Annotated in this window: 49 protein-coding genes (1 of these 49 cut by a window edge); 20 read left to right on the forward strand and 29 right to left on the reverse strand. The window is 72.5% G+C overall.

The features are described 5' to 3' along the window. The 3 genes from rocD to AB0230_RS14215 all read right to left on the reverse strand — a co-directional run. Window positions 1-427, reverse strand: partial view of an ornithine--oxo-acid transaminase gene (gene rocD / locus AB0230_RS14205; protein WP_315994410.1) — the 5' portion only. It extends 791 nt beyond the left edge of the window; 427 of the gene's 1,218 nt are visible here — the first part of the coding sequence; it begins with the start codon at window positions 425-427; the stop codon falls past the left edge of the window. Then, window positions 424-1,302: a dimethylargininase gene (ddaH, locus tag AB0230_RS14210; protein ID WP_363576971.1), complete on the reverse strand. Its 879-nt coding sequence runs from the start codon at window positions 1,300-1,302 to the stop codon at window positions 424-426. Before ddaH ends, rocD begins: the two co-directional genes overlap by 4 nt. Window positions 1,303-1,557: 255 nt before the next feature. Next, window positions 1,558-2,517 (reverse strand): sugar kinase, encoded by a 960-nt coding sequence (locus tag AB0230_RS14215; protein ID WP_366376402.1) that lies wholly within the window; start codon window positions 2,515-2,517, stop codon window positions 1,558-1,560. Between the two features lie 202 nt (window positions 2,518-2,719). Between AB0230_RS14215 and AB0230_RS14220 the strand changes: the two genes are divergently transcribed. From AB0230_RS14220 to AB0230_RS14260, 9 genes are read left to right on the forward strand one after another with little or no spacing between them, the layout of a single operon-like run. Continuing rightward, window positions 2,720-3,736 carry a sugar ABC transporter substrate-binding protein gene (locus AB0230_RS14220; RefSeq protein ID WP_315994407.1) on the forward strand — a complete coding sequence of 339 codons (1,017 nt, stop codon included), beginning with the start codon at window positions 2,720-2,722 and terminating at the stop codon, window positions 3,734-3,736. Next, window positions 3,733-5,277, forward strand: coding sequence for a sugar ABC transporter ATP-binding protein (locus AB0230_RS14225; protein WP_366376404.1), 1,545 nt, complete (start codon window positions 3,733-3,735; stop codon window positions 5,275-5,277). Before AB0230_RS14220 ends, AB0230_RS14225 begins: the two co-directional genes overlap by 4 nt. 49 nt (window positions 5,278-5,326) lie before the next feature. After that, window positions 5,327-6,328, forward strand: a complete 1,002-nt coding sequence (locus AB0230_RS14230) for an ABC transporter permease (protein WP_363389027.1) — start codon at window positions 5,327-5,329, stop codon at window positions 6,326-6,328. Continuing rightward, complete coding sequence (locus AB0230_RS14235) at window positions 6,325-7,440, forward strand: ABC transporter permease (protein WP_366376406.1); 1,116 nt, start codon at window positions 6,325-6,327, stop codon at window positions 7,438-7,440. The genes AB0230_RS14230 and AB0230_RS14235 overlap by 4 nt, the downstream gene beginning before the upstream one ends. After that, window positions 7,437-9,074: an FGGY-family carbohydrate kinase gene (locus AB0230_RS14240; RefSeq protein WP_315994403.1), complete on the forward strand. Its 1,638-nt coding sequence runs from the start codon at window positions 7,437-7,439 to the stop codon at window positions 9,072-9,074. Before AB0230_RS14235 ends, AB0230_RS14240 begins: the two co-directional genes overlap by 4 nt. Further along, complete coding sequence (locus AB0230_RS14245; protein WP_366376408.1) at window positions 9,071-10,051, forward strand: NAD(P)-dependent oxidoreductase; 981 nt, start codon at window positions 9,071-9,073, stop codon at window positions 10,049-10,051. Before AB0230_RS14240 ends, AB0230_RS14245 begins: the two co-directional genes overlap by 4 nt. Beyond that, the gene (gene mtnC / locus AB0230_RS14250) at window positions 10,048-10,752 is read left to right on the forward strand and encodes an acireductone synthase (protein ID WP_315994401.1); all 705 of its coding nucleotides are present in this window, start codon (window positions 10,048-10,050) and stop codon (window positions 10,750-10,752) included. Before AB0230_RS14245 ends, mtnC begins: the two co-directional genes overlap by 4 nt. Then, window positions 10,749-11,384: a methylthioribulose 1-phosphate dehydratase gene (mtnB, locus tag AB0230_RS14255; protein WP_366376410.1), complete on the forward strand. Its 636-nt coding sequence runs from the start codon at window positions 10,749-10,751 to the stop codon at window positions 11,382-11,384. The genes mtnC and mtnB overlap by 4 nt, the downstream gene beginning before the upstream one ends. 45 nt (window positions 11,385-11,429) lie before the next feature. After that, window positions 11,430-12,011 (forward strand): cupin, encoded by a 582-nt coding sequence (locus AB0230_RS14260; RefSeq protein WP_315994399.1) that lies wholly within the window; start codon window positions 11,430-11,432, stop codon window positions 12,009-12,011. A gap of 194 nt (window positions 12,012-12,205) precedes the next feature. Here the strand turns inward: AB0230_RS14260 and AB0230_RS14265 are convergent, their stop codons facing one another. Together AB0230_RS14265 and AB0230_RS14270 are read right to left on the reverse strand one after the other, a co-directional pair. After that, window positions 12,206-13,717 (reverse strand): alpha-L-arabinofuranosidase C-terminal domain-containing protein, encoded by a 1,512-nt coding sequence (locus AB0230_RS14265; protein ID WP_366376412.1) that lies wholly within the window; start codon window positions 13,715-13,717, stop codon window positions 12,206-12,208. Window positions 13,718-13,958: 241 nt separating this feature from the next. Continuing rightward, a complete protein-coding gene (locus AB0230_RS14270; protein ID WP_366376414.1) occupies window positions 13,959-17,669 on the reverse strand; it encodes an aldehyde dehydrogenase family protein in 3,711 nt (1,236 codons plus the stop codon). 184 nt (window positions 17,670-17,853) lie between these two features. Between AB0230_RS14270 and AB0230_RS14275 the strand changes: the two genes are divergently transcribed. Next, window positions 17,854-18,831, forward strand: a complete 978-nt coding sequence (locus tag AB0230_RS14275) for an acetylxylan esterase (protein ID WP_366376416.1) — start codon at window positions 17,854-17,856, stop codon at window positions 18,829-18,831. 30 nt (window positions 18,832-18,861) lie between these two features. Here AB0230_RS14275 and AB0230_RS14280 read toward each other — a convergent pair whose 3' ends face one another. Further along, the gene (locus tag AB0230_RS14280; RefSeq protein WP_363389000.1) at window positions 18,862-19,422 is read right to left on the reverse strand and encodes an acyl-CoA thioesterase; all 561 of its coding nucleotides are present in this window, start codon (window positions 19,420-19,422) and stop codon (window positions 18,862-18,864) included. A 45-nt stretch (window positions 19,423-19,467) separates the two neighbouring features. Then, window positions 19,468-20,373: a DUF817 domain-containing protein gene (locus tag AB0230_RS14285; protein WP_315994394.1), complete on the reverse strand. Its 906-nt coding sequence runs from the start codon at window positions 20,371-20,373 to the stop codon at window positions 19,468-19,470. Between the two features lie 105 nt (window positions 20,374-20,478). Here AB0230_RS14285 and AB0230_RS14290 point away from each other — a divergent pair, with 105 nt between their 5' ends. Then, window positions 20,479-20,985 (forward strand): GNAT family N-acetyltransferase, encoded by a 507-nt coding sequence (locus tag AB0230_RS14290; protein WP_315994393.1) that lies wholly within the window; start codon window positions 20,479-20,481, stop codon window positions 20,983-20,985. A gap of 2 nt (window positions 20,986-20,987) precedes the next feature. Next, window positions 20,988-21,746 carry a coenzyme F420-0:L-glutamate ligase gene (cofE, locus tag AB0230_RS14295; RefSeq protein WP_366376419.1) on the forward strand — a complete coding sequence of 253 codons (759 nt, stop codon included), beginning with the start codon at window positions 20,988-20,990 and terminating at the stop codon, window positions 21,744-21,746. 49 nt (window positions 21,747-21,795) lie between these two features. Here the strand turns inward: cofE and AB0230_RS14300 are convergent, their stop codons facing one another. Genes AB0230_RS14300 through AB0230_RS14310 form a run of 3 tightly spaced genes read right to left on the reverse strand, consistent with a single transcriptional unit; the run spans window position 21,796 to window position 23,671 of the window. Next, window positions 21,796-22,392: an energy-coupling factor transporter transmembrane protein EcfT gene (locus tag AB0230_RS14300; protein WP_366376421.1), complete on the reverse strand. Its 597-nt coding sequence runs from the start codon at window positions 22,390-22,392 to the stop codon at window positions 21,796-21,798. Further along, a complete protein-coding gene (locus tag AB0230_RS14305) occupies window positions 22,386-23,072 on the reverse strand; it encodes an ABC transporter ATP-binding protein (RefSeq protein WP_315994390.1) in 687 nt (228 codons plus the stop codon). Before AB0230_RS14305 ends, AB0230_RS14300 begins: the two co-directional genes overlap by 7 nt. Beyond that, window positions 23,069-23,671: a biotin transporter BioY gene (locus AB0230_RS14310; RefSeq protein ID WP_315994389.1), complete on the reverse strand. Its 603-nt coding sequence runs from the start codon at window positions 23,669-23,671 to the stop codon at window positions 23,069-23,071. Before AB0230_RS14310 ends, AB0230_RS14305 begins: the two co-directional genes overlap by 4 nt. Window positions 23,672-23,725: 54 nt before the next feature. On the opposite strand from AB0230_RS14310, the gene AB0230_RS14315 reads away from it, so the two are divergent. Further along, a complete protein-coding gene (locus AB0230_RS14315; RefSeq protein WP_315994388.1) occupies window positions 23,726-24,379 on the forward strand; it encodes a TetR/AcrR family transcriptional regulator C-terminal domain-containing protein in 654 nt (217 codons plus the stop codon). A gap of 173 nt (window positions 24,380-24,552) precedes the next feature. On the opposite strand, the gene AB0230_RS14320 is transcribed toward AB0230_RS14315, so the two are convergent. The 3 genes from AB0230_RS14320 to AB0230_RS14330 all read right to left on the reverse strand — a co-directional run bounded on the left by AB0230_RS14320 (window position 24,553) and on the right by AB0230_RS14330 (window position 28,124). Continuing rightward, window positions 24,553-26,112, reverse strand: coding sequence for a cytochrome b/b6 domain-containing protein (locus AB0230_RS14320; protein ID WP_366376424.1), 1,560 nt, complete (start codon window positions 26,110-26,112; stop codon window positions 24,553-24,555). Between the two features lie 270 nt (window positions 26,113-26,382). Further along, window positions 26,383-27,348 (reverse strand): electron transfer flavoprotein subunit alpha/FixB family protein, encoded by a 966-nt coding sequence (locus AB0230_RS14325; protein ID WP_366376426.1) that lies wholly within the window; start codon window positions 27,346-27,348, stop codon window positions 26,383-26,385. Then, on the reverse strand, window positions 27,348-28,124 hold the full coding sequence (locus AB0230_RS14330; protein ID WP_363577009.1) for an electron transfer flavoprotein subunit beta/FixA family protein: 777 nt from the start codon (window positions 28,122-28,124) through the stop codon (window positions 27,348-27,350). The genes AB0230_RS14325 and AB0230_RS14330 overlap by 1 nt, the downstream gene beginning before the upstream one ends. Before the next feature lie 318 nt (window positions 28,125-28,442). Between AB0230_RS14330 and AB0230_RS14335 the strand changes: the two genes are divergently transcribed. Further along, window positions 28,443-28,970, forward strand: coding sequence for a MarR family transcriptional regulator (locus AB0230_RS14335; RefSeq protein ID WP_366376428.1), 528 nt, complete (start codon window positions 28,443-28,445; stop codon window positions 28,968-28,970). A gap of 102 nt (window positions 28,971-29,072) precedes the next feature. Here AB0230_RS14335 and AB0230_RS14340 read toward each other — a convergent pair whose 3' ends face one another. From AB0230_RS14340 to AB0230_RS14350, 3 genes are all read right to left on the reverse strand, one after another. Continuing rightward, the gene (locus tag AB0230_RS14340; RefSeq protein WP_315994383.1) at window positions 29,073-29,861 is read right to left on the reverse strand and encodes an enoyl-CoA hydratase-related protein; all 789 of its coding nucleotides are present in this window, start codon (window positions 29,859-29,861) and stop codon (window positions 29,073-29,075) included. A gap of 264 nt (window positions 29,862-30,125) precedes the next feature. After that, window positions 30,126-31,304, reverse strand: coding sequence for an acyl-CoA dehydrogenase family protein (locus AB0230_RS14345; RefSeq protein ID WP_366376430.1), 1,179 nt, complete (start codon window positions 31,302-31,304; stop codon window positions 30,126-30,128). A gap of 79 nt (window positions 31,305-31,383) precedes the next feature. Continuing rightward, the gene (locus tag AB0230_RS14350) at window positions 31,384-32,103 is read right to left on the reverse strand and encodes a VIT family protein (RefSeq protein ID WP_366376432.1); all 720 of its coding nucleotides are present in this window, start codon (window positions 32,101-32,103) and stop codon (window positions 31,384-31,386) included. A gap of 195 nt (window positions 32,104-32,298) precedes the next feature. Between AB0230_RS14350 and AB0230_RS14355 the strand changes: the two genes are divergently transcribed. Beyond that, window positions 32,299-35,775, forward strand: coding sequence for a choice-of-anchor I family protein (locus AB0230_RS14355; RefSeq protein ID WP_366376434.1), 3,477 nt, complete (start codon window positions 32,299-32,301; stop codon window positions 35,773-35,775). Window positions 35,776-35,902: 127 nt separating this feature from the next. Here AB0230_RS14355 and AB0230_RS14360 read toward each other — a convergent pair whose 3' ends face one another. From AB0230_RS14360 to AB0230_RS14390, 7 genes are all read right to left on the reverse strand, one after another. Next, on the reverse strand, window positions 35,903-36,619 hold the full coding sequence (locus AB0230_RS14360) for a Type 1 glutamine amidotransferase-like domain-containing protein (RefSeq protein ID WP_366376436.1): 717 nt from the start codon (window positions 36,617-36,619) through the stop codon (window positions 35,903-35,905). Between the two features lie 101 nt (window positions 36,620-36,720). Continuing rightward, window positions 36,721-37,899, reverse strand: a complete 1,179-nt coding sequence (locus AB0230_RS14365; RefSeq protein ID WP_366376438.1) for a thiolase family protein — start codon at window positions 37,897-37,899, stop codon at window positions 36,721-36,723. Further along, window positions 37,899-39,083 (reverse strand): bifunctional 2-methylcitrate synthase/citrate synthase, encoded by a 1,185-nt coding sequence (locus AB0230_RS14370; RefSeq protein WP_366376440.1) that lies wholly within the window; start codon window positions 39,081-39,083, stop codon window positions 37,899-37,901. Before AB0230_RS14370 ends, AB0230_RS14365 begins: the two co-directional genes overlap by 1 nt. A gap of 37 nt (window positions 39,084-39,120) precedes the next feature. Beyond that, entirely contained in the window at window positions 39,121-40,020 is a 900-nt protein-coding gene (gene prpB, locus AB0230_RS14375; protein ID WP_315994376.1) for a methylisocitrate lyase, read from the reverse strand. Next, window positions 40,020-41,546 (reverse strand): MmgE/PrpD family protein, encoded by a 1,527-nt coding sequence (locus AB0230_RS14380; protein ID WP_366376442.1) that lies wholly within the window; start codon window positions 41,544-41,546, stop codon window positions 40,020-40,022. The genes prpB and AB0230_RS14380 overlap by 1 nt, the downstream gene beginning before the upstream one ends. Then, window positions 41,543-42,172 (reverse strand): GntR family transcriptional regulator, encoded by a 630-nt coding sequence (locus tag AB0230_RS14385; protein ID WP_315994374.1) that lies wholly within the window; start codon window positions 42,170-42,172, stop codon window positions 41,543-41,545. Before AB0230_RS14385 ends, AB0230_RS14380 begins: the two co-directional genes overlap by 4 nt. A gap of 150 nt (window positions 42,173-42,322) precedes the next feature. Continuing rightward, window positions 42,323-42,898, reverse strand: coding sequence for a TetR/AcrR family transcriptional regulator (locus AB0230_RS14390; protein ID WP_366376444.1), 576 nt, complete (start codon window positions 42,896-42,898; stop codon window positions 42,323-42,325). Window positions 42,899-43,059: 161 nt separating this feature from the next. Here AB0230_RS14390 and AB0230_RS14395 point away from each other — a divergent pair, with 161 nt between their 5' ends. Continuing rightward, window positions 43,060-44,034, forward strand: a complete 975-nt coding sequence (locus AB0230_RS14395; RefSeq protein WP_366376446.1) for a zinc-binding dehydrogenase — start codon at window positions 43,060-43,062, stop codon at window positions 44,032-44,034. A 153-nt stretch (window positions 44,035-44,187) separates the two neighbouring features. On the opposite strand, the gene AB0230_RS14400 is transcribed toward AB0230_RS14395, so the two are convergent. The 5 genes from AB0230_RS14400 to AB0230_RS14420 all read right to left on the reverse strand — a co-directional run bounded on the left by AB0230_RS14400 (window position 44,188) and on the right by AB0230_RS14420 (window position 49,465). Next, window positions 44,188-44,673, reverse strand: coding sequence for an NUDIX domain-containing protein (locus tag AB0230_RS14400; RefSeq protein ID WP_363388940.1), 486 nt, complete (start codon window positions 44,671-44,673; stop codon window positions 44,188-44,190). Beyond that, window positions 44,673-46,316 carry a DUF4407 domain-containing protein gene (locus AB0230_RS14405; protein ID WP_366376447.1) on the reverse strand — a complete coding sequence of 548 codons (1,644 nt, stop codon included), beginning with the start codon at window positions 46,314-46,316 and terminating at the stop codon, window positions 44,673-44,675. Before AB0230_RS14405 ends, AB0230_RS14400 begins: the two co-directional genes overlap by 1 nt. A gap of 324 nt (window positions 46,317-46,640) precedes the next feature. After that, on the reverse strand, window positions 46,641-47,654 hold the full coding sequence (locus AB0230_RS14410) for an aldo/keto reductase family protein (protein WP_366376448.1): 1,014 nt from the start codon (window positions 47,652-47,654) through the stop codon (window positions 46,641-46,643). 135 nt (window positions 47,655-47,789) lie between these two features. Next, window positions 47,790-48,593 (reverse strand): ABC transporter permease, encoded by an 804-nt coding sequence (locus AB0230_RS14415; RefSeq protein ID WP_366376449.1) that lies wholly within the window; start codon window positions 48,591-48,593, stop codon window positions 47,790-47,792. After that, a complete protein-coding gene (locus tag AB0230_RS14420) occupies window positions 48,590-49,465 on the reverse strand; it encodes an ABC transporter ATP-binding protein (RefSeq protein ID WP_363388930.1) in 876 nt (291 codons plus the stop codon). Before AB0230_RS14420 ends, AB0230_RS14415 begins: the two co-directional genes overlap by 4 nt. A gap of 214 nt (window positions 49,466-49,679) precedes the next feature. On the opposite strand from AB0230_RS14420, the gene AB0230_RS14425 reads away from it, so the two are divergent. From AB0230_RS14425 to AB0230_RS14440, 4 genes are read left to right on the forward strand one after another with little or no spacing between them, the layout of a single operon-like run. Then, window positions 49,680-51,152, forward strand: a complete 1,473-nt coding sequence (locus AB0230_RS14425) for a glycosyltransferase family 2 protein (protein WP_366376451.1) — start codon at window positions 49,680-49,682, stop codon at window positions 51,150-51,152. Further along, window positions 51,149-53,137, forward strand: a complete 1,989-nt coding sequence (locus AB0230_RS14430; protein ID WP_366376453.1) for a glycosyltransferase family 39 protein — start codon at window positions 51,149-51,151, stop codon at window positions 53,135-53,137. Before AB0230_RS14425 ends, AB0230_RS14430 begins: the two co-directional genes overlap by 4 nt. 30 nt (window positions 53,138-53,167) lie before the next feature. Further along, a complete protein-coding gene (locus AB0230_RS14435) occupies window positions 53,168-54,052 on the forward strand; it encodes a DUF4397 domain-containing protein (RefSeq protein WP_366376455.1) in 885 nt (294 codons plus the stop codon). Beyond that, window positions 54,049-55,671 (forward strand): class F sortase, encoded by a 1,623-nt coding sequence (locus tag AB0230_RS14440; protein ID WP_366376457.1) that lies wholly within the window; start codon window positions 54,049-54,051, stop codon window positions 55,669-55,671. The genes AB0230_RS14435 and AB0230_RS14440 overlap by 4 nt, the downstream gene beginning before the upstream one ends. Before the next feature lie 22 nt (window positions 55,672-55,693). On the opposite strand, the gene rlmN is transcribed toward AB0230_RS14440, so the two are convergent. Beyond that, entirely contained in the window at window positions 55,694-56,998 is a 1,305-nt protein-coding gene (gene rlmN / locus AB0230_RS14445; protein WP_366376459.1) for a 23S rRNA (adenine(2503)-C(2))-methyltransferase RlmN, read from the reverse strand. Window positions 56,999-57,103 lie beyond the last annotated feature (105 nt).

The raw sequence follows: 57,103 nt of genomic DNA on the forward strand, positions 1-57,103 counted from the left end.
TGGCGACGATGATGGTCGCGGCGTCCGCGGCGATGCCCTTCGTGCGGTAGCCCCAGGCGCGCGCCACCTTGATGCCGGTCTCGACGGCCTCGGCTCCGGTGTTCATCGGCAGGACCAGGTCTTTGCCGCACAACTGCGCGAGCGCCGTGGCGAAGGGGCCGAGCTTGTCGTTGTGGAACGCGCGGCTCGTGAGCGTCAGCCGGTCGAGCTGCTCGCGGGCGGCGGCGAGGATCGCCGGGTGTCCGTGGCCGAAGTTCAGCGCGGAGTACGCCGACAGCAGGTCGAGGTAGCGCTTGCCCTCGACGTCCGTGACCCAGACGCCCTCGGCGCGCGCGGCGACGACCGGCAGCGGGTGGTAGTTGTGTGCGAGATGCGCCCCCTCGGCGGCGATGAGCTGCGCGCCGAGGTCGTCGACGGCGGTGCTCATCGGGTGCCCCCGCGCAGTTCGAGCGTGCAGCACTTGATCCCGCCGCCGCCGAGCAGCAGCTCGGACAGATCCACGAGCACGGGCGTGTACCCGCGCTCGCGCAGCTGCGCCTCGAAGCCCTTCGCGCGCGGCGAGATGATGACGTTCTTCCCGTCGCTGGCGGAGTTGAGACCGAACACCGAGCCGTCGGCATCCGAGACCCGGATGGCGTCGGGGAAGCGCTCGCGCAGGATCGCCTGGCTGTGCTCGTCGAAGGCGTTCGGCAGGTACGCGATGTTCGCCTTGTCGACGCCGCCGGGGCCCTCGACCGGGTCGAGCACGGCGAGCGCGGTGTCGAGGTGATAGAACCGCGGGTCGGTGAGTGTCAGCGACACGACCTCGCGCGAGAACACCTCGCCGACCTCGCGGTGGCTGTCGCCCGTCGAACGGAAGCCGGTGCCCGCGAGGATCGTGTCGCCGACGAGCAGGAAGTCGCCCTCGCCCTCGTTGACCTCGACGGGCTCGGCGACCTCGAAGCCGTTGGCGGCGAACCACTCGATGAACGCGGGCGCCTCGGCGGCCCGCTCGCGGAAGCGGAACTTGGGGCCGTACGCGACCCCGTCGATGACGAACCCGCCGTTGGCCGTGTAGACCATGTCGGGCAGCCCCTCGAGCGGGTCGATCAGGTCGATCTCGTGACCGAGCTCGATGTAGGTGTCGTAGAGCGCCTGCCACTGCTGCACGGCGAGATCCGTGTCGGTGGGACGCGAGGGCTCCATCCACGGGTTGATGCTGTAGCTCACCGTGAAGTGCGAGGGCTTGCACATGAGGTACCGGCGGTGCTGCTGGACGCGCTCGGTCGTCGCCTCGGTGGCGGTGGCGGGGGTAGCGGACATCTCTGCTCCTCGGAGGAAAGGTGCGGCGGACGCTGTCCTGGGGCTCGGTGGCCCTTCGACCCGGAGGCGCCGCTCGAATCGCTGCGGCGCCGTGCGGGGAAAGGTCGGTCCGAGCACGCCGTGGTCATTGTCTCACGAGGCCGGCGCGCAGCCCCGGCGACTTCGCCGATGCGCGGCCGACACGCGGCATCCCTCCCCTCGGATCGAGGTTGCGCCTGGTCGACGCGCACTCGAGGGACGACACCGGATGCCGACTCACACGGCCCCGCGGACGCCCTCCGCCCGCAGCCGGGCGACGTCGGCCGCCGAGCGGATCCCTGCATCGGAGCCCAGGCCGGTGGCGACGAGGCTCCCGCAGGCGAGACCGCGCTGCGCGGCTTCCCCGACGCCCGCGCCGTCCAGGAGACCCCAGATGAATCCCGCGCTGAACGCGTCGCCGCACCCGGTCGTGTCGACGACGTCGACGGCATATGCCGCAAAGCGCATATCGCGTTCCTCACGCGTGCTGATGCTCACCCCCGCGGCGCCACGGGTGACGACGAGCGTCTGCACGCCCGCGTCCAGATAGAACGCGATGGCTTCGTCGAGCGCCTGCGTCCCGGCGAACGACAGGGCGTCCTCCTCGCTCGGGAACAGATAGTCGACGAACGGCAGGCACGGGAGTACCGCGTCGCGATCGCCCGCACCCCCGGTCGGGATGAAATCCATCGTCGTCACGATCCCGGCCTCGCGTGCACGACGCAGCAGGTCGACGCTCGGCGGTCCGTCGATCCCCGGGAGCAGGCAGGAGCCGCCCAGGTGGAGGACGGCGACGCCGTCGAGAGCGAGGGAGGCGAGGTCCTCGGGTCGGATCGCGGCGTTCGAGCCGATGACGTGCAGCGCAGGGCGGCTTCCGTCGCGTCGGATCGGCAGCATCGTCGCCGAGGTGGGACGCTCGGGCCGGACGGCGAGCCCGGTGACGTCGACGCCCTCCGCGGCCATCGTCGACCGCAGGAACACGCCCAGCGCATCGTCGCCGACGGCGCCGACGGTCGCGACGGCGACGCCCAGGCGCGCGAGATCGACGGCGGTGGCCGCCGCGGTCCCGGCGACGGTGAGGCGGATCTCGTCGAGCAGAGCGAGCCCCTGTCCGGGCGGGATGGCCTCGACGTAGCGGCCGAGGACGTCGGCGACGTGGAGTCCGACGGTGACGACGCGAGCGGCAGGCTGGGGCATGGGTCTCCTCGGGTGGGCGAACGGGCGAAGCCTACTGAGGGGCACATCGGTGACGGCTTCATTTCACCGTGTGACGCCCGAGTCGAACGCCGTGATGACCCCTCCCTACGATTCGAGAGACCGCTGCCCGGCGGTCCCCACACAGCATCCGCGGCGACGCGCGCACCGACGCGAGCGCCCACCGGCCCCACAGGAGCCCACCGTGAGAAAGTCCCTCTTCGCCCTCCCGGCGCTCGTCGTCGCGGCGGGCCTCGCCCTCGCCGGGTGCACCACCGTCTCCTCGGGAGGCGACGCCGCCCCGAACGGCGACGGCGTCGATCCGAACCAGCCGCTCGCGGGGAAGACGATCGGCATCGCCGTCGTCGGCACGCAGCACTTCTGGGACCGCGAGGCCTTCCAAGGCGCGGTGGACGAGGTCACCAAGCTCGGCGGCACGCCGCTGACCACCGACGGCAACCGCGACAACACCCTGCACGCGCAGAACCACGACATCTTCCTCGCGCAGAACGTCGACGCCGTCATCACGATCCTCGGCGACGCGTCGGTCGACCCCAAGCTCCAGCAGCTGCACGACGCCGGAATCCCGGTCTTCGGGGTGGACCACGCCTCGGAGTACGCGGTGAACAACGCCCAGTCCGACAACCAGGTCGGCGGCACGGCCCTGGGCAAGATCACCGGTGAGGCCCTCGGCGGAGAGGGCAACATCGCCGTCTTCAACGCCTTCGGCTCGAGCCTGTCGTTCTGCGGAGAGCGCTACGACGCGTGGAAGAACGAGCTGTCGACGAACTATCCGAACATCACGCTGATCGAGCCCGAGCTCGCGGAGCAGTTCGCCAACGCCCCGGACGACGCGCGTCAGCAGACGCTCGCGCTGCTGGAGAAGTACCCGGTCGGCACGATCCAGGACATCCACGTCGCGTGCTGGGACCAGCCCGCGATCGGTGTCGTGCAGGCGATCGAGGACTCGGGCCGCACCGACGTCAAGGTCACGGCCTTCGACGCCGGCCCCGACACCCTCGAGATCATGAGCGAGCCCAACAGCCCGTTCGTGGGCAACATCGCGCAGCTGCCGCGCAAGATCGCGACGATCTCGGCCGACAACGTCGGCAAGTACTTCCTCGGCGAGGAGGTCGAGAAGGTCAGCTACGTCGACACCATCCCGGTCGCCGGCCCCGACGAGGCGAAGAAGGTCTCGAAGGAGCTGGGCTACACCCAGTGACCATCAGCTCCTCCCCCCTCGTGACGCCGGTCCTGCAGATGACCGGCGTCACGAAGGCGTTCGCGGGCGTCCCGGCTCTCCGGGGCGCCTCGATCGACGTGCGTCCGGGCGAGGTGCACGGCCTGGTCGGCGAGAACGGCGCGGGCAAGTCCACACTCATCAAGATCCTCGCCGGGATCTACGAGCGCGACGGCGGCGCGGTGGCGATCGACGGTGCGGATGCCGGGCGTCTCACGTCCGCCGACGCGCACGCCGCCGGCATCCGCTTCGTGCATCAGGAGCTCCAGCTCGTCCCCGACATGACGGTGGCCGAGAACATCTGGCTCGGCAACGAGCAGAGCGCGCGCGGGCTGCTGCGGGCTCGAGCGATGAAGGCCCGCGTCGCCGAGGTGCTCCACGAGGTGCTGGGCATCCGCCTCTCGCCCGCTCGACTCGTGCGCGACCTCGGCCCCGCCGAGCGCAAACTGGTGCAGGTCGCTCGCGCGCTCGTGGACGACGACGCGCGCCTCATCGTCTTCGACGAGCCCACCGCCCCTCTCGCCAGCGCGGAGGCGGAGCAGCTGCTCGGGATCATCGGGCGCCTGCGCGACCGCGGCATCTCGAGCCTGTACATCTCGCACTACCTCGGCGAGGTCACCCGCATCTGCGACCGCGTGACGGTGCTCCGCGGCGGGCTCGACGTCGGACGCATCGACGCGATGGGCCCCGACAGCGGCCGCGAGATGATCCGCCTGATGATCGGGCGCGAGATCGACGACCTCTATCCCGCCCGTCGCCCCGCCGTCACCGCCGAGCCGGTCCTTCGCGCCCGTGGCCTGCGCGTCGGGTCTGCCGTGCACGGCGTCGACCTCGATGTGCGCCCCGGAGAGATCCTCGGGGTCACGGGACTGCTCGGCTCGGGGGCGTCGGAACTGGCCGAGGCCCTGGTCGGCCTCCACCGTCACACCGGCGACCTCTCGCTCGACGCGCGCCGGTTCCGGCCGTCGAGCCCCGCCGCAGCTCTCGAGGCGGGCGTGGTGCTCGTTCCGCGCGATCGCCGCCACGACGGTGTCGTGCTCGACTTCTCGACGCAGCGCAACCTCACGCTCTCGACCCTCGCCGAGGCGACCCGGGCGGGGCTGCTCGATGACGCCGCGTCCCGGTCTCGCGCCGCCGAGCTGGCCGATCGTCTCGACATCCGGCCGCGTGACACCAGCGTGCAGACGCGCCTGCTGAGCGGGGGTAACCAGCAGAAGGTCGTGCTGGGCCGCAGCCTCGCCGCGGGTGCCCGCGTGATCGTGCTCGACGAGCCCACCGTGGGCGTCGACATCGGCGCGAAGCAGGAGATCTACCGCCTGCTGTCCGAGCTCGCGGAATCCGGGACCGCGGTGGTGGTCGTCTCGACCGACCCGGCCGAGGTCCTCGGCCTGAGCGACCGCGTCGTCGTCCTCGAGCGCGGGCGCGTGGCACACGAGGTGACGACGGAGGGGCTCACCCTCGCGCATCTCAGTGCCCTCGTCACCGGAAGCACGAACGAGCGAGCGGAGGGGGATGCCGCGTGAACGCCCTCATCACCGGAAGCGGTGCCCGACCGAGCGAAGGACGTGCCGCGTGAGCGCAGCGACCATCGAGCGCCCCGCCCTCGTCCCGCGCGTGCGCAGCCTGCTGGCCCGCCGCGGCCCACTGCTGGTCGTGCTGGCGATGACCGTGTACCTCGCCGTCACGGCGAAGGGCTTCCTCGGCGTCGCCAACGTGACGGCGAGCCTCACGCAGGCGGCCCCCGTGGCCCTCGTGGCGATGGGTCTCGCCATCGTCGTGATCGGGGGCGGCGACGACGTCGTGGTCGGCGGCATCGATCTGTCGATCCCCGCGACCGCGGCGCTCGCCACCGCGATCGTGAGCGATCAGCTGACCACCTTCGGCACCCCGTTCGCTGTCGCCTTCGCCCTCGGCATCCTGGTCACCACGGCGTTCGGCCTGCTCAACGCCGTCCTGGTCGGGTGGGTGGGGCTGTCGTCGATCCTCGCGACGCTCGCCGTCTACGTCGCCGTCGTCGGCATCACGCGCGTGGTCAGCGGCAATCGCCGCATCGATGTGGCCGATCCCCTCGTCGTGGCGGTGCGCGACACGCGCGTCGCGGGCATCCCCCTGGCCGCGGTGCTCATGCTCCTCGTCGCCGCCGTGCTCGTCTTCGTCATGGCGCGCACGCCGTACGGCCTCCGTCTGCAGGCCGTCGGCGGGAATCGGGATGCCGCGACCTTCGCCGGCATCCCAACCCGGCGCTACATCATGTCGACGTTCGTCATCGCGGGCGCGGTCGCCGGCCTCAGCTCCCTGCTGCTCATCGCGCGGGGCTCCGGCAGCAGCCCCGGGATCGACGAGCGGCTCATGGTCGACATGGTGCTCGCGACGTTCCTGGGCGCCGCCTTCACGCGGCGCGGCACGGTCACCGTCTTCGGCTCCGTGCTGGGCGCGCTGTTCGTCGCCCTCCTGTCGAACGGCCTGATCCTGTCGCGCGTCGCGAACGCGTGGGTCGACGGCTTCAAGGGCGTGCTGATCCTGCTCGTGGTGGCCGCCGCCGCCGCCCGGAAGAACGAGGAGGCCCGCGCGTGAGCATCCCCGCGCCCCGCCCGCGGTGGTCCGGCGTCGCCGGCTCCGCAGCGGCGACCGTCACCCGTTACGGCTTCGTCGCCGCCTTCGCGCTGCTGATCGTGTTCTTCTCGGTCGCGAGCGACGCGTTCCTTCGTCCCAGCAATCTGCTCAACGTGCTCGACGGCGTCGCCATCCTGGTGCTCGTGGCCCTCGCCCTCACCGTGGTGGTGTCCTCCGGCGGCATCGACCTGTCGGCCGCCGTGGCCGTCGACTTCGGCGCGTGGTTCGCGATCGTGTCGATGATGTCGTTCGGGATGCCGTGGCCGGTGGCCGTCCTGCTCGGTCTGCTCGGCGGGGCGCTCATCGGCGCACTGAACGCGTTCCTCATCGTGGGACTCGGCGTCACGCCCTTCCTCGCGACCCTCGGCACGTTCTTCATCGGCCGCAGCGCCCAGCAGATCGGCACGAACGGCGGCGCCAGCGTCAGCTTCCGCGCCGCGCCCGAGGGTTTCACCTTCCTCGGCTCGGGGGATGTGCTGGGGATCGGCGTGCCGGTGATCATCGCCGCGATCGCCGCGGTGGGGATCGGCATTCTGCTCCACCGCACGCCGGCGGGCGTGCGCATCCAGGCGATGGGCCTGCAGGATCGCGCGGCCGTCGTCGCGGGACTGCGCACCCGACGGATCCGCGTGCTGGTGTACGTCGGCGCCGGCGTGCTGTGCGCGGCGGGCGGCATCCTGCTCAGCGCGTCGTTGCGGCTGTACACCCCGCTCGCGGGGTTCAGCTACCTGCTCGACGCCATCGCCGCGGTGTTCATCGGCGCGTCGATGCACCCGCGCTCGCGCCCGAACGTGCCCGGCACGGTCGTGGGGGTGCTGTTCCTCGGCGTGCTGGCGAACGGGCTGGACCTGCTCGGTCTCGACTTCAACGTCAAGGCGGCGGTGCAGGGCGTGGTACTGCTGGTCGCGCTCGTGCTGGCCTACACCGTCGCGCAGCGCGCGCGGGCGGCCGCCGAGCGCAAGCCCGCGGCGAGGCGCCCGCACGGCGCCCCCGCAGAAGAGGTCGCGCCGGCCGGAGCCGCGACGGCGACGCGTCCGAGGCTCGGCGACACCACTCCGGGAGGCGGGGCATGACCCCCGCCGTGCTCGGCATCGACGCCGGCACCACGGCGGTCAAGGCCGTGCTGTACTCGCTCGAGGGGGAGACCCTCGCCGCCGGGCACCGCTCGGTCGCCGTCGTGCGCACCGCCGACGGCGGGGCCGAGAGCGACATCGACCTGGTGTGGGAGGCCGTGGTCGGCGCCGTCCGGCAGGCTCTCTCACAGGCCCGCAGCGCGGGCCCCGATGTCGTCGCCGTCGGCGTGACCGGCCAGGGCGACGGCGCGTGGCTCGTCGATGCCGAGGGTCGTCCCGTGCGTCCGGCAGCGCTGTGGCTCGACGGTCGAGGCGCCGACCGGGTCACGGCGTGGCAGCACGACGGACGGGATGCCGCGGTCGTCTCCGCGACCGGATCGGCGAGCTTCCCGGGCACCCTTCCGGTGCTGCTCGACGTCTTCGCCGATACCGAGCCGGACGTGCTCGCCCGTGCCGCGCACCACCTCAACTGCAAAGACGCCGTGCGCCAGCGCCTCACCGGCGAGATCGCGACAGACCCCTCCGAGGCGTCGCGCACCTACCTCGACCCCGCCACCCTGGCCTACTCCGACGACATGATCGACGCGCTCGGCCACCGCCGCTTCGCGCATCTGCTCGCTCCCGTCCGCGCCCCGCACGAGCGCGGCGGCGCCCTCACCGCGTCCGCCGCCGACGAACTCGGGCTGCGCGCCGGCGTCCCCGTCGCGGTCGGGCTCGTCGACTCCGCCGCGTGCCCCGTGGGTCTCGGCGCCCTCTCCGATCAGGACGGCTGGGTCGTGCTCGGCACGACCGCCACGGTGGCCGTCAACCGCGTCGACCGGGCGGCTGCCGACAGCGGCATCGGCATCCTCATCCCCACCGGGCGCGGCACCCAGGTGCTCGAGGCCCTGTCGTCGATGGTCGGCACGCCCAATCTCGACTGGGCGCGCGACACGCTGGGCCTGTCCGACCGCGGGTGGAGTGAGCTCGAGCGTCTCGCGCGCACCGCGCCCGACGGCAGCGGCGGCGTCGTGTATCTCCCGTACGGCTCGCCGAGCGGCGAGCGCGCACCGTTCGTGGATGCCGCGGCTTCGGCATCCTGGGTCGGGACCACTGTCGCGACCACCCCCGCACAGCTGCTGCGGAGCGTCTTCGAGGGACTCGCCTTCTCGGTCGCCGAGTGCCTCGATCTCCTCGACGCGGGAGATCGCGTCCCCGTGTGCGGCGGCGGCGCGCGCAGCGACCTGATGTGCCAGCTGCTGGCCGACGTGTCGCAGCGGACGATCGTCCGCACCGCCGACCCCGAGGTCGGGGCGCGCGGAGCGGCGACGCTCGCGGTGGTCGCGGCGGGCCTGGCCCCCGACCTCGAGGCGGCGGTGCGGGTGTTCCCCGTCGGCAGCGTCGAATTCGCACCTCGCGCGTCGCCCGCCCTCTCGGCGGCGCGCGATGTGTTCGCACGGGTACGCGCGGCACTGCGCCCGGAGTGGCCGGCCCTGCGGGCGCTCGCGCGAACGGCCGCGAACGCCGACGGAGTCGGAGCGCCGACGCCCGATGAGTCCCTCATCGCCGCGGAGCGCGTCGACGCCGCAGCCCCCGCTGCCCACCTCGACGCCACCGTCGTCGACGTCCCCGCCCCCGAGAGGACCCCCGCGTGACCCGCATCGTCATCACCGCCCCCTTCGATCCACGTATCGCCGCCGACCTGCCGGGCGACGTCGCCACGGCATCCGAGGCCGAGACGGGGCAGTCGCTCGGAGCGCGCGCGGCCGCCGACCCCGTCTTCGCCGAGATCCTCGCCGAGGCCGACGTCGTCATCGCCGAGCTCGACCGCATCGACGAGGCGGCGCTGACTGCGGCCCCGCGTCTGTCGCTGGTCGTCGCCTGCCGCGCCAACCCCGCCAACGTCGACCTGGCCGCCTGCGCCGCCCGCGGGGTCGAGGTGCGCACCACTCCGGGTCGCAACGCCGATGTCACCGCCGATTTCACCCTCGCGCTGCTGCTCGCGACCGTGCGTCATGTGCCCGCCGCCTCGGCGTGGCTGCGCGAAGGCAACTGGAGTGCGGACGACGTGTTCGAGCCCTACGCGCGGTTCCGCGGCATCGGCCTGTCGGGGCGGCAGCTGGGCGTCGTGGGCGGCGGTGCGGTCGGACGACGCGTGGTGCGCCGCGCGCAGGGCTTCGGCATGCGCATCGCCGTCTACGACCCCTTCCTCGCCCCGGGCGCCCTCGGTGACGACGTGGCGCACCTCGACCTCGACGACCTGCTCTCCTCGAGCGACATCGTCACGCTGCATGTGCCGCTCACCCCGGAGACGACCGGGCTGATCGGCGCGCGCGAGCTCGCCGTCCTCCGCCCCGACGCGTACCTCGTCAACGCCGGGCGCGCGGCCCTCGTCGACCGCGACGCGCTGCTCGAGGTGCTCCGCGAGCGGCGCATCGCCGGTGCCGGCTTCGACGTGTTCCACGACGAGCCGCCGGCCGGCGACGACGAGCTGCTGCGCCTGCCGAACGTCACGCTGACGCCGCACATCGCCGGAGCCTCCGACGACGTGGTCGTCGAGCACTCCCGCCTCGCCGCGGCCGCCGTGGCATCCTTCCTCTCCCCCGCCCCCGAAAGAGAGAACTCCCAGTGACCATCTCCGCCACCGCCGACGTCGTCGTGCTCGACATCGAGGGCACCACCTCGGCCGCCGGCTTCATCCTCGGCGACCTCTACGACTACGCCCGCCCGCGCCTCGACGAGGTGCTCGGCCGCGATGACGACACCGTGCGCGACGCCCGCGCCGACGCGATCTCCGAGACGGGCCTGGATGCCGATGCCTCCGACGCCGAGATCGCGGAGGCGCTGCGCGGCCTCATGGCGCAGGACGTCAAGTCGACCCCGCTCAAGACCCTGCAGGGCATCATCTGGGCCGAGGGATTCGCCGCGGGCGAGATCCACTCCCAGTTCTTCGACGACGTGCCCCCGCGTCTTCACGCGTGGCACGAGGCCGGGATCCGCCTCGCCGTGTACTCCTCCGGCTCCGTCGCCTCGCAGGTGCCGTGGTTCCGCCACGCGCCGCAAGGAGATCTGACCCCGCTCGTCGAGGACTTCTTCGACACCGTCAAGGCCGGCCCGAAGAAGGAGAGCGCGTCATTTGATATCATCGCCGCCGCCCTCGGCGTCGCCCCCGAACGCGCCCTCTTCCTCACCGACCACCCCGACGAGGTCTCGGCCGCCCTCGCGGCCGGCTGGCAGGTGATCGCCCTCGACCGCGCGGGCGAGCCGTGGGCCGGGGCCGACTTCGCCGCGCCCGCCGTGGCATCCTTCGACGAGATCGAGGTGACCCGATGACCGCGCTCCCCTCCCTCGACCGCGTCCGCGAGGCCGGTGCCGCCCTCGCCGCCGAAGCCTCCCGCTTCTCGGGATACGGCTGGATGCGCGGCACCTCGGGCAACCTCTCCGTGGTCGTCGAGCGCGAGCCGCTCGTGCTGGCCGTCACCGCCTCGGGCCTCGACAAGTCGCTGCTCACCGACGCCGACGTCGTGCTCATCGACGCCGACGGCCGGGCGATCGACCCCGACGACCTTCGTCCCCCGTCGGCCGAATCCGGGCTGCACGCCCATATCGCCGCGCGCACCGGAGCGAACGCGGTGTTCCACGTGCACGCGTTCGACGCGGTCGTCGCCGGGCACCGCTGGCCGGGCGGCGTGGAGATCCGCGACATGGAGATGCTCAAGGGCATCGGCCACCTCGCCGACGACGAGACCGTGACGATCCCCGTCATCCGCAACCACCAGGACATGAGCGTCGAAGCCGGCTGGTTCGACGAGGTGTACCGCCCCGCCACCCCCGAGGTGCCCGAGGTGCCCGCGCTCATCGTGGCGAATCACGGCATGTACGCCTGGGGCAGCGACGTGGCCGCGGCGCGTCGCCACCTCGAGATCACCGAGTGGCTGCTGCGCTTCGCCGTCGCGACGCGCTGAGCCCGGCATCCACCCCACCGAGAACACCCCACGAAAGGAGCGGCCATGACCCTGCTGACCGTCTGGAAAGAGACCGACCCGAGCACACCCGTCCTCGAGACCACCGACGAGGCCGAGATCCGCGACGCCCTCGCCGGACTCGGCGCCCGCTTCTCGCGCTGGGAGGTCAAGGACGTCGGCCCCGGCGCCTCGCAGGACGAGGTGCTCGCCCTGTACGCCGACGAGATCGGAGAGGTCAAGGAGCGCGAGGGGTACACCCTCGTCGACGTCGTCGCCCTCGACCCCGCGCAGGCCGACTACGACGACCTCAAGACGCCGTTCCGTGAGAAGTTCCTTTCGGAGCACGCGCACGACGACGACGAGGACCGCTACTTCGCCAAGGGGGCGGGCGTGTTCTACCTGCACGCGAACGAGAAGGTGCACGCGGTGTACTGCGAGGCGGGCGACCTCATCTCGGTGCCGGCGAACACCACGCACTGGTTCGACATGGGCACCTCCCCCCACTACGTCAGCGTGCGCTTCTTCCACGACGACGACGGTTGGGTCGGCCACTTCACCGGCAGCCCGATCGCCGAGTCGTTCGCGACGTTCGATCAGCTCGCGGAGCGCCGCGCGCAGCTGGCCTGACGCCGCCGGAACGCCCGTCCTCGCCGGCATCCGGGATGCCGCGGGGTGGGCGTTCCGCGTGTCACCGCGGTGAGCGACGCGCCAGGCCCGTCCGCCGCGTGCACCTCGGTGATGCGCACACCCTCAGCCGCTTCCCTCTCGAGACGGCTGAGTTCGTGCGGATCGCTGAGATCGTGAGCGTGGGTCTGTGCCGGTCATCCCCGCCGCAGCGACAACGCGGCCCACGCGATGGGCGGGAGCGTGACGTGCAGGATGCCGTCCGTCAAGCGTGTCTCGAGCGTCCGGGGCTGTACGCGCTCGGGGTCGTCGAGGGTGTTGCTCGCGTACGGGTCGTCGTCGTGCAGCACGTGCGCCTCGACGATCTCGACGTCTCCGAGACCTGCCACGTCGATCCGGAGCTCGACCGCGTCGCCGCGCCCGCGGTGGACGAGGAAGAGGGCGCTCTCCCCGGTCTCCGCGTCGTGGGTGGCCACGGCATCCACCGCGGGCACGGTGCCGTATTTCGCGGTCTCGATCGTCGGCGCCTCGACCTGCGGGCGGAGCACCTCTCCCCGCGCGAGCCGCGACGTGATCGCGAAGGGGAAGAACGTCGTCTGCCGCCAGGACGCGCCGCCGGGCTCCGTCATGATCGGCGCGATGACGTTGACGAGCTGGGCCAGGGAGGCGGATGCCACGCGGTCGGCGTGCGCGAGCAACGAGATCATGAGGCTGCCGAAGACCACCGCATCCAGGGCCGAGTAGACGTCCTCGAGCAGGCGCGGGGCGACGGGCCAGTCGTCGATCGCGGTCGGCTTCACGGACTCGACGCGGTCCATGTACCAGATGTTCCACTCGTCGAAGGAGATGTCGATCTTCTTCGCGCTGCCCCGCACGGCGCCGACGTGGTCGGCGGTGGCGACGACGGCGTCGATGAAGCGGTCCATGTCGACCGCCGAGGCGAGGAAGGAGTCGATGTCGCCGTCGTGCTCCTGGTAGTACGCGTGGCACGAGATCATGTCGACGTCGTCGTAGGTGTGGGTCAGCACCTCGCGTTCCCAATCTCCGAACGTCGGCATCTGGGCGCCCGACGATCCGCACACGACGAGTTCGATCGACGGGTCGAGCTGTCGCATGCCCTTCGCTGTCCGGGCCGCGATCTTGCCGTAGTCGTCGGCGGAGCGGTGGCCGAGCTGCCACGGGCCGTCCATCTCGTTGCCCAGGCACCACACGCGCACGTCGAACGGGGACTCGCGGCCGTTGTCGATGCGCTGCTGCGACAGAGCCGTGCCGCCGGGGAGGTTGGCGTACTCGAGCAGGTCGATCGCCTCGAGCGTGCCCCGCGTGCCGAGGTTGACGGCGAGCATGAGCTCGCTGCCGGCCTTGTCGAGCCAATCGGCGAACTCGTGCAAGCCGACCTCGTTCGTCTCGGTCGAGTGCCACGCGAGGTCGAGGCGGCGTGGGCGCCGGTCTCGCGGTCCGACGCTGTCCTCCCAGCGGAAGCCCGAGACGAAGTTGCCGCCGGGGTAGCGGATCATCGTCACCCCGAGCTCGCGCACGAGCTCCAGGACGTCCCGACGGAAGCCCTGCTCGTCGGCCTCGGGGTGGCCGGGCTCGTGGATGCCGTCGTAGACGTGGCGGCCGAGGTGCTCGACGAACCCCCCGAACAGCCGGCGGCGCACGGGGCCGATCGGGAAACGGGGGTCGACGGTGAGTCGGGCAGCGGTCATCGGTGCTCCTCGCGTTCGGCCTCCGACGCTACCCGCCCGCGTCGCGGCCGCCCAGGGTTTTCGAAACCACCCCACGGCCGGCGCCGCCGCGGGCGCACGCCCCGGTCGCGCGCTCGCGCCCCGCACCGGCGCGAGACCACGCGACCTGGGCGAACACGCGCGCCACGACCCGTGACCTCGGCGAGATCCCGTGACCTCGACCACCGGGCAGGGGCCGCCCAGGGCGCAGCGAGAGCGCGCCTCAGATCACCTCGGCGCTCCAGGGGTCGACGCGGCCGAAGCGAAACGCGCCGATCGACACGGCCTGCTCGCGCAGGAACGGCAGCAGTTCGAGGCGACCCGCCGTCGTCACCTCGTCGGCGTAGAGGGTGAGCGACACGTCGGCGCCGACCGTCTCGGCGACCGCCGCGCGCACCGCCTCGACCGTCGCCGCGGGACCCACCAGGCGCACACGCCCCGGCCGCGGAGCGACGATCGGCGTCTCGCCGCCGGTCTCGGCATCCGGGATGCCACCCGCCAGGCGCTGCAGCCACTCCTGGTCGCTCTCGACCGACACCGCGATCTCGCTCTCGCCGAGCAGGTGCCGCACGGCCGCGGGGAGCCCCACCGGCGTGCTGAGCGAGAACGTCGAGCCCGATCGCACCGCCGCCACGAGCACGCGCAGCACCGCCTGCCACGACGCATCGGCCGTCGCCCGCACGGCCACGTCGGCCGGACGGTAGCGGCGGAGATTGCGTTCGACGCCGAGCCGCGAGACGTCGCGCACGCGGCCGTACTCGCGATCCCACGCCACGGCGTCCGACAGCGCTCCGCGGCGGAGCCAGTCGAACGCCTCGTACGACAGGGTCGGCTGCGCGGCCTCGATGAGCGCGGTGATGCGACTGTCGAGTCCGCGCAGGTGCAGCGTCGACGACGACGCCCCGCCGGTCGAGGGCCGCCACGAGCCGAGCGTCACGAGCCGGTTCGGCCCGCCCGACATCGCACCGTTGCCGACCGCCGCCTCGCCCCACCCGCCGATCGGCTCGCGCTGCACCACCGCGCCCGTCGAGGCGCGGTTCACCCGCAGCACGGCGGCTTCCACGGTGTCGAGCCAGAGGTCGAGGTCGGCCGCATCGCGCGTGTGCAGCCCCGCGACGAAACCCGAGCCGATCGCGTTCTGCAGCTCGATCGCCCGCGTCACGGTGGGGGCGTGCAGGATGCCGAGCACCGGAGCCGCCACCGCGGCCCGGGTCAGGTGCGACCCGGCGGTGACCCCCGTGCGCACGCCCGGCGACCAGAACCGCCCGGCCGTCTCGGGACCGAGGTCGAGTTCCCGCGGCTCGACGAGCCACCGTTCGCCGTCGCCGAGCACGGTCAGGGCACGCCGCACCTCGCCTGTCGGCTCCTCGACCAGGGGCCCGACATCGGACAGCGGGTCGTCGGCCGGTCCCACGCGCAGCGAGGACACGGCATCCTTCAGCTGGTCCGTGAACCGCGCGGAGCGCGCGGCCGCACCGACGAGGATGACGAGCGACACCGCGGTGGCCGCCTGCCCCGCCCGCGCGAAGGCGCCGGTCACGATGTCGGCCACGGCCTCGTCGAGGTCGGCGGAGGGCGCGACGATCACGGCGTTGCGACCGGCGGTGAGCGCCTGCATCGCCAGCGCGGGACGCCAGGCGGCGAAGCGCTCGGCCGTGGTCCGGGCACCGGAGAGCAGCACGCGGTCGACACCCGGGTGGGCGATCAGCGCCCGGCCCGAGGCGTCTTCGTTCAGGTCGACGTAGGCGAGCACGTCGCGCGGCACCCCCGCCGCCCACAGCGCGTCGGCGACGACCGCCCCCGCGCGGCGCGCCCGCGGCGAGGGCGTGAGCAGGACGCCCGACCCCGCGGCCAGGGCGGCGAGCGTCTCGCCCGCGCACAGTCCCACCGAGGCGTTCCACCGGGGCGCGACGACGGTGAGGCGATCGGGGACGAACACGGCCCCCGGCACCCGGTCGAGCTCCTTCGCCGTCGAGGCGTAGTACGCGGCGGCGTCGACCGCCTGACTCACCTCGGCGTCGGCTTCGGCGAGAAGCGCGCCACCCTCCGACGCGAGCACCTCGATCAGCTCGGCGCGGCGAGCGGCGAGCGTCCGCGACGCCGCCTGCAGGACCGCCGAGCGATCGGCGGCGGCCAACGCGCCCCACACATGGGCACCGGTGCGCACGCGCGTCACGGCCTCGTCGAGGCCGCTCTCGTCGTCGATGCGCCCCGCGGCGGCCGTCGCATCTCCCGCGGTCGAGCCGCCGACGCGGTCGAGCACGGCGAGGGCCCAGGAGCGGTCAGCGGCGACCGTCGGGTCGGTGTCGGCGCTGTTGCGGAAGCCCGCGGCTCCCCCGGCGAGCTCCGCGCTCTCTCGTGCCGAGAACACCGCGGTGTCGACGAACGCCTGCCCGCCGAACAGCATCTGCTGCACGTCGGGGCCCAGGGCGGAGGTGTCCTCGGATGCCGCGGCCTCGCGCGCGATGCCGAGCACGGCCTGCGTGAGACCCGGGTCGTCGGCGTCGGCATCGGCGGGGTCGCGCAGGATCGCCGGCTCCGGCGCGACGTCGCGCAGCGGCAGGCGGCCCGCGGGCGGCGGTGCGTCGGCTCCGGCGAGCGCGCGGCGCGCGCGGGCGGCGACCGCGGCGGTCTCCGGTGTCGCGGCGTCGGGCTCGTCCTCGTCGCCCGACGCCTCGCCGGAGGCGCTGGTCGGCCCAGCCGGCGGGAGCCCCGCAGTGGTCGCGACCATCGCGGCGGCGGCAGCGGCGAGCGGTGCGGCGACCGCGTCGAGGTCGTCGGGGTGCACGACCGCCACCGCCCGGACGCAGGCGGCGTCGGGGATCCACGGCGTGGCCCGCGGCAGCACGAGTGCGACCTCGGCACCGGCGTCATCGCCGAGCGCGAGGGCGAGGGCGGCGCGCTCCGGGTCGGCCGTGGCGACCTCGACCCGCAGGCCGTCGCGGGCGCGCGTGCTCAGCGCTTCGCGGAGGACGCGCACCAGGGCGGCGTCGACGTCGTCGCGCGCGGTGACCGCGGGCGCCTGCCATCCGTGGCGGGCGGAGGTCGCGGCATCCGGGGTCTCGATCGGGGCGTCGTCGAGACGCACCGTGAGGCGCTCGCCGGCATCGTGCGTGCGCTGCCGTGCCCACGCCGCGAGCTCCCGCGCGGCCTCGACCGTCTCGGAGACGGCCACGGGGAGGGCGATGCCCGCGCGCATGCCGGTCAGACGCGGTTCCTCGAGCACGCGGGTGAGCACGGCGACGGTCACGTCGAGCTCGGCGCGGTCGCGGACGACGAGGGTGAGGTGCGTGCCGGCGGCGAGCGCGTCGAGGAACAGGGGCAGGACGCGCTCGGCCGCGTGCTCGACTTCGGCGTCGAAAGCCCATGCCGACCGGCCCGCCACCGCGTCGGCGAGCGGGAGCGAGACGCGTTCGACGTCGTCGCGGGAGACGAGCGACCGGATGCCGTCGAGCCGACGTCGCGCGGCGGTGTCACCGAGGACGGCGGGTCCGACCAGGCGGAGATCGGGGGTCTCCCCTTCGGTGGCGAGCGCGGCGAGGTCGGCGGCGAGACGCTCGGGACGCGCGTCCACGACGAGGGAGCCGACGAGATCGCGCAGGGCGCGCTTGGCGAGGGGCACGGCGGGCGTGGGCATCACCGGGGCGACCGCGCCGCCGAGCTGGAGCGCCCCGCGCACGAACCACGGGAGCGAGGAGGGCACGACCTCGGCCAGGCGGTGCAGGGCCGCGGCCGACGCGGTGAGACTCTCGGGCCGGAGCACGCCGTCGACGGCTGCGGCGGTGAAGTCCGCGGCCTCCGCGTCGGTGGCGAGGTCGCCGCCACGGGCGGGGGCGACGGGGCGCGGCGAGAACGCGGCGATCCGCGCTGCGGCACGCTCGGCGACGTCGGAGGAGAGCGCAGGACCGGTGGCGCGAGGGTCGTTCGTGCTCATGAGCGCCAGCCTAGGCATCGCGCGCGTGGCATCCCGGCGGCCCGCCGCGCAAGCGGCGGATCCGACGCGCACCACTCGGATGACGACCCGCGCACGACCGGCCGCAATGCGATGACACCGTGACGGGCACCGGATCGTCTCCTTCGCTACTGTCGGTGCAGCCCCCACATCGACGGAGATCCGCATGGCCCAGACTTTCACCGACCTTCCCCTCGAGCTGCTCCGCGAGTACCGTCCCGCGCTCACCGCGCCCGACGACCTCGACGCGTTCTGGGACGAGACGCTCGCCGAGGCCCGGGCGGCCGCTCGCCCCCTGCGGCTGGCCGAGGTCGCGTCGCCCGTCCGAGCCCTCCGCGTGCAGGACCTCACCTTCACCGGCTTCGGCGGAGACGAGATCCGCGGCTGGGTCGTGCGCCCGCACGGCGACGAGGAGCTGCCCGCGGTCGTCGAGTTCATCGGCTACGGCGGCGGACGCGGCCTCCCCGGCGAGAAGACCGCCTGGGCGACGGCGGGTTACGTCCACGTCATCATGGACACCCGGGGCCAGGGGTCGACGTGGAGCGTCGGCGACACCCCCGATCCGCACGGATCGGCCGCCGCCTTCCCGGGCGTGATGACCCGCGGCATCCTCGACCCCCGCGATTACTACTACCGCCGGCTGTACACCGACGCCGTGCGGCTGGTCGACGAGGTCTCGCGGATGGAGGGCGTCGACGCCTCGCGCATCGCCGTGACCGGCGGGAGCCAGGGCGGCGGACTCTCGATCGCCGCCGCGGCGCTGGCGGGAGAGGCGGTGGCCGCGCTCCTGCCCGACGTGCCGTTCCTCGCGGACTTCCCGTCGGCGATCGTGCGCACCCCCCTCGCCCCCTTCACCGAGATCACGCGGTTCCTGTCCGTCCACCGGGATGCCGAGGACGCGGTGCTGCGCACCCTCTCCTACGTCGACGGAGCGATCCTCGCCCGCCGCATCACCGCTCCCGCGCTGTTCTCGGTCGCGCTGATGGACGACGTCGTGCTGCCCTCGGGCGTTTTCGCGTCGTTCCACGCGCTGGCATCCACGGATACCGCGATCGAGGTCTACCGCTACAACGGGCACGAGGGCGGCGGCTATCGCCACTTCATGAAGCAGGTGGCCTGGCTCGACGCGCGCTTCGGTCGCTGAGCCGCTCGGCGGCGGCTGCGGGGTCGGCGCTCAGCTCCAGACGCTCGGCGCCGGGCGCTTCGTCGACGGCAGCGACGAACCCGCGGCCCAGTCGTGCACCCACGACTCGATGTCGGGCAGCCCCTCCGGCCGACCGACGGCGGCGAAGAGCTCGTCGTGCGGGACGGTCCCGCCGGTGCGGCGCAGGATGCGTGCCCGGATGATCGCGCGGGCGTAGATCTCGCCCTTCACCAGCGCGCGGTGCTCGAGGTACACGGCGCGGTCGTCGTGCCCGATCAGGCGCGTCTCGAGCTCGAAGCGCTGCCAGAGCTCCAGCGAGCGGCGGAAGGTGATGGTCTCAGCCGCCACCACGGCGTACCAGCCCTGCGTCGTCATCGCCGACATCAGTCCGGCGCGGGTCAGCAGGTCCCAGCGCCCGAGGTCGAACAGCGACAGATACCGCCCGTTGTTCAGGTGGCGCAGCAGATCGATGTCGGTCGGCAGCACGCGGATGCGCAGGCGCGCCACCGTGTTCGGATCGATGGGCCCCTCGCGGCGCAGACGACGGCGGGCACGGACGAGCACGAGAAGCGTGCGCCAGAGGACGTTCACGAGGGGCGAGCGTAGCGAGTCGACGACGGATCGGCGATTGCGTTGTCACATATCCACAGGATGACCGGTCGATCCCTGAGGCGTCGGCTCCTCGGCATCCGGCCTGCGCGGCGGATAGACCCACGTGACGAGCACCACCGAGACGATCATGAGCAGGAACCACGACGACAGCTTCGACGCGTCGACCGGATGCCACCCGCCCACCTGCGAGGGGTAGAGCCAGGCTCCCGCGTAGGTGGCGATGTTCTCGGCGAGCCAGATGAACAGCGCCACGCCCGCGAACGCCAGGAGCAGCGGCATGCGGAACGTCCCCCGGAAGAAGCGGAAGTGCATGGTCGTGCGGCCCCACAGCACGACGACGGCCAGGACGAGCCCCCAGCGCAGGTCGACGATCCAGTGGTGCGAGAAGAAGTTGACGTAGACGAGCGCCGCGACCACGGCGGTGAGCCACCGTCGCGGGTACCGCGAGAAGCGCAGGTCGAACAGCCGGTACACGCGGACCATGTAGCTGCCCACCGCGGCGTACATGAACCCGCTGTACAGGGGCACCCCGCCGAGGCGCAGCACGCCGTCGGCGGCGTACATCCACGACCCGACGTCGGTCTTGAACAGCTCCATCACGGTACCGACGACGTGGAAGAGCACGACGACCCGCAGCTCGCGCAGGGTCTCGAGGCGACCGGCGACCATGGCGACCTGGATCAGCACCGCGGCGATCGTGAGGGCGTCGTTGCGGGCGAGCGCGGCGCCGTCGGGGTACCAGAGCTTCGCCGCGAGGACGACCACCAGGAAGGCCGCCCCGAACACGCAGGCCCACGCCTGCTTGAGCACGAAGACGGCGAACTCCACGGCCCGCGCCCGTGCCCCCGAGGTGGGCGCGCCGGCGAGCAGACGGTTCGCGACCGCGTCGATGCGGGCCTCGACGGGGGTGAACGAGCGACGATCCGGCACCCGCGCATCGTGGCACACCGCGCCGGACAGACGCCTCTCTTACCCCATCGCCTCGCGCGCTCACCCCGATTTCACCTCCGCCGTGCCCGCGCGTAGAGTCGCGCCATGACTGCGGAAACCCGAACCGACATCGTCGTCCGTCCGGTGCGCGATGTGGATGCCGAGGCCCTGGGCCGCGTGCACGCCACCTGCTGGCACGAGACCTACGACCACCTCATCAGCAAGGCGGCCCTCGAGGCCGTCTCCCCGCGTCGCATGGCCGAGCTCTGGACCCACTGGGCCGCCCAGGGCGACGGATACCGCATGCACGCCGCCCTCGTGAACGGCGAGATCGTCGGCTTCGTCGGCTCGGGTCCGGCGCGCGATGACGACGCCCCGCGCGAGCGCGAGCTGTACTTCATCTACCTGCTCGATGCCTACCACGGCACGGGCATCGGCCAGCAGCTCTTCGACGCCGCCGTCGAGGAGGGCGAGGGCCTGTACCTCTGGGTCGCCGAGGACAACCCCCGCGCGCACCGCTTCTACACGCGCAACGGCTTCGCTCTCGACGGCGCCTCGCACACCGAGCCCTTCCTCGGCGAGGAGCTCACCGAGGTGCGCTTCGTCCGCTGATCGTGCTGCAGATCTGGGCCCTCGACGGCATCCGTGAGATCACCCCCGGCGACGACCTCGTCGGGGTGATCCTGGATGCCGTCGACGGACCCTTGCGCGACGGCGACATCGTCGTCGTCACGAGCAAGATCGTGTCGAAGGCGGAGGGGCGCATCATCGAGGCCGCCGACCGCGAAGACGCGATCACGCGCGAGACCGTGCGCCTCGTGGCCTCCCGCACCTCCCCCACCGGACATGTGACGCGCATCGTCGAGAACCCCCTCGGCATCGTCTCGGCCGCCGCCGGCGTCGACGCGAGCAACACCCCCGAGGGCACCGTGCTGCTGCTGCCCGTCGACCCCGACGCCTCGGCGCGGGCCCTCGCCACCGGGCTGCGCGCGGCGACGGGCGCGCACGTGGGCGTGATCATCACCGACACGCTCGGCCGCGCCTGGCGCGAGGGCCAGACCGATCACGCGATCGGGGCCGGTGGCATCCACGTCTTCGAAGACCTCCGCGGAACGGTGGATGCCGAAGGCCGCCCCCTCGTGGTGACCCTGCCGTGCGTGGCCGACGAGATCGCCGCCGCCACTGATCTGGTCAAGGGAAAGGCCGCGCGCCGGCCCGTCGCGATCGTGCGCGGGCGCGCCGACCTCGTCGGAGACCTCGACCTTCCCGGTGCGCGCTCGATCGTGCGCGACCCGGTGCGCGACATGTTCCGCCAGGGCGCCGACGAGGCCTACGCCGAGGGCTTCGCGGCGGGCCGCGCGGCGGGGGCGTAGCGGGGCGCCGAGTCGCTCGAACCACGCCGTCGGCGAGGACGAGGCGACGTCAGCGCACCCCGCGGGCGGCGAGCGCCTCGCCGAGCTGGTCGGCGTGCCGGAGCGACAGCACGACGAAGGGGAGGATGCCCGCGCGCAGCGACGGCCGGATGCCGCGGGCGCGCTGGGCCTCGCGCACCTCGGCGGCCAGCCGCGCGAGGACCGGGACCGTCGTGATCGTGACCGCGAGCAGGAGCGCCGCGCGGTCGGCATCCATCCCGATCCTGCGGAGCGGGCGGAGGCCGCGCTCGAGGGCGTCGAGCATGTCGTCCACGCGGGTGGTCAGCGGCAGCAGGGCCGCGATGAGCAGCGCCGCCGCGACGCGCGCCGTGTTCGCCGACGCGGGTTCGGGGCCGAGGAAGACGAGCTGGCCGGTCGCGGTGATCGCCAGGATCCAGCGCAGGCCTCGGAGCTGCCGCCCCAGCTCGAGCACTCCGAGGCCGGACACGGCATAGGCGAGGACCACGGCTCCGCCGCAGACGGCGGCGGTCCACGCCGCGCTCGGCAGCGACGCCAGCCCGAGCGCGACGATCGCGAGCAGGAGCATCGTGGGGCCCGCGGGCAACCGGTGCAGGATGCCGCCGCCGGGCCGGTAGAGGCTCAGCACCTCAGCGCCCGTTCGTAGGCGTCCACCACGTCGAATGCCGCGCCCGCGGCGCTCACGGACCCCTCCGCGAACAGCACGGCGGCATCGCACCGTCGCGCGAGGGCCAGGTCATGGGTCGCGAGGATCAGGGCGTGCCCGGTGTCGGCCAGGAGGTGGCCGGCGACGCGGCGCGCGTTGCGGGCGTCGAGGAACGCCGTGGGCTCGTCGGCGACGACGAGGTCGGGCTCGCGGATGAACGCGCCGCACAGCGCCAGCAGCTGCTTCTGCCCGCCGGACAGGTCGTGCGCGGGCCGATCGGCGACGTCGGCGAGCGCGAATCGCGCCAGGGCGCGGGCCACCCGCTCCGCGCGCTCCGCCTTCGACAGGCGTTCGGTGCGCAGCGAGAACCCGACGTCGTCCGCGACGACCGGCATCACGATCTGGGCGTCGGGGTTGCTGAGGACCAGGGCGACGCGGCGGCGCAACTCGGCGGCATCCCGATCGGGATCGAGGCCCCGCACGGTCAGCTCTCCCGCCGAGCGCGGGAGGAGGCCCGCCACGAGCCGCGCGAACGTGGACTTGCCCGAACCGTTGTCGCCGACGACGGCGATGGTGCGGGCGGTGAGGTCGAGCGTGACGTCGCGCAGCACCTCGCGACCGCCGAGGCGGGCCGACAGCCCGTCGCAGCGGATCGTGCTCACGCCGTGGTTCCGACCGCGACCGGCGCAGGGGCCGCCTCGCGCCAGTCCCGACGGAAGCCGCGGGGGTAGGCGCGCACGAGGGCGGTCACCACCACCGTCGCCAGCGCCGCCTTGAGCAGATCCCCGGGCACGAAGACGAGGCTGGAGAGGGCGGTCTCCCCGAGCGGAAGTCGGGTGACGAGGCTCTGGACGGGGATGCCGAGGGCGTAGATCGCTCCGACGCCGCCGGCCAGCATCGCCAGGGCGGTGCGCCAGACGACCGGGCGGCGACCTCCCGCGTGGACGAGGAGGCCGATGACGATCGCGCCGAGGATCCACCCGAGCGCGTATCCGGCGGTGGGGCCGAAGAAGACGCCGATCCCGCCTCGCCCCCCGGCGAGCAGCGGGAGACCGACCGCGACCAGGGCGAGCAGCACCGTCACCGACAGCGCGCCGAGCCAGGGGCCGAGCACGGCACCGGCGAGCATGACGCCGAGCGTCTGAGCGGTGATCGGCACGCCGCCGAAGACCGGAAAGCTCCCGGGGAGCCCGAGCGCGGCGATGAGGGCGGCGAAGACGGCGACGCGGGCGAGGTCGGTGGCGTCGAGGGTGCGAGTCATGGGGAGCCTTCCTGAACAGTGTTCACCTGAACGGCGTTCACTATACTCATCCCCATGGCACCTCGAGGACACTCCGCCGACGACGTCGCCCGCACGGCCCTGCGCATCCTCGACGACCACGGCCTTCCCGACCTGACGATGCGTCGCCTCGCGACGGCGCTCGAGGTGCAGCCGAGCGCCCTGTACTGGCACTTCCCCAACAAGCAGTCACTCCTCGCAGAGCTCTCGGATCGGATCGTCGGGCGGATGGCATCCGGCCCGGCCGTCGATCTCGTCCGCGAGGCGCACGCCCTTCGCGACGCCCTGCTCGCCTATCGCGACGGCGCCGAGGTGGTCTCGAGCACGCTCGCCATGGGCTTGGGGTCGTCCGTCGCGGTCGAGCGCCTGTCGTCGGCCGTCGTCGACGCCGGATTCGACGCCGGCACCGCTCGTCGGGTCGCGACGACCGTGCTGCACTACGTGCTCGGATTCGTCTGGCACGAACAGCAGCGCCTGCAGTACGACAGCGCGGGCGCGCGTCCCGATCTCGCCGCGGCATCCGGTCTCGCTGACGCGGGTCTCGATCGCACCGCCGCGCGTTCCGGCAGCGCCGCCGCGGATTCCGGCATCGCCGCTGCGGGCTCCGCCGGCGCACCGGCGGGCCTGGCCGGCGATGACTTCGCGTTCGGCCTGGAGCTCATCGTCGCCGGCCTCCGCGCGCGCGTCTGAGGGCACGCCGGGCCGGGGCCCGGGGCCTCCTCACGGGTCGCGGGCTTCCGCCGAGACCGCGTGGTCGCGCCGAGACCGCATGCGTTCGCTGCCGATCCCGTGCGGTCTCGGCGACCGGTGATGTCTCGGCGACCGGGTGCGGTCTCGGCGACAGGGGCGCGGGGGGCGCGGCGTCAGCGCTGCTTCACCTCGCCGAACAGGCGGGCGATCGGCACGAGCACCGCGGGGCGCGCGGCGATCCACGCCGCCGCCATCACGACGAGGGATGCCGCGAAGATCAGCAGTCCGGTCGGGTCGCCGGTGAACGCCTCGGGGTCCACCGACCCGCGGGCGGCGTACATGTGGTTCAGGTTGCGCAGGGCGCCGGTCGCGAGCACGAGGGCGACGTGCACCACGATGAAGGCCACGAAGAAGAGCATCGTCGGGAAGTGGACCTTCCGCGCCCACTCGGCCGGGTACAGCCGGTCGAGCTTCTCGGCACCCTTCGGCCAGACGCCCGACAGGCGCACGCCGCTGACGATCGCGAGGGGCGCGGCGACGAAGGTGACGGCGAAGTACGACAGCTGCTGGAGGCTGTTGTAGTTCACCCATCCGTTCTCGGTGGGCCAGTCGAGCGAGGCGTACTGGAGCGCGGCCGAGAGGGCGTTCGGGAACACCTCCCACGAGGTCGGCACGATCCGCATCCACTGCCCGGTGACGAACAGCAGCACGACGAACACCACGCCGTTCGCGATCCACAGGATGTCGAGCGCCTGATGGAACCAGAGGGCGAGGCTGATGCGCCGCTTCCGGTTGTTCCGCGGGGACCAGAAGGCGGAGGGTCTCTTCTCGCGACGCACCTGCCAGCCGGTGCGGATGATCAGCAGCAGGAAGAAGCTGTTGAGGAAATGCGACCAGTTGAGCCACGCGGGCAGACCGACGGGCGCGGATGCGGGGAGGGGGTACTCGCCGGGGAACGCCGCGAGGAACTCCCGCCCGGGCCCGAGCGCGAGCACGAAACGCGCGAGCAGCACCACGATGCCGACGAGGGCGAGGGCGAAGACGCCGAGCACGGCGGCCGAGCCGAGGAGCTGCACGGGCGAGTAGTCGCGCAGAGCGGCCGGGGGCGACCACGCCGAGGCCGGCCGGGCCGCGCCACCGGCGGGGACGGATGCCGCGCGGGCGGCCGTTCCGGGAACGGCGTCGCGTCCCGCGGCCGCTCGGCGCGCGGCGGCTCCGGGCCAGACGGTGCGGCGAACGGTGAGCGGAGGGCGCGGGGCCGCGGGCGCGGAGGGCGCGGAGGCCATGAGGGGTGCGGGAGTCGCGCGCGCCCCGGGCTCGGCCGTCTCCGTCGCGGACACGACGCCGGGCTCGGACGACTGCCGCGACGTCGGCCCCGCGGACGCCCCCGATCCGATCCCGTCGCTCCGGCCCGATTCCGGCGTCGGCTGCGTGCCCACCGCGACGGGTGCCGGCGGCCAGGGCTCGCCGCCCGGCGTGCGCGGGAGCCCACGGCGCACACCTCCGGTCGCGGCATCCGTCACCGGAGGCGTGGCGGCCGGGTCGGAGTCGCTGGTACCGCCCGAGGGTTCGACGGCATCGGAGGCGAGCACCGGATCCGCGGGGGAGGGCGTCTCCGCTGCGATCCCGCTGCGCCGAGCGGATCCCGTGGAGGGCGTTCCCGGCGAGGCGGATGCCGGCGGCCACGGCTCGCCGCCCGGCTCGCGGGGGAGACCGCGGCGCACCGTCGGCACCGCAGCGACCCCCACCTCGAGCGAGCCGGGCTCGGGGCGCGCATCCTCCGTCCGCGCCTGTGACGTCGTTGCACCGCCCGCATGTCGCGGCCCGGGGTCTGCGAGCTCCGCACCGCTTCGCGGGGTCGCGGCAGAGCCCGCGTCTTGCTCCGCAGCCACCGCGGCATCCGCGCCGTCTCGCACGGACGCGCCGGAACCCGCGGGCGGCCAGGGCTCCCCACCGGGGACGCGCGGCAGCCCGCGTCGCGGAGTGCGGGGTGTGGACGCCATCTACTTCTTGTGGGCCTCTAGCGCGCTGATGAGTTGCGGGACGACGGTGAACAGGTCTCCGACGATACCGAAGTCGGCGATGTCGAAGATGGGAGCGTCGGGGTTCTTGTCGACCGCTACGATCACGCCGGCCGTCTGCATCCCCGCCCGGTGCTGGATCGCCCCCGAGATGCCCAGGGCCACGTACAGCCGCGGCGAGACCGACACCCCGGTCTGTCCCACTTGCGTGTTCGCGGGGGCGTACCCCGCGTCGACGGCCGCGCGCGAGGCACCGACGGCCGCGCCGAGCACGTCGGCGAGGTGCTCGACGAGCGCGAAGTCCTCCTTCGAGCCCAGCCCTCGGCCACCGGCGACGACCGCGCCCGCTCCGCGCAGCTCGGGCCGCGTCGAGGGGGCCACGGTCTCCGAGAAGTCCTCGACCCGGGCGGACGGAGCCCCGGATGCCGTCACCTGCAGGCCGCGCACGGCGAGCGGCTGCGCCTCGAGGCGCGCGTCCACCGCCCCGGGGCGCAGGGTCGCGACGAGGGGACCGAAGGTCGGCGCCCCGTCGACCGTGAACGCACCGCCGAAGGCCGCGTGGTGGGCGACGACGCCGAGGTCGTCGCGCCCGACCCCGACGACGTCGGTCGCGAGCGGCAGGCGCAATCGCACCGCGAGGCGGGCCGCGGCATCGCGCGACTCGATCGCGTTCGAGGCGAGCACGAGGTCGGGGCTCTCGGCGGCCACCGCCGCGGCGAGCGCATCGACGACGGGGCCGGTGAGCACCGCGGGATCGACCTCGGCGGTGAGGACGCGCACCGCGCCGAACCCCGCGGCCTGCTCCGCCGCGCGATCGAGCACGTCGGCGGGAGCCGCGAGGACGGCGACGGGCTCCCCCGCTTCCGCGGCGGCGGCCAGCAGCCCGGCCGACGAGGCGGCGAGTGCGCCCGAGGGCAGCACCTCGAGCAGGACCAGCGCGACGCTCATCACGCCACCCCCTCGGCCACGAGGAAGGCGGCGAGCTTCTCGCCCGCATCGCCCTCGTCGACGATCTTCGTACCGGCGGCGCGCGGGGGCCTCTCGGTGACCGACAGCATGATGTAGCGCGCCTGTGCGGGGTCGTCGGCCTCGACGCCGAGCTCGGCGAGATCCCACGTCTCGAAGGGCTTCTTCTTGGCGGCCATGATGCCCTTGAAGGTCGTGAAGCGCCCCTCCGGAAGCGCCTCGGTGATCGACACCACGGCGGGGAGGGATGCCGACACCCGCATCGTCCCGGCATCGCTCACGCGGTCGCCCGACACGGAGTCGTCGGCGACCTCGAGGCTCGACAACGCCGTGAGCTGCGGCACGCCGAGCATCTCGGCGACCATGGCGGGGACGACTCCTCCCCCGCCGTCGGTGGAGAGGTTGCCCGCGATCACGAGGTCGAAGCCCGTGCGGCGGATCGCCGCGGCGAGCACGTCGGCGGTCAGCAGCAGATCGGCGCCGCGCAGAGCGTCGTCGACGACGTGAACGGCCGAGGTCGCCCCCATCGCCAGGGCCTTGCGCACGGTCGCCGTGGCCGAGGCGGGGGCCATCGTGACGACGACGACCTCGGTGCCGGGGTGCGCGTCGGCGTGCGCGAGCGCCGCCTCGACCGCGCGCTCGTCGATCTCGTCGAGCACCGGGGCCGACGAGGAACGGTCGGTCAGACCCGTCTCCAGGTCGAGACGACGGTCGCCCCACGTGTCGGGGACTTCTTTGATGAGCACCACGATCTTCATCGACGCGGCTCCTTCGTTCGGGGGACGGATGCCGCGACGTCGCGGCGACGGGATGACTGCTTCACGGACGGGCCCGGGAGTCGCCGACCCCGCCGACCGGACCGAGCCCGCGGAGGGTTCGACGGGCTCAGCCACCGCCTTCCCGCGGCCGAGCAGCGAAGCGGCCCCTCCCCGGCGAGGCGGAGGTCCCTGAGCCCGTCGAAGGGACCGGGTCGCGCAGAGGCGTCGACCGGCCTCGGAAGGCTCAGCCACCGCCGTCCCCGCGGAGAGCGGGCCGCCGCGCCGCCCGAGCGGTACCGTGACAGGCGAGGAGGATCCATGACGCGACGACTGCCGGTCGACCCGATCGCCGAGGCCAAGCGCCAGTGGCTCGCGCACGGGTGGGACGACGCGGCCGACGGCATGACGGTCGTGACCTCGGTGATCCGGGCGCACCAGTTGCTCATGGCATCCATCGACCGGGCGTTGAAGCCCTTCGATCTGTCGTTCTCGCGCTTCGAGATGCTGCGGCTGCTCGCCTTCACCCGCGAGGGACGGATGCCGATGGCGAGCGCGATCGCGCGCCTGCAGGTGCATCCAACGAGCGTGACCAACACCGTCGAGCGCTTGGCCCGCGACGGGTACGTCACGCGTGAGCCGCACCCCACCGACGGGCGAGCCGCACTGCTCGCGCTGACCAACGCCGGGCGACGACGGGTCGATGAGGCGACGACCGCGCTCAACGACGTGTTCGCCGACCTCGGCCTCGACGACGACGATGCGAGGGCTCTCGTGCGCATCATCGCGCGCTTCCGCAAGGGCGCCGGTGATTTCGCCGACCCCGCCCCGGTGCCCGACCCGCTCTGAGCATCGACGGTGACGCGTCGCACGCCCCCGCCCGCCGGTCGCCCGCGGGCGCGCCGATCCGCGAGGCGACGTAGTCGCCTGCGTGGGCCGGGCTGACCGTGCTCATCGGTGCGTGAACGACGGCGACCGCTTCTCGCGGAACGCCGCCATCCCCTCCTTCTGGTCGGCGGTGTCGAAGAGCGCGGCGAACGCCTGCCGCTCGAAGCGCACGCCCTCGGCGAGCGTGGACTCCAGAGCGACATCGAGCGCCGCCTTGGCGGCGTAGAGCGCCGGCAGGGGCTTCTCGGCGATGGTGCGGGCGGTGCTCTCGGCGTCGTCGAGCAGCTCGGCGGCCGGCACCACACGGGACACGAGGCCCGCGCGCTCCGCCTCGGCGGCGTCGATCATGCGCCCCGTGAGCACCAGCTCGGCGGCCTTGTAGTACCCGAGCGCGCGGACCAGCCGCTGCGTCCCGCCCATTCCGGGGATGACACCCAACTGCACCTCGGGCTGGCCGAACTTCGCGCGATCGGATGCCAGGATCACGTCGCACATGAGGGCGAGCTCGCACCCGCCGCCCAGCGCGTAGCCCGACACCGCGGCGATGACCGGCGTGCGCACCGCGGCGAACCGCGTCCAGGCCCCGAAGTGGTCGGTGAGCATCATGTCGAGTCCCGACTTCTGCTCCATCTCCTTGATGTCGGCTCCGGCCGCGAACGCCTTCTCGCTGCCCGTGACGACGATCGCGCCCACGCCCTCGTCGGCGTCGAACGCCTCCGCCGCCGCGACGACGTCTCGCATGGTCTGCGTGTTCAAGGCGTTGAGAGCCTCGGGTCGGTCGAGGGTGATCCACCCGACGCGGCCCCGCTGCTCGACGCGGATCGTCTCGTACTCGGCATCCTGGTCCGTCATGTCACTCCCGTCGTGTCACCGCGGTCGACCCCGCTCCTGGCATGCTCGCACGCGCCCCCGACATCCGCCGAGGGGGTTCCGCCGCCGGCCCGTCGACGTCGTGCCGGGGCCGCGAGGCTGTCGAGCCCGGCGCGCGCTTCGCGCTGCGGGGCGTGGCACGTACGCTCCGACGCGCGGATTCCGCCCCGAATCGGGCCGGCCCCGTCCGCGCCCGCGCCACGCCCACCGAATCGCCCCGCACGAGCCCCAGCCTCTCAGGCGGTGTCACGCCGCGAGGACGCTGCGACCGACGATGAGGCGCATGATCTCGTTCGTCCCCTCGAGGATCTGGTGCACGCGCAGGTCGCGCACCACCTTCTCGATGCCGTAGTCCTGCAGGTAGCCGTAGCCGCCGTGCAGCTGCAGGGCCTCGTTGGCGACGCGGAAGCCCACATCGGTCGCGAAACGCTTGGCCATCGCGCAGCGGGTCGCGGCGTCGGGCGCCTTGGCATCCAAGGCCCGGGCGGCGTCGCGCACGAGCAGACGTGCGGCGTCGAGCTCGGTCGCCATGTCGGCCACGGCGAAGATCACGGACTGCTTCTCGCTGAGGGCCTCGCCGAAGGTGAACCGCTCGTGCACATAGGCGACCGCCCGGTCCAGCGCCCACCGCGCACCCCCGAGGGAGCACGTGGCGATGTTGAGCCGCCCGCCGTTGAGCGCGTTCATCGCGATCGAGAACCCGCGCCCCTCGCCGCCGAGCAGGTTCTCCGCCGGTACGCGCACCTCGTCGAGGATCACCGGGCGGGTGGGTTGGGCGTTCCAGCCCATCTTCTTCTCGTTCGGCCCGAACGACAGGCCCGCGGCGTCGGCGGGGACGAGGAACGCGCTGATGCCGCGGGCCCCCGGCTCGCCGGTGCGCGCCATGACGACGTAGACGGATGCCTCTCCGGCGCCCGAGATGAACTGCTTCACGCCCGTGAGCACGTACGTGTCACCGTGGCGGATCGCGGAGGTGGCGATCGCCGCGGCATCCGATCCCGCGCCCGGTTCGGTGAGGCAGTAGGCGCCGAGGTCGTCCATGGCCACGAGCGAGGGCAACCACCGCTCGCGCTGGGCCGCGGTGCCGTAGGTGTCGATCATCCACGCGACCATGTTGTGGATCGTGATGTACGCCGTCACCGTGGGGTCGCCGTAGGCGAGCTCCTCGAAGATCGCCACCGCGTCGGCACGCGACAGCCCGGCGCCGCCCACGTCGTCATTGACGTAGACGCCGCCGAGACCCAGCTCCCCCGCGCGGCGCAGCACGTCGCGGGGGAAGTGCTTCTCGGCATCCCATTCGAGGGTGTGCGGGGCGAACTCGGTCGCGGCGAAGTCGCGCACGGCGTCGAGGATGGCGTCGCGCTCATCCGCCGACAGGGTGCTGACCGGTGAGGCGTCGAGCACGGGAGCAGGGGTGGTGTCCATGCGGCTCTCCTTCGTGAGGCGACGGCGTCGTCGCCTGCTCAGATTACCTGGACGTCCTAGTAAATGGTAGAGGGGTCGATTACCCCGCGGACACCCCGAACAGTGCGCCGACGGCGTACGTCGCCGCGAGCGCGAGCGCCCCGCCGATGACGGTGCGCAGCACCGCCCGCCCCCGCCGGGCCCCGCCGATGTACGCCGCGATGTAGCCGGTGATCGCGAGCGCGATGAGCACCGCGACGAAGGTCAGCGGCACCCGGATCTCGACGGGCGCGAACAGGATCGTGGCCAGCGGCAGCAGCGCGCCGATCGTGAACGCCACCGCCGAGGCGAGAGCCGCCGCCCACGGACTCACGACGTCGTCGGCGTCGATGTTGAGCTCGACCGCCAGATGCGCCGTGAGAGCATCGGATGCCGTGAGCTCGGTCGCCACGCGCGTCGCCGTGTCGCGCGAGAGGCCCTGCGCCTCGTACATGCCCACCAGTTCGGCGAGCTCGGCCTCGGGGTCGTCGGCCAGCTCGCGCTTCTCCTTCTGGATGAGCGCGTGCTCGCTGTCGCGCTGGCTCGACACCGAGACGTACTCGCCCAACGCCATGGAGATCGCGCCACCGACGAGGGCCGCGAGACCGGCGATCAGCACGGGACCGGTGTCGCTCGTCGCTCCCGCGACGCCGACGACGACCGCGGCGGTCGAGACGATGCCGTCGTTGGCGCCGAGGACTCCGGCCCTCAGCCAGTTGAGGCGCTGCGAGAGTCCCTGACGGTGCGGTTCATCGGCGTGCGCGCCGTTCGCGGTGGTCATGGGCGAGAGGATATCCCCGCCGTCGACACCCGGACGCCCTTGCGTCGACGTCGACGAGCCGTGCGGGTCCGCCGTTCCCCCGTCGTTCACTCGGGCGACACCGCCCGCGGGCAGACTCGCCGCCATCGCCGCCCCCGCGGCGTCCTCGCGCCGTTCTCGACGCGCGAGCTCCCCCCTGCATCCGAGGACACAGCCATGCCTTCGCCCCTCCTCCGCCGCGCGGTCGCGTTCAGCGCGACCACCGCCGCGGTCTGCGCTCTCGCTCTGTCGAGCGCCACCGCGGCATCCGCCGCTCTCGTCTCCGATCCCGTGCGTGACGTCGCCGCCGACGGCGCGGTGTCGCTGCGTCCGCTCGGCACGTACGAGACCGGGGTGTTCGACCAGTCGGCCGCCGAGATCGTGCACGCGTACAAGAACCGCCTCTTCGTCGTGAACGCCCAGGCCGGGGCCGTCGATGTGCTCGACAACGGAAACCCCGCCGCACCGACGAAGCTGTACTCGATCGCCGGCACCGGGATCGCGAATTCCCTCGCCGTCCGCGCCGACGGCCTGGGCGTCATCGCCCTGGAAAGCACCGACAAGACCGCGCCCGGACGTCTGGTCTTCTTCGACGCGGATGCCGCCGCGCCCACGATCCTCGGAGAGGTCACGGTCGGCGCTCTGCCCGACATGGTCGCGATCAGCGACGACGGCTCCTTCGCGGTCGTCGCGAACGAGGGCGAGCCGGCCGATGACTTCACGACCGACCCCGAGGGTTCCGTCGGCGTCGTCGCGCTGCCGAGCACCAAGACCGCCCCGACCCAGGATGCCGTGCGTACGGCCGGGTTCGGAGCCTTCGAGCAGGGCGGCTCGAAGTCCCTCGACCCCGCCGTCCGGGTCTTCGGCCCCGATGTCGCCGCCCCCGACCAGGGCTCCACGCCGCTCGCCGCCAACCGCGTGAGCCGCAACCTCGAGCCCGAGTACGTCGCGATCGCCGGCTCCACGGCGTACGTCGCGCTGCAGGAGGCCAACGCCGTCGCGGTCGTCGACCTGGCGACGGCGGAGGTCACCGGCATCCGGTCCCTGGGCTTCAAGGACTACGGCGTCGAGACGCTCGACGCGAGCGACCGCGACCCGAAGGATGCCCCGACCTTCAACGAGAAGAGCTACCCCGGCCTGTTCGGCATGTACATGCCCGACGGCATCCAGGCCTACCAGTCCGGCGGCGAGACCTACCTCGTCACCGCCAACGAGGGTGACGGTCGCGAGTGGGGCGACTTCACCGACACCGCCCGCGTGAAGGATCTCGGCTCCGACGGTCTCGCGCCCGTGTGCGCCGACAGCCCGCTCGCGGGCTCGCTCGGCGACGCCGCCCTCGGTCGCCTCAACGTCGCGACCGACATGGGCCTGAACGCCGAGGGCACCTGCTACTCCGCGCTCTACACCTTCGGCGGGCGCGGGTTCTCGGTGTGGAACACCGCGGGCGAGCAGGTCTTCGACTCGGGCTCCGACTTCGAGCGCATCACGCACGATGCGAATCCCGATTTCTTCAACTCGAACCACTCGGCGTCGAATCTGGAGGGTCGCAGCGACGACAAGGGCCCCGAGCCCGAGAACCTCGCGATCGGCGAGGTCGACGGGCGCACCTACGCCTTCATCGGCCTCGAGCGTGTCGGTGGCGTGATGACCTACGACATCACCGACCCGAAGAACGCGACCTACGCCGGGTACGTCAACAACCGCGACTTCTCGGTCTCGGTCGAAGACCGGCTGACCGGCGATGAGACCGCCGACCGCGAGCTGCTGGCGAAGGCCGGCGACCTCGGTCCCGAGGGCGTGGAGTTCATCTCCGCCGCCGACTCTCCGACGGGCCGCCCGCTCGTGGCCGTGGGCAACGAGGTCTCGGGCACCACCACCGTGTTCGCGGTGGAGAACCCGAACGTGAAGGACATCGACATCCTCACGATCAACGACTTCCACGGCCGCCTTGAGGCAGGCTCGCAGGGCGAGGCCGGAGCGGCCGTCCTCGCCGGCGCCGTGAAGGCGAAGGAGGCCGCCAACCCGAACACGCTGTTCGTCTCGGCGGGCGACAACATCGGCGCCTCCACCTTCACCTCGCTCATCCAGGACGACTCCCCCACGATCGACACGCTGAAGGCCTCGGGTCTCGACGTCTCGGCCGTCGGCAACCACGAGTTCGACCGCGGCTTCGCCGACCTGACCGACCGCGTGCTCCCCGAGTACGGCGGCGGGGAGTTCGGCTTGGGCGCGAACGTCTACAAGAAGGGCACGAAAGAGCCCGTACTCGACGAGTACGCCGTCAAGGACGTCGACGGCGTGCGCGTCGCCTTCATCGGCACCGTGACCCCCGACACCGCGACCATGGTCGACCCGGCCGGCATCGCCGACCTGGACTTCGGCGACCAGCTCGAGGCGGCGAACCGCGTGGCCGACGAGATCACGGCGGGCGACCTCGCCGACGTCATCGTGCTGCTGACGCACTCGGGGGCTGCGACGTCGAACGACTGCGCCGCCATCGCCGCCGACCAGGCGGGTTTCGGCGCCCTCGCGGTCAACGCCTCTCCCGAGATCGACGCCGTCGTCTCCGCGCACACGCACCAGACCTACGCGTGCGACCTGCCGGTGGCCGGCACCGACCGGACGCGCCCCGTCATCCAGGCCTCGGAGTACGGCAAGGCCATGGGGCAGCTGTCGCTGAGCTGGGACACGCGCACCGACTCCCTGGCATCCATCTCGGGGACGACCTTCCCGCTCGCGGGCGCGGCGGCTCCGGATGCCGACATCGCGGCCAAGGTCGCCGCGTACGTTGCGCAGGCCGACGTCATCGGCGCGAAGCCGGTCGGCGAGATCAGCGGTGACATCCTGCGCGGCGGAACCCCCTCGGGAGCGGACCGCGGCGTCGAGTCGTCGATGGGCAACTGGGTGGCCGACGTGTACCTCTGGGCGACGTCGAAGAACCCGGCCTACGCCGGCACCACCGCCCAGATCGCACTGATGAACCCGGGCGGCCTCCGCGCCGACCTGCTCAAGGGCGACGACGGGGTGGTGACCTACAAGGAGGCCGCCCTCGTGCAGCCCTTCGCCAACACGCTCGTGACGGTGACGCTGACGGGTGAGCAGCTCCGCAGCATCCTGAACGAGCAGTGGAAGGCCACGGGAGACCGGCCGAAACTGCACCTGGGCGTGTCCGACGGGTTCACGTACACATACACGCAGGACCCGTCGAACCCGCGGGTGGGCGCGGTCGTCTCGATGGCCTACCAGGGCCGCGCGATCGCCGACACCGACACCTTCACGGTCGTGACGAACTCGTTCCTCGCCAACGGTGGCGACGGCTTCCCGACCTTCGCCGCGGGCACCGACCGCACCGACACCGGGCAGATCGACCTCGACGCGACGCTGTCGTACTTCGAGGCGATCCCCGTGGTCGATCCGGCGCCGCTCGGGCGTGCGGTCCTCGCGACGGATGCCACTCCGCAGCCGGGTCAGCCCGGCACCGAGCCGACGCCGGTTCCCGCCCCGGACCAGCCCGGCCGGCCCGCGGGAGAGCGCCCCGGCAGCGGCCTCGCCAACACGGGTGTCGAGGCGCCGTGGGGCCTCGCCCTGGCGGGCGGGTTCCTCGTGGTCGCGGGCGGGCTCGCGTTCGCCCTGCGCAAGCGCCGCACGGTCTGACGCCGGACGCCGGAACGGCCCTCACCCTCGCGGGTGGGGGCCGTTCCCGTTCGCGTGGGGGGTCGGAAGCCGTCGCCGGGAAGCACGTCGGGCGATACTTCCTGACCCCTCACGACCGCGTGGCGCCTCAGGCGCGGAGCACCTGGACGTGCACCCCGGATGCCGTGGACTCGACGCGCCAGACCTGACCGCTGCCGCGCACGGCCGGGGCCGCCTGCGCCGAGATCACCAGGGCCGTGTTCTCGTCGATGGCCACACCGTCGGTGACGAGACCGGCGTCGACCGCGGCGACGAGACGCGAGAGGGTGCCCCACTGGGCGGCGTGGACGTCGACGGCGAAGTCGAGGAGCCCGAGGCCCGGGCGCACCTCGACGGCGTCCAGCTCTTCGCCCGCGTCCTCCGACACGACCTCGACCCCGCCGACCCGGTACCCGCCGACGAGCGCCGGACCCGCGGCGATGGACGCTCCCGCGGAGAACCCGGCGTACGGCATGCCGCTCGCGACCCGTTCGCGGATCGCCTCCCGGATGCCGCGGACCGCGTCGTGATACGCCGGAGTCAGACCCCCGCCGACGAAGACACCGTCGGCGTCCGTCATGGCATCCGCGAAGGTCTCTCCCTCGACGACCGCGTGCACCCGGATGTCGTCGGGTGCCGCTCCGGCGGCCTCGAGCACGCCGCGGAACCGGTCGACCGACGCGTCGTCGTGGGCTTCGAGCACGAGCAGGAGCGCGATCACGGGCGCGCGACCGGCGGCGTGCTCCCGCGCCTCGCTCACGAAGGCCTGCAGCAACGACGCGCAGACGGCGACATCGCGGCCGCCGCCGAGAAGGAACACACTCATGGGCCCAGTATCCCGGGTGCCCGCCTTCGCGCGGGTCGCCAGCTTCTGTCGCTCCGGGACGCCCCTGGGCGACGCATCCTGGCGACTCGCGCGGGCGGGGGTCAGTACCGCCGCAGCAACGCCGCGAGGGCCTGGCCGCCGCCGATGCACATCGTCACGACGGCGTACTCGAGGTCGCGGCGCTGCAGATCGAGGGCCGCGCGCACGGTCAGGATCGCGCCGGTCGCGCCGACGGGGTGGCCGAGGGCGATCGCCCCGCCGTACGGATTGACCCTCTCGGGGTCGAGGCCCGCGTCGCGGATGACCGCGACCGCCTGAGCGGCGAAGGCCTCGTTCACCTCGATCACGTCGACGTCGGCGGGGGTGAGCCCGGTCCGCTCCCACAGCCTCTGCAGCGCGATGACCGGCGCGTAGCCCATGATCTCGGGGTCGACGCCGGCCGTGGTCACGGCCTCCAGCGTCGCGAGCCCGGTCAGCCCGCGCGCGCGCACGTCGTCCTCGCGCATCAGCACGGTGGCCGCCGCGCCGTCGTTGATGCCCGAGGAATTGCCGGCCGTGACCGACCCGTCCTTCTCGAAGGCGGGACGCAGTCCCGCCAGGGCCTGCATCGTGGTCCCGGGGCGGGGGTGCTCGTCGATCGACACCTCGACCGGCTTCCGCCCCCCGGTGGTCACGGGCACGATCTCCTCCGCGAAGGCCGCGCGCGCGGCATCCGTCGCCGCTCTCCGCTGACTCTCGACGGCGAAGGCGTCCTGCTGCTCGCGCGAGACGGAGTAGCGGGATGCCACGACCTCGGCCGTCGTGCCCATGTGCCGACCGCTGAAGGGGTCGGTGAGGATCGCGAGGGTGCCGTCCAGGAGCGTCCGGTCGCCGAGACGGGCGTTGCCGCGGGCGCCGTACTCGAGGAACGGCGTGCGCGACATGCTCTCGTCACCGCCCGCGACGGCGACGTCGATGCCGCCCCAGCGCAGTTCCTGCGCGGCCGACCAGATCGCCTGCAGGCCCGAGCCGCACAGGCGGTTGACGGTGAAGGCGGGCACACGGGTGGGCAGCCCCGCGGCGAGTGCGACGCGGCGGGCGTTGTAGGCGTCGGGGCCGTTCTGGGCGATGCAGCCCATGACGACCTCGTCGACGTCGGCCCCGTCGACCCCGGCGCGGCGCAACGCCTCGGTGACCGCGACGGCCCCGAGCTCGTGGGCATCGACGCCCGACAGCGCACCGCCGAACGAGCCGATGGGCGTGCGGGCGCCCGAGACGATGACGATCCGCGGCTCGGACATCAGCCCGCCGCCTCCTCGGGGCGCTCCTGGGCATCGACGTCGGCGGCATCCGGGACGTATCCCTCGACGTGGCGCTCGTCGGGGCCGACGTAGGCCGACAGGGGGCGGATGAGGGCGTTCGCCGCCTGCTGCTCGCGGATGTGCGCCGTCCAGCCGGTCACCCGCGCGGCGACGAACAGGGGCGTGAAGGTGAGCGTGTCGAAGCCCATGAGGTCGTAGGCCGGGCCGGAGGGGTAGTCGAGGTTGGGGTAGATGCCCTTACGCTCGACGAACTGCGACTCCAGGGCGTCGTACAGAGCGGCGACGTCGGGGCGGTCGTAGTGCGCGACGAGGGTGTCGAGGGCCGCCTTCATCGTGGGGACGCGCGAGTCGCCGCGCTTGTACACGCGGTGACCGAAGCCCATGATCTTGCGCTTCTCGGCGAGCGCGGCGTCGAGCCAGGGCCCGACGTTCTCGGCCGAACCGATCTCGGTGAACACGTGCAGCACGGCCTCGTTCGCCCCGCCGTGCAGGGGCCCCTTGAGCGCGCCGACGGCGCCGACGACCGCGGAGTAGAGGTCGCTGAGCGTCGAGGCGATGACCCGGGCGGTGAAGGTGGAGGCGTTGAAGGAGTGCTCGGCGTACAGGATCATCGAGCGGGTGAACGCGTCGACGACGACAGCGTGCGCTTCCTCGCCGAACGTCATCCACAGGAAGTTCGCCGCGTAGTCGAGGTCGTCGCGGGGCTCGATGAGCTCCTCGCCCCGTCGGCGGCGCTGGCCGTACGCGACCACGGCGGGAAGCTGCGCCCACAGGCGGATGCTGCGCTCGAGGTTCTCCTCGGGGGTGCCGACGGCATCCATCACGTTCGAGATGCCCGCGGTCTCGCGCGCGCCGATGACGCTCACGGCCGTGCGCACCTCGTCCATCGGGTGGGCGCTCGTGGGCAGCAGGTCAATCGCGGCCCGGACGTCGTCGGTCAGCGCCCGATGCGCGCGCTCCGTCTCGCGCAGGGCGGCGAGCTGCGCCGCATCCGGCAGCTCGCCGTTCCACAGCAGGTACGCCACCGCCTCGAAGGGCTGGGTCGCCGCGAGCTCCTGCACCGGATACCCGCGGTACAGCAGGCTGTTGGTGTCGGGGTTCACCTTGCTGATCGCGGTCTCGTCGACCGTGACGCCGGCGAGGCCCTTGTTGATGTCGGTCATCGTCTCTCCTTCGAGTCGTGCACGTGCGGGTGGGGCCTCAGCGTTCGACGGTGAAGTCGAACACGTCGGCGTCGAAGCGGGTGTAGCCCTCGTAGTCGATGAGGTCGTACAGGTCGGCGCGGTGCTGCATCTCGCCGAGCTGCTCGCGCAGGTGGCCCTCGGATGCCAGGGCGTCCAGGCCCCGGCCGGCCGCGCCCATCGCGAGCCGCAGCAGCGACACCGGCCAGATGACGAGGTTCACGCCCGCATCCTGCAGCTGCCTGGTCGAGAAGAGCTCGGATTTCCCGAACTCGGTCATGTTCGCGAGGATCGGCACATCCAGCGCCGTGCGCATCGCCTCGAACTCACCGAGGTCGCGCATGGCCTCGGGGAAGATCGCGTCGGCACCCGCGTCGACCAGCGCCTTCGCGCGGTCGATCGCGGCATCCAGGCCCTCCACCGCCCGCACGTCGGTGCGCGCCATGAGGAGGAAGTCGGGGTCGCGCCGGGCGTCGACGGCCGCGCGGATGCGCTTGATCGCGGTGTCGGCATCCACGACGCTCTTGCCGTCGAGGTGGCCGCAGCGCTTCGGGTTGACCTGGTCCTCGATGTGCGTGCCGGCGAGGCCTGCGTCCTCGAGCGTCTGGATCGTGCGGGCGACGTTCATCGGCTCGCCGAATCCCGTGTCGGCGTCGATGATCGCCGGCAGCTCCGTCATCCGTGCGATCTGCTGCCCGCGGCCGGCGACCTCGGTGAGGGTCGTCAGGCCGATGTCGGGCAGGCCGAGGTCTGCCGAGATGACCGCGCCGGAGATGTAGACGCCGTCGAAGCCCTTGCGCTCGATCAGCCGGGCCGAGAGCGGGTTGAAGGCTCCCGGCATCCGCACGAGCTCTCCGGATGCCAGCTTCTCGCGCAGGGCGCGACGCTTCTGCTGGGGGGTGCTCTGGGCGTAGAGCATCAGAACAGCCCCTTCGGCGCGGGGGCCAGCGCCAGCACGCCGGGCTTCGCGACGATCGTGAGCTGCATGACCTCGGCCGGGCTCAGCTCGGGCAGACGCTGCACGAGCTCGAGGAAGCGCTCGATCTCCTCGGGCAGCAGCACGGGCTCGGCCAGGATGCGGAACTTGCGGATGTAGTCCTCGCGCGCGAACGGGCGGGCGCCGAGCGGGTGGGCGTCGGCGACGGCGATCTCGTCCTCGACGACCGAACCGTCGGTGAGGGTGATGACCACGCGGCCGCCGAAGGCCTTCTCGTTCGGATCCTCGGAGTGGTAGCGGCGCGTCCACTCGGCATCCTCCGCCGTCGTCACCTTGTGCCAGAGGGCGACGGTGTCGGCGCGGCCGGCGCGCGCGGGGGCGTAGGAGTCGACGTGGTGCCACGCGCCGTCCTGCAGGGCGACGGCGAAGATGTACGGGATCGAATGGTCGAGCGTCTCGCGCGAGGCGGTCGGGTCGTACTTCTGCGGGTCGTTCGCTCCCGACCCGATCACGTAGTGCGTGTGGTGGCTGGTGTGCAGGACGATGGATGCCACGTTGGCGGGGTCGCGCAGATCGGGCCGGTCCGTGCCGAGGCGGCGGGCGAGGTCGATCCACGCCTGCGCCTGGTACTCGGCGGAGTGCTCCTTCGTGTACGAGTCGAGGATGCCGCGCTTGCTCTCGCCCTCGCCGGGCAGGGGGACGTCGTAGGATGCGTCGGGGCCGTCGAGCATCCACGCGATGACGCCGTCTTCGCCTTCGTAGATCGGCGAGGGGCTGGTCTCCCCGCGCATCGCGCGGTCCACCGCCTCGATCGCCATCTTCCCGGCGAAGGCGGGGGCGTGCGCCTTCCACGTCGAGATCTCGCCCTTGCGCGACTGGCGCGTGGCGGTGGTGGTGTGCAGCGCTTGGCCGATGGCCTGGTAGATCGTCTCCTGGTCGAGGTCGAGCAGGGTGCCGATGCCGGCGGCCGCCGCGGGTCCCAGGTGGGCGACGTGGTCGATCTTGTGCTTGTGCAGCGAGATCGCGCGGACGAGGTCGATCTGGATCTCGTAGGCCGTGGCGAGGGCGCGCACGAGGGCGGCGCCGTCGCGGCCGGTGTGCTGGGCGACCGCGAGCACGGGCGGGATGTTGTCGCCGGGGTGCGAGTAGTCGGCGGCGAGGAAGGTGTCGTGATAGTCGAGCTCGCGCACGGCGACGCCGTTCGCCCACGCGGCCCACTCGGGGCTGGTGCGCCGCTCGAGCAGGCAGCCGAAGACGGTCGCGCCGGGTCCGCCGATCGACACCGCGTGATCGAGCGCCTGCTGGCGCGCGGCGCTGACCGGCTGACGGGTGAGGGATGCCGCGGCGACGGCGGCGTTGTCGATCAGGCGGTTGACGATCATGTCGACCACGTCGTCGTCGACCGCGACCGGGTCGACCGCGACGCGCGCGAGCGCCCAGGCGAGCTGGCCCTCGCGGGCGAGATTCTCGTCGCTGCGGTGCACGCGCACGTGATGGGTGATCGTCATGAGGGGTCCTCCGTGAGGGCTTCGAGGATGGTCGTGAAGGCGTTGTGCAGGTGCACGTGGGTGGCGTGGGCGGCGAGTTCGGGGTCGCCGCCGCCGATCGCGCGGGCGATCAGTTCATGCTCTCGCGCCGAGGCGGAAAGCCGCAGGGGGTTGTCGCGGGCCATGCGTCGGACCCGCACGAGGTGCGTGCGGACGCTGCGCAGGGCCGCGGAGAGGTAGGGGTTGTCGACGGCGGCGTCGATCGCCGCGTCGAACCGGGCGATCAGCGCGTAGTAGTCGTCGGCGTCGGCGGTGTCGACGCGCTCGAACTCGGCGGCCAGCGCGTGGAAGACCCGTCGGTCGCCGCGCTGCGCGGCCAGCCGTGCGGCCTCCGTCTCGAGGGCGCGACGCAGGTCGAACAGGGCGCGGATGTCGTCGGCGTCGATGCCCGCGACCACGGTCACCCGCGGCGAGGCCTGGGCGACGAGCCCGTCGGATGCCAGGCGGCGCAGCGCCTCGCGCAGCGGGGTGCGACTCACTCCGAGACGCGTGGACTGCTCCACCTCGCCGAGGACCGTGCCGGGAGAAAGGGCGCCGGTCTGGATCTCGTCGAGGAGCGTCGCGTACGCGCGTTCGCTCGCTCGCATGCCGCACCTCCTTCGCCGCCTTCCCAGTGTATGCACTGCGGCGCCCAAGGGATAGTTTTCACCCCCGGGAGCGCTACGAACGTATACAAAGAGAAACCGAGATCATCCCCGGACCGCACCCGAGGCGACGATTCTCGGCGACTCGCGCGATCAGGCGCGCCCCCACGACTCCAGGGTCGTCGGGATGGATGCGAGGGTGCCGAGCGCCGCGTCGCGGTCGGCGCGGGCGAGGGTGAGGCCGGCCACCACGAGCGAGGCGCAGACCGCGGCGAGGGCGCCGACGGCATCCGGGGTCAGGTCGGGGCGCCGGTCGGCGACCGCGGCGCGGATGGCCGCACGCATCTCGGCCGCGTAAGCCGACACGAGGGCGCGCACGTCCGCATCGTCGCTCGCGAGGGGCGACGACCCGGCGTTGAGCAGCAGGCAGCCCAGGCGGGCGCGCGGGGCGTCGGCGTCGATGGCGGCGCGCATGTCGTCGACGTACGCCTCGAGCGCGCCGGGATCTCCCCCGCCCAGCGGACGCAGGCGCGTGCGCACGATGTCGTCGAGGTAGGCGGAGAGCACGGCGTCGAACAGCCCGCGCTTACTGCCGAAGGCGTTGTAGATGCTGGAGCGCGTGAGCCCGGTGGCCTCCTCGAGCTCGGCGATGCCGGTCTCGGCGTAGCCGCGGCGCCAGAAGACGTCGCGCGCGGCGTCGACGACGGCGGAGCGCTCGAAGCTCGGCATCCTGCCCATGTTCCCTGTTCTCTCCCTGTGCCTCGCGATGGCGTCCGGCGGAGGTGGCCGAGCCCGTCGAAGCAACCGGACGCGGACGCCTTCCGGTTGCATTCGCAGCGTCGAGGTCTATATTAGACCGGTCGTTACAAAATAACCACCGGAGGCATTCCATGCGCGCAGTGATCCACCACGAGTTCGGCGAGCCCGCCGACGTCCTCGGCGTCGAAGAGGTCGAGACCCCGACCCCCGGCCCCGGCGAGGTACGCCTGCGCGTGCTGCTGTCGCCCATCCACAACCACGATCTCTGGACCATCCGCGGCACCTACGGCTTCAAGCCCGAGCTGCCCGCGCGCGCCGGTACCGAGGCCGTGGGCGTGGTGGAGGAGCTCGGCGAGGGCGTCGAGGGCCTCACCGTCGGCCAGCGCGTCGCCACGGGCGGCACCTTCGGCGTCTGGGCGGAGCAGGTCGTCGCGAAGGCCGCCGACCTCATCCCGGTCGCCGACGGACTGAGCGACGAGGTCGCTTCCCAGCTGGTCTCGATGCCGTTCAGCGCCATCAGCCTGCTGCACTCGCTCGACCTGAAGGCGGGCGACTGGATCGTGCAGAACACCGCCAACGGCGCCGTCGGCCGCATGGTCGCGCAGATCGCGAAGGCCCGCGGCATCCACGTGATCGGCCTCGTGCGTCGCCGGAGCGCGGTCGCCGAGCTGGCGGAGCAGGGCATCGACAACGTCGTGTCGACCGACGCCGAGGGGTGGCGCGACGCGGCCCTCGCCCTCGCCGACGGCGCGCGCATCGTCGCCGGCGTCGACTCGGTCGGCGGCTCAGCCAGCAACGACGTGCTGTCGTTGCTCAGCGAGAACGGCACCCTGGTCATCTTCGGCTCGATGGGCGCCGGCAAACTCGAGCTCTCGGCCGGCGACATCATTTTCCGCCAGGCCACCGTGAAGGGCTTCTGGGGCAGCGTCGTCAGCAAGACGATGGATGCCGAGACCCGCGGCGGCCTGTTCGGCGAACTGTCGCGCTACCTCGCCGACGGCACCCTGACCCTCCCGGTCGCGGCGACCTTCGCGCTCGAGGATGCCCGCGAGGCCGCCCGCGCGAGCGACTCCCCCCGCGTCGGCAAGGTGCTGCTGCGCCCCTGAGCGCATCGCCCCGCGAGGCTCGACCCTCGTTGAGTGTCCAGGACACGCCGCGCCCCGCCAGGCGGAGCGGCGTGTTCTGGACACTCGACAGCGGGTGCAGCGGCGCCTCGACCAGCCGCGCGGGGGGCCGGGCCCGGGAGCGGGAGAGGCGCGTCACGCGCCGGCGAGCTCCTGCAGCGCCCTCTCGAGCGCGTCGATCGCGGGGCGCTGGCCCTTCACGAGCGCGTCGCGCGCGGCATCCAGGCCCATCCACTCGGCGCGGTCGACCTCGGGGAACGACGCCGTGCGACCGGAGCGCGGTGGCCACTCCATCTCGAACTCCCCGAAGACGAAGTCGTCTCCGGATGCCGTGAACCCGGCGCCGTCGCCGCAGAAGACGACGACCTTCTTACCGCTGCTGTAGGCGAAGGTGCCGAGCTCCGCCCACTCCGTCTCGGGCGGCTCGATGCCGAGCTCCTCGCGGAACTCCCGGTGGGCGGCATCCAACGCCCCCTCCGTGGCGGGGTCGAACTCGCCCTTCGGGAGCGACCACGCGCCCGCCTCCTTCTTCGCCCAGAACGGGCCGCCCATGTGGGCGATGAGCACCTGGGGCGCGGGGCTCAGGCGGTACAGCAGCAGCCCCGCGCTCCAGGCGACCATCAGGCCGTGACCGCCGGAACGCGGTGGGCCTCGTCAGCGATGATGTCGGCGCGCTTACGGAAGGTGCGAGCCGACACCCGGTCGAGGGCGATCTGCCCGCGCATCTTCTCCGCCTTCTCGTACAGCGAGGGGCCGCCGAAACCGGTCAGCACCTTCACGAGTACGGGCAGCAGCTCGATCATGAAGAACAGCGCGGCGATGAGGTAGTGCGCCCAGCGCAGCACCGGCTCGCGGTCGGACAGGCGCTCGAGCGCCGTGATCTGACTCAGCAGGCCCACGGCCCCGGCGTTGCCGTCGGCGACCGACGAGGCCCGGGCGTTGTAGGCCTGCAGCGCCGACTCGTACTGCGCGCGCGCCGCGGGCAGCTGATCCTCGGCCTGCTGCTTGTTCTGCTCGGCGGAGGATGCCGCCGCCTCCGCGCCGGCCGTGTTGGCGGCGGCCAGCGTCGACTGCGCCTGCTGCAGCTGCGTCGACAGGGCGTCGTACGACGACTGCGCCTGCTGCAACTGCGCCTGCGCGGCGTCGGAACTGGCGCCGTCACCGGCGACCCCCGTGCAGCCGGGGACCGTGCCGGCGCCCTGGCCGGTCAGCTCGCACTGGTACACCGCGCGCGCCTGGTCGATCACGCTCTGCTGCGCCGCGAGTTGCTGCGTGAGCTGGTCGACGGTCTGCTGGGCGGCGGCCGACTCGGCCGAGGTCGACGAGGTGCCGGTGACGATGCCGGTCGCGGCCTGGTTCTCGAGCGCCGAGACCTGGGCGGACGCGGCGTCGAGGGCCTGCTTCTCGGGGCCGTTCGTCACGGCATCCTGATCCGTCAGCGCCTGGGTGACGTTCGTCGCGTTCACCTCGCGGGCGATGTCGTTCTGGAACACCTGCAGCACGAGAGGTTCGGCGACGACGATGCCGATGAGCGCGGCCATGATCACGCGGGGGAACGCCAGGCCCAGCAACCGGAACACGTTCTTGGTGGAGCGCATCGTCGAGGTGAGGAAGCGGTCGAGGTTGAAGATGATGAGGCCCCACACCAGCGCCAGCGGGATCGCGAGCAGGATGCTCACGCGCACGCCGGTGAGCAGGGCGAACATCATCGATAGCGCCGAGACGAGCGCGGTCCCGGCGAGCACGAGGAACATCTGCACGAAGCGCGGCACCTCTTCGGGAACCTCGTCGAGCACGTCGTTGTCGGCACCGCCGAGCACGGCCATGCGCCGGATCAGCGACAGACGCGGTCGACGGGGGTCGTGGCGCCGCAAGCGCGGCTGGCGGGGCCCGGAGGTCACCGGGATGGATGCCACGGCGGGAGCCGCGAGCACCTGCTCGGTGTCGGTCTCGGCGTCGACGGGCGCACGGTCGATCACGACGGTGTCGCGGTCGTCGGCGGGGTCGTCGTCTCGCGGGTCGCGGGGCGGGTCGTCATCGCGGGGATCGCCGTCCGCGTCGTCGACGAAGGGGTCGCGCGGCTCGTCGTCGGCGGGCGGCGCGCCCCACGGCTCGGACGTGTGGTCGCGCGCGTCGGCGTCGGGGTTCGCCGCGTTCTGTGCGGCGAGGATGTCGTCGAGATACTGCTCGCGTTCCTCGTCCGTCGTGAACTCGATGCGGCCGTCGGAGCCGAAGCGGCCCGGCCGGTGAGCGGAAAAGGACATTCGCAGAGGGTACGACGCCGACCCTGCCCTCTCCTGTGCGCAGGCTGAGGCACGGCCCCTCGTCGCCGGCCGCGCTCCGGCGGGCACCTCCTGCCGGCCGGTCGACCCGCCCTCCGCCCCGCCGCCGCTGTCGCGTCGCGCGCCGACATGATGCGTGTCACCCGAGATGACCCGCGATTGCGCCGAATGGGGTGTGCTCTCGCGAAACCCGGGTCATCTCGCGGACCGATCCGCCCGCGCCGGGCGCCGGGCGCCGGGCACGCCGAGCGGGCCGCACGCGAAAGCGGGCCGAGCGCGAACGCCCGACCCGCCGCGCGAACCGCGTCAGACCAGGCGCTTCTTCGGCGACACCTCGTAGGTGTTCTCGGGGTCGGCGAACACCGCGTCGCCCAGCGCCGCGTCGATGGCGGCGAGGGCATCGGCATCCAGGGTCACGCCCGACGCCTTGACGGTGTCCTGCAGCTGCTCCGGACGCGACGCGCCGACCAGGGCGGCGGCGATGTTGGGGTTCTGCAGCACCCACGCGATCGCGAGCTGGGGCATCGTGAGCCCGGCCTCGTCGGCGATGGGCTTCAGGCGCTGCACGGCCTCGAGGGTGTCGTCGTTCAAGAACCTCTTGATGAAGTTCGCGCCGCTCTTCTCGTCCGTCGCGCGCGAGCCCTCGGGCACGGGCTGACCGGGAAGGTACTTGCCGCTGAGCACGCCCTGCGCCATGGGCGACCAGACGATCTGCGAGATGCCGAGCTCCTCGCTCGTGGGCACCACCTTGCCCTCGATGACGCGCCACAGCATCGAGTACTGCGGCTGGTTGGAGATGAGCTGGATGCCGAGCTGCTTCGCGAGCGCATGACCCTCGCGCAGCTGCTCCGCGGTCCACTCCGAGACGCCGATGTACAGCGCCTTGCCCTGGCGGACGACGTCGGCGAAAGCCTGGAAGGTCTCTTCGAGCGGCGTCTCGTAGTCGAACCGGTGCGCCTGGTAGAGGTCGACGTAGTCGGTGCCGAGGCGCTTCAGCGACCCGTTGATGGAGTCCATGATGTGCTTGCGGCTCAGGCCGGTGTCGTTGGGGCCACCGGGACCGGTGGGGAAGTAGACCTTCGTGAAGATCTCGAGCGACTCGCGCCGCTGCCCCTCGAGCGCCTTCCCGAGCACGGATTCCGCCGCGGTGTTGGCGTACGTGTCGGCGGTGTCGAACGTCGTGATCCCCGCGTCGAGCGCGGCGTGCACGGTCTTGATGGCGGCGTCGTCTCCGACCTGCGAACCGTGGGTCACCCAGTTGCCGAGGGTGATCTCCGAGATCTTGAATCCACTGTTACCGAGATAGCGATAAGCGACCATCCCTCCACGCTAGCCCCGGCCACCGACACCGGGGCCGTGGCGTCCCCTCCCCGCGTGGGAAATCGAGATGTGTCGCCGCGCGGCGCGAATCCTCGACCCCTCCCGCGAAGAACTCGCGGCCCGACCGCCCGCCGCCTACGCGTCCTTGCGGATCCACCGGAAGGTCACCCGCACCGCGGCGAGACCGACCACCAGCCACAGCGCCGTCACCAGCAGGATCAGCGGGTGGTCCCACGATCCCGACGGCTCGGCGGCGGCGAAGCCCTCGGGAAGGAACACCGACCGGAAACCCTGCGCGAGCCACTTCAGCGGGAACACGCTCGCGACGTTCTGCAGCCACTCCGGCAGGGCGGCGAAGTTGATGTACACACCCGAGATGAACTGCAGCAGCAGCACGATCGGGATGACGACGCCGGTCGCGCTGCGGCCGGTGCGCGGCAGCGCCGACAGGCCGATGCCGAGGATCGCGCAGGTCGTCACGCCCAGCAGGAACACCCACGCGAACGTCAGCCAGCGCTCGGGCTCGGTCGGCACGGGAACGCCGAAGAACACCGCCGCCACGACGATGAGCAGCACCGACTGCAGGAACCCCGTGACGAGCACCTGGCCGAGCTTGCCGATGAAGTACGACACCGGGCTCAGCGGCGTTCCGCCGAGGCGCTTGAGCGTGCCGTCGCTGCGCTCCATCGCGATGTCGATCGACATGTTCTGCAGACCCGACAGCAGCACGCCGGCGGCGAGCATCGCGGGGAGGTAGAACTGCGCGGCATCCACCTCATCGCCCGGAGGACCGAAGGTCTGCGCGTCGAACGCGACGGCGAAGATCAGCAGGATCATCACGGGGAACAGGAACGTGAAGAACACCGAGTCGCCCTGGCGGAAGTACGAGCGCACCTCGAACGCGATGCGGGAGGCGCCCAGACGCAGGATGCGGCTCATGCCGCGCCCCCGGCCGCGGTCGTGCGGCGCGCCTCGTCGCCGAGGAACGACAGGTAGACGTCTTCGAGGCTCGGGCGCACGATCTCGAGGCGTTCGGGCTCGCCTCCGCGCGCGACCAGCGCGGCGACCACCGCCCCGGGTTCATGGGTGCGCTCCTCGCGCACCTCGCCGCCCTCGCGCCACCGCACGATCGGCACGCGCGCCCCGGCACCGCCGAGGTCGTCGATCCGGCCGACGGATGCCACCTCACCGGCGACGATGATCGCCGCTCGTTCCGCGAGCTCGGCGGCCTCGTCGAGGTAGTGGGTGGTCAGCAGGATCGAAGTGCCCTCGCCCTGCAGACGGCGGATGAGGTCCCAGAACTGCCGCCGCACCTCGGGGTCGAAGCCCGTCGTCGGCTCGTCGAGGAACAGCAGCTCGGGGCGACCGATGATGCCGAGTGCCACGTCGACGCGACGACGCTGCCCGCCCGAGAGCTTCCGCACACTCACCGTGGCCTTCTCGGTCAGCCCCACCGACGCGATGACCTCGTCGACGTCGCGGGGCCGCGGGTAGAACGAGGCGAAGTGGGCGAGCATCTCCCGCACGGTGGCGGCGGGCGCCTCGCCGGTGTTCTGCAGCACGATGCCGAGCCGCGCCTTCCAATCGAGTCCGCCGCGGTGCGGATCGACGCCGAGCACGCGCACCTCGCCGCTCGTGCGGTCGCGGTAGCCCTCGAGGATCTCGATGACGGTGCTCTTCCCGGCGCCGTTCGGCCCGAGCACCGCGAACGTCTCGCCGCGGCGGATGTCGAAGGAGACCCCGCGCAGCGCCTCGACGCCGCCGCGGTAGGTCTTCCGCAGGTTCTCGACGCGCACGACGTGATCGCTCATGTGCCCAGTCTGGCGCGCGACGCCCCCGACGCCCCGTCGTCCCCCGTGGGCAGGGCAGGGAAACACCGCAGAGCAGGCTGGGAGAACCCTGACTCCTCCAAACCATCCCCCCTTCCCGCCTCGGATGACCACTCGTGCGGGGAGATTCGCCCCCGGTCGCCGCACGTCCCCTTACCGCCCTCGAACCGTCCACGTGGACGCTGGAGGTTGACTTTTGTCGTTCCCGCACGTGCACCCGATCACCGCCGCCGAGCCCACCCCCGAACCGCTCCTGACTCCCGTCGCGCCGGCCCCCGGGCAGGGGTCCACGGGGAGCACCGACATCCCGCTTCCCGCCCAGCCCGGAACCACCGTGACGGGTGGCTTCCTGCCCGACTGGTCGGTGGGCGAGTGGCTCGGCTACGGCGGCATCATCGTCCTCGCGCTCGCCCTGACGATCGTCGCCACGACGACGTTGTGGTGGATGCTGCACGCGTGGCGTTCCGCCGACGACCTGCGGGCCACGCAGTTCAGCTCCACACCCCGCCCCGCGCGGCACCGGTTCACCCTCCTGGTCCCGGGTCGCCACGAGGAGGAGGTGATGGGGCAGACGCTCGACCGGCTCGCCCAGCAGGACCACCCCGACTTCGAGATCATCGCGATCGTCGGTCATGACGACCCCGGCACGGAACTGGTCGTGCGCCAGGCCGCCGCTCGGCATCCCGCGCTCATCAAGGTCGTCGTCGACGACAGCGTGCCCAAGAACAAACCGAAAGCGCTCAATCGTGCCCTGCAGATCGCCACGGGTGACGTCGTGGGCGTGTTCGACGCCGAGGACGAGGTGCACCCCGGGCTCCTGACTGTCGTCGACTCGAAGTTCCAGGAGACCGGCGCCGATGTCGTGCAGGGCGGCGTGCAGCTGATGAACTTCGAGACCAGCTGGTGGTCGCTGCGCAATGTCCTGGAGTACTACTTCTGGTTCCGCTCGCGCCTGCACTTCCATGCGCGCTCGAAATTCATCCCCCTCGGCGGGAACACCGTGTTCGTCACTCGCGACCGGCTCGAATGGTCGCACGGCTGGGACGACCAGTGCTTGGCCGAGGACTGCGAACTGGGCGTGCGCCTGTCGAGCGACGGCGCCAAGGTCGTCGTCGCCTACAACCCGGAGTACGTCACCCGCGAGGAGACCCCGCCGACGCTGAAGTCGCTGTACAAGCAGCGCACCCGGTGGAACCAGGGTTTCCTGCAGGTGCTCGGCAAGGGCGAGTGGAAGGCACTCCCCACGCTCAAGCAGCGCATGTACGCCCGGTACCTGCTGAACATGCCGTTCCTGCAGGCGGCGACGGGACTGCTCATCCCGATCTCCGTCGCGTTCATCCTGCTGGTCAAAGTCCCCACACCCGTGGCGCTCATCACCTTCCTCCCGCTGGTGCCCACCGTCATCACCCTCGTGGCGGAGGCCGCGGGGCTCACGGAGTTCGGTCGCGTGTACGGCAAGAAGGTGCGCGTGCGCGACTACGTGCGCCTCGTCCTCGGACTCGTGCCCTACCAGGTGTTCCTCGCCGCGGCCGCCGTGCGTTCCGTCGTGCGGCAGCTGCGCGGTGACGGCAGCTGGGAGAAGACCGAGCACACCGGCGCCCACCGCGAGGGCGCCACCCCCGAACCCGGCGAGCGCGAGCTCGTCTCAGCTGCGGAGGCGACCCGATGACCGCGACACTCGACCGTTCCCCGGCGGCGCCCTTGCGCAACGACCGGTCCGTCCCCGACGCCCGCCGACGCGTCCCGGCCTGGCGGGCGCGCCTCGGCGACGCCCTGTGGCTGCTGCCGCCCCTGCTCCTCGGCCTCCTCGTCAACGGCGCGAACCTCGGCGGCTCGCCCCAGCGCATCGACGACGAGGGGACCTACGCCGCGCAGGCGTGGAGCATCGGCAATCTGGGCGAGCTCACGCACTACACCTACTGGTACGACCATCCTCCGCTCGGCTGGATCCAGATCGCCGCGTGGGCCGGTCTCACCGACGCATGGAACCGATACGACGTGGCCGTGATCGCCGCTCGCGAGGCGATGCTCGTCGCCAGCGCGATCGCGGCGGTGCTGCTGTGGTTCCTCGTGCGGCGCATCGGCTTCGCACGCCTCACGGCCTCGGTGGCGGTCGCCCTCTTCCTGCTGTCGCCGCTCGCTGTGCAGTTCCACCGCCAGGTGTACCTCGACAACATCGCGACGGCGTGGCTGCTCGCCGCCCTGCTGCTCGCCATGAGCCGACGCGCCCAGCTCGCCGGCTACATCGGCGCGGCCGCGGCCTTCGGCGTCGCCGTGCTGACCAAGGAGACCTACCTTCTTGCCCTGCCGCTCGTCGCGTGGTTCATGTGGCGTGGAGCGGACCGCACGACGCGGCGGTACACGCTGTCGGTCGCTGCCGCCGTCCTGGGGTTGATCGGACTGACCTACGTCGCCCTCGCCGCGGTCAAGGGCGAGGTCATGCCCGCAGCGGGTCGCGTGAGCCTGTGGGACGGCCTCGCCTTCCAGCTCGCGTCGCGCGAGGGGAGCGGCTCGCTGTTCGATCCCGAGAGCCTCATGGCACGCACCGTGGGGCTGTGGTGGCAGCTCGACGCCGTGCTCATCGTGACCGCCCTCGCCGCCGCGGTCGCCGCCCTGCTCGTCCGGCGCCTGCGCCCGTGGGCCGTCACCCTGCTCGCCCTGACGGCGTTCATGTTCCGCGGCGGGTACCTCCCCGTCCCCTACGTGATCATGCTGCTGCCGTTCGCCACGATCGTCGTGGCGGGAATGGGACAGCTCGCGGTGGAGGCGCTCCGCGCGCACGGCGTCCTCCGCCGCCTCGGGGGTGTCGCCGTGGCATCCGGGCTGGTCGTCGCCGTCATCGCCGCGGGTCCCCTATGGGCGGCGCAGTTGCGCGGGTTCCTGCTCGCCGACCTCGACCGACCGCTCCGGGACGCGGAGTCCTGGATGACCCAGAACGCCCCCGCCGACTCGCGCATGCTCGTCGACGATGCGATGTGGGTCGACCTCGTGCGCGCCGGCTTCGAGCGCGAGAACGTCGTCTGGTACTACAAGGCCGACACCGACTCCGACGTGCAGGAGCTCGCCCCGGACGGGTGGCGCGACTACGACTACGTCATCACCACCGACTCGATGCGCACCTTCCCCACCGAATTCCCGACCGTGCGCCAGGCGATCGAGAACAGCGCGGTCGTCGCCTCGTTCGGCGAGGGTGCCCAGAAGGTCGAGGTGCGCCTGGTCGACTCCGACCAGGCCGCCCTGGCCCAGGCCGCCGACGACGGTCTGTACGCCGCACGGTCGGTCGCCGGCCAGCAGGTGCTGAAGAATCCCGACGTCGGCGTCCCCGCGGAGCAGCAGGACCTGCTCACCTCGGGTGTGGTCGACGGTCGCATCCTGCTCACCCTCGGCCAGCTCTCGGCCTCGGGGCGCGTCGATGTGGCCGACATCACGCAGCTCGAGGGCGACCCCTCCGGCGTGCATCGGCAACTCATCGTCAGTTCCTACGCCGGACAGGACGCTCGGGCGGATGCCGCCGGAGCCGACGCCCTGCTGCGCTTCTACGAATCTCTCACCGGCCCCCTCCGCCCCGTGTCGGTCGAACGCGGCGACGCGGGCGTCGTCATCACCTTCTCGCCCGACGAGCCCGTCGACCTCCTCCCCCGCCCCGCCGACTGATCCCCTTCTCCCCCCCACGAAAGGACCATCATGTTCCGCTTCGCCTCACCGACCTCGCCCCGCCGCCGCGTCACGCGGATCGCCGCGGGAGCCACGGCCGCCCTCGTCGCCGCCGGTCTCGCCGCAGCCGTCGCCCCCGCAGCCCACGCGGCCGACTCCGCCCCGGGAGGATGGGCTCGCGTGGCCCACCTCTCGCCCGACACGAAGTCCGTCGACGTCCAGCTGACCGCGCTCGCCGGTGGCGCCGTCGTGTACGAACTCGACGACGTCGCCTACGGCGCGGTCAGTCCCTACATCCCCCTCGCCGACGGCACCTACGTCGTGTCGATGGTCCCCTCCGACGCGGCCGACGGCACCCAGCCCGTCGTGCAGCAGTCGATCGACATCGCCGAGGGCGAGCCCCTCACCGTAGCCGCCTACGGCCGCAACGCCGATCTGAAGACCACCGTCTTCGACGACGACCTCTCCGCGCCCGCGGAGGGCCAGGCACGCGTCCGCGTGGTGCAGGCCTCCACGGTCGAATCCAGCGTCGACGTCGACACCGCCGAAGGACGCGTCATCGCGCGCGACGTGCCGGCCGGCGCCGCGACCGATTACGCCGCCGTTCCCGCGGGTTCGTGGGACCTCGCCCTCACCGGTGCCGACGAGGCCGCCACCTCGGCCGTGGACCTGCCCGCGGGTTCCGTGTCGACGGTGTTCGTGCTCGACGACGCCACGGGGTCGCTGACGGCGCAGGCCATCACCGACTCGGCGACGCTCGCCGACATGCCCGTCGGTGGCATCCACACCGGCGGTGGCGGCACCGCGCCCTCCTCGGCCACGCCCCTCGGTGCGGTGGCGGGCGTCGCCGGCGTGCTCGGTCTGGTCGCCGTGGCCGGCCTCCTGGCCCGTCGCCGGGTGCGGGCGGTCGCGTGAGCATCGCGCGCCGCGCCCTGGCCGGCGCTGCCCTCGCGGCCGCCGTCGTCGTGACGGTGACCGCGTGCGGCGTTCCCGCCGAACCCGACACCTCCGCGGAGGATGCGACCGTCGCCTCGGCGACGGCGTTCCTCGACGCCTATGTCGAGGACGGGCGGGTCGTCCGCACCGACCAGGGCGGTGACACGGTGAGCGAGGGACAGGCCTACGGCATGCTCCTGGCGGTGGCCGCGGGTGATCCGGCGCGCTTCGACCGCATCTGGGACTGGACCACCGCGAACCTTCGACGCGACGACCTCCTCCTCTCGTGGCAATGGAAGGACGGCGGCGTCGTCGACGAGCAACCCGCCTCGGATGCCGATCTGGACGCCGCGCGGGCCCTCGTCCTCGCCGGCGACGCCTTCGGCCGCGACGACCTGCGCGAGCAGGGCGTGGCGCTGGGCGCGGCGGTGCTCGACGAGATGACGGCCGAGACCTCGCTCGGACGCATCCTGCTCCCGGGTCCGTGGGCCACGGCCTCCCCGCACGCTTACAACCCGTCGTACGCGTCGCCGGCGGCATACGCGGTCCTCGAACAGGCGTCGGGCGATCCCCGGTGGGCGGAGCTGGCCGAGGGCAGTCGCGCCGCGACCGCCGCGCTACTGGACGCCAACGCCCTGCCCACCGACTGGGCCACCGTCGCCGCGGACGGATCCGTGGCGATCGCCGGCTCCGCCGGAGGCGGCGGCGAACCGGGGTACGGCTACGACGCGGCGCGCACGGCGATCCGTTTCGCCGAGTCCTGCGACCCCGCCGATCGCGCCCTGGCCGCACGCGTCTCCTCCGCCCTGCCGGAGGACGAGGCCCTCCCCGCCGAGCTCGACTCCGGCGCGGGGCCGCGCACCACCGATCAGCACCCCGTCGCCTACGCCGCCCGGGCCGCCGCGGCGGCGGCGGACGGACGGTCGGATGACGCTCGCGCCGACCTGGAGCGTATGACCGACACCGCGGCATCCACCCCCACCTACTACGGGTCCGCGTGGAACGCCCTGACCACGGCCATGCTCTCGGGTGACGTGCTGGGCGGCTGCCCGGCACTCACCGACGACGCCGGCGGTGCGGCCGCGCAGAGCACGACCGCGCCGGGAGTCGGTGCCGCGGCGGGGTTCCAGGACCCCGTCGCTCCCTCGTCGGCCAACACAGCGCCGCCGGTGCACATCTCCATCCCCTCCATCGGGGTCAGCAGCGACCTCGTCGGCCTCGACCGCGGCGAGGACGGGTGGATCCAAGCGCCCGCGGACTACGACGCGGTCGGCTGGTACGAGAAGGGCGTGCTGCCGGGCGAGGTGGGCCCGGCGGTGATCGCGGGCCACGTCGACTCCCCGACCGGGCCGGCAGTGTTCATCGACCTCCCCCGACTCGCCCCGGGGGACACCGTGGCGGTCGAGCGCGCGGACGGTTCGACGGCGAATTTCGTCGTCACCGGCCTGCAGACCGTGGAGAAGGACAGCTTCCCGACCGAGTCCATCTACGCCCCCACACCGACGCCGCAGTTGCGGCTCGTCACGTGCGCCGGGGCGTGGGATCCGGCCAGCGGGCACTATGTCGACAATCTCGTCGTGACGGCCGTCGCCGCCTGACGAGCGCTCCCCGCACCGCGGCTCAGCCGACCGGCATCGCCTCGGCGACGGCTTCGTCTTCTTCGGTCGCGACGAGCTGACCGCACGCCCCGTCGATCTCCTTGCCGCGGGTGTCGCGCAGGGTCGTCGGGATGCCGGCGTCGTTCAGACGACGCACGAACTCGTTCTGCACGGGCACCTCGGATGCCGTCCAGATCGACCCCGGAGTCGGGTTCAGCGGGATCGGGTTGACGTGCACCCATCCCCGACCGCGGGCGTTGAGCTTGTCGGCCAGAAGGTCGGCGCGCCAGGCGTGATCGTTCATGTCTTTGATCAGGGCGTACTCGATCGACACGCGGCGCCCGGTCCTGTCGAAGTAGGCGCGGGCGGCATCCAGGGCCTCGTCGACCTTCCAGCGCGAGTTCACCGGGATGAGCTCGTCGCGCAGGCCGTCGTCGGGCGCGTGCAGCGAGAGGGCGAAGGTGACCGGGATGTCCTCGTCGGCGAGCTTCTTGATCGCCGGGACCAGGCCCACGGTCGACACCGTGATGCCGCGCGCGCTCATGCCGAGCCCGTGCTCCTTGTCGACCATCACGCGCACGGCCTGCATGACCCGCGCGTAGTTCGCGAGCGGCTCACCCATGCCCATGAACACGATGTTCGAGACGCGGTCGAGCGAGTGGTCGGAGCTCTTCTTGCCGCCCAGGCCGCCGGCGGCGATGAGCGCGTTGGCGCGCACGATCTGCTCGATGATCTCGGCGGCCGACATGTTGCGGGTCAGCCCCGCCTGACCGGTGGCGCAGAACGGGCAGTTCATGCCGCAGCCGGCCTGGCTCGACACGCACAGCGTGATGCGACCGGGGTAGCGCATGAGCACGGATTCCACGAGGGCGCCGTCGTGCAGCTTCCACAGGAACTTGATGGTGTCGCCGCGGTCCGTCTCGAGCCGGCGCACCTCGGTGAGCAGCGGAGGCAGCATGCCCGCCACGAGTTCCTCGCGACCGGATGCCGGCAGGTCGGTCATCGCGGCCGGGTCGGACGTGTAGTGCGTGAAGTAGTGCTTCTCGAGCTGCTTCGCCCGGAAGCCGGGCAGGCCGAGCTCCTTCACCTTGGCGACGCGCTCGTCGGCGGTCAGGTCGGCGAGGTGCACCGGCGGCTTGCCGCGCTTGGGGCTCGCGAATTGCAGGAGCGGCCGGCCGGTGTCGTCCTTCGCCTGCTGCCATCCTTCGGTCGCGGGGCGCACCTGGCGTCCGGTCTTCGGACGGGTCTCGCGGATGCCGGTGTCGGCCGGCGCCCCCGCGGGGCGCACCGGCGGCGTGGTTGTGCGCACGGGGGGCTGATCGGTCATGGTTTCCAGGGTACCGGGGCGCGGCTGCGACGCGGCTGGGCGCGGAGCCGGACACCGGCGCGAACACCGGTTCCCTGCCACGCGACGGATGCCGGGCGCCGACCC

The organism is Microbacterium sp. NPDC089190 (genome assembly GCF_040701795.1).
Classification (GTDB): Bacteria; Actinomycetota; Actinomycetes; order Actinomycetales; family Microbacteriaceae; genus Microbacterium; species Microbacterium galbum.

Coding starts and splice junctions, on each gene's coding strand:
- ddaH (WP_363576971.1), bottom strand. CDS start 1,302: ATGTCCGCTACCCCCGCCACCGCCACCGAGGCGACGACCGAGCGCGTC.
- AB0230_RS14215 (WP_366376402.1), bottom strand. CDS start 2,517: ATGCCCCAGCCTGCCGCTCGCGTCGTCACCGTCGGACTCCACGTCGCC.
- AB0230_RS14240 (WP_315994403.1), top strand. CDS start 7,437: ATGACCCCCGCCGTGCTCGGCATCGACGCCGGCACCACGGCGGTCAAG.
- mtnB (WP_366376410.1), top strand. CDS start 10,749: ATGACCGCGCTCCCCTCCCTCGACCGCGTCCGCGAGGCCGGTGCCGCC.
- AB0230_RS14260 (WP_315994399.1), top strand. CDS start 11,430: ATGACCCTGCTGACCGTCTGGAAAGAGACCGACCCGAGCACACCCGTC.
- AB0230_RS14265 (WP_366376412.1), bottom strand. CDS start 13,717: ATGACCGCTGCCCGACTCACCGTCGACCCCCGTTTCCCGATCGGCCCC.
- AB0230_RS14270 (WP_366376414.1), bottom strand. CDS start 17,669: ATGAGCACGAACGACCCTCGCGCCACCGGTCCTGCGCTCTCCTCCGAC.
- AB0230_RS14275 (WP_366376416.1), top strand. CDS start 17,854: ATGGCCCAGACTTTCACCGACCTTCCCCTCGAGCTGCTCCGCGAGTAC.
- AB0230_RS14290 (WP_315994393.1), top strand. CDS start 20,479: ATGACTGCGGAAACCCGAACCGACATCGTCGTCCGTCCGGTGCGCGAT.
- AB0230_RS14310 (WP_315994389.1), bottom strand. CDS start 23,671: ATGACTCGCACCCTCGACGCCACCGACCTCGCCCGCGTCGCCGTCTTC.
- AB0230_RS14315 (WP_315994388.1), top strand. CDS start 23,726: ATGGCACCTCGAGGACACTCCGCCGACGACGTCGCCCGCACGGCCCTG.
- AB0230_RS14325 (WP_366376426.1), bottom strand. CDS start 27,348: ATGAGCGTCGCGCTGGTCCTGCTCGAGGTGCTGCCCTCGGGCGCACTC.
- AB0230_RS14330 (WP_363577009.1), bottom strand. CDS start 28,124: ATGAAGATCGTGGTGCTCATCAAAGAAGTCCCCGACACGTGGGGCGAC.
- AB0230_RS14335 (WP_366376428.1), top strand. CDS start 28,443: ATGACGCGACGACTGCCGGTCGACCCGATCGCCGAGGCCAAGCGCCAG.
- AB0230_RS14340 (WP_315994383.1), bottom strand. CDS start 29,861: ATGACGGACCAGGATGCCGAGTACGAGACGATCCGCGTCGAGCAGCGG.
- AB0230_RS14345 (WP_366376430.1), bottom strand. CDS start 31,304: ATGGACACCACCCCTGCTCCCGTGCTCGACGCCTCACCGGTCAGCACC.
- AB0230_RS14350 (WP_366376432.1), bottom strand. CDS start 32,103: ATGACCACCGCGAACGGCGCGCACGCCGATGAACCGCACCGTCAGGGA.
- AB0230_RS14355 (WP_366376434.1), top strand. CDS start 32,299: ATGCCTTCGCCCCTCCTCCGCCGCGCGGTCGCGTTCAGCGCGACCACC.
- AB0230_RS14360 (WP_366376436.1), bottom strand. CDS start 36,619: ATGAGTGTGTTCCTTCTCGGCGGCGGCCGCGATGTCGCCGTCTGCGCG.
- AB0230_RS14365 (WP_366376438.1), bottom strand. CDS start 37,899: ATGTCCGAGCCGCGGATCGTCATCGTCTCGGGCGCCCGCACGCCCATC.
- AB0230_RS14370 (WP_366376440.1), bottom strand. CDS start 39,083: ATGACCGACATCAACAAGGGCCTCGCCGGCGTCACGGTCGACGAGACC.
- prpB (WP_315994376.1), bottom strand. CDS start 40,020: ATGCTCTACGCCCAGAGCACCCCCCAGCAGAAGCGTCGCGCCCTGCGC.
- AB0230_RS14380 (WP_366376442.1), bottom strand. CDS start 41,546: ATGACGATCACCCATCACGTGCGCGTGCACCGCAGCGACGAGAATCTC.
- AB0230_RS14385 (WP_315994374.1), bottom strand. CDS start 42,172: ATGCGAGCGAGCGAACGCGCGTACGCGACGCTCCTCGACGAGATCCAG.
- AB0230_RS14390 (WP_366376444.1), bottom strand. CDS start 42,898: ATGCCGAGCTTCGAGCGCTCCGCCGTCGTCGACGCCGCGCGCGACGTC.
- AB0230_RS14395 (WP_366376446.1), top strand. CDS start 43,060: ATGCGCGCAGTGATCCACCACGAGTTCGGCGAGCCCGCCGACGTCCTC.
- AB0230_RS14400 (WP_363388940.1), bottom strand. CDS start 44,673: ATGGTCGCCTGGAGCGCGGGGCTGCTGCTGTACCGCCTGAGCCCCGCG.
- AB0230_RS14405 (WP_366376447.1), bottom strand. CDS start 46,316: ATGTCCTTTTCCGCTCACCGGCCGGGCCGCTTCGGCTCCGACGGCCGC.
- AB0230_RS14410 (WP_366376448.1), bottom strand. CDS start 47,654: ATGGTCGCTTATCGCTATCTCGGTAACAGTGGATTCAAGATCTCGGAG.
- AB0230_RS14415 (WP_366376449.1), bottom strand. CDS start 48,593: ATGAGCCGCATCCTGCGTCTGGGCGCCTCCCGCATCGCGTTCGAGGTG.
- AB0230_RS14420 (WP_363388930.1), bottom strand. CDS start 49,465: ATGAGCGATCACGTCGTGCGCGTCGAGAACCTGCGGAAGACCTACCGC.
- AB0230_RS14430 (WP_366376453.1), top strand. CDS start 51,149: ATGACCGCGACACTCGACCGTTCCCCGGCGGCGCCCTTGCGCAACGAC.
- AB0230_RS14435 (WP_366376455.1), top strand. CDS start 53,168: ATGTTCCGCTTCGCCTCACCGACCTCGCCCCGCCGCCGCGTCACGCGG.
- rlmN (WP_366376459.1), bottom strand. CDS start 56,998: ATGACCGATCAGCCCCCCGTGCGCACAACCACGCCGCCGGTGCGCCCC.